44 protein-coding genes and 1 pseudogene (1 of these 45 running past the window's edge) are annotated in these 57,671 nt (G+C 71.5%); 18 read left to right on the forward strand and 27 right to left on the reverse strand.

Annotated elements, in window-relative coordinates:
* The coding region (gene sdhA, locus ACWD3E_RS25855) for a succinate dehydrogenase (quinone) flavoprotein subunit (RefSeq protein ID WP_451389944.1) at positions 1-1,196 on the reverse strand (1,196 nt) is incomplete at its 3' end.
* 2 nt (positions 1,197-1,198) lie between these two features.
* A complete protein-coding gene (locus tag ACWD3E_RS25860) occupies positions 1,199-1,870 on the reverse strand; it encodes a succinate dehydrogenase (protein ID WP_451390141.1) in 672 nt (223 codons plus the stop codon).
* Between the two features lie 119 nt (positions 1,871-1,989).
* Between ACWD3E_RS25860 and ACWD3E_RS25865 the strand changes: the two genes are divergently transcribed.
* Positions 1,990-2,874, forward strand: coding sequence for a LysR family transcriptional regulator (locus tag ACWD3E_RS25865; protein ID WP_451389945.1), 885 nt, complete (start codon positions 1,990-1,992; stop codon positions 2,872-2,874).
* 50 nt (positions 2,875-2,924) lie between these two features.
* Here the strand turns inward: ACWD3E_RS25865 and ACWD3E_RS25870 are convergent, their stop codons facing one another.
* From ACWD3E_RS25870 to ACWD3E_RS25880, 3 genes are all read right to left on the reverse strand, one after another.
* On the reverse strand, positions 2,925-5,069 hold the full coding sequence (locus tag ACWD3E_RS25870) for a putative bifunctional diguanylate cyclase/phosphodiesterase (protein ID WP_451389946.1): 2,145 nt from the start codon (positions 5,067-5,069) through the stop codon (positions 2,925-2,927).
* Positions 5,066-5,878 carry an SAM-dependent methyltransferase gene (locus ACWD3E_RS25875; protein WP_451389947.1) on the reverse strand — a complete coding sequence of 271 codons (813 nt, stop codon included), beginning with the start codon at positions 5,876-5,878 and terminating at the stop codon, positions 5,066-5,068. The genes ACWD3E_RS25870 and ACWD3E_RS25875 overlap by 4 nt, the downstream gene beginning before the upstream one ends.
* A 255-nt stretch (positions 5,879-6,133) precedes the next feature.
* Positions 6,134-7,093: an SCO0930 family lipoprotein gene (locus tag ACWD3E_RS25880; protein ID WP_451389948.1), complete on the reverse strand. Its 960-nt coding sequence runs from the start codon at positions 7,091-7,093 to the stop codon at positions 6,134-6,136.
* A 318-nt stretch (positions 7,094-7,411) separates the two neighbouring features.
* Between ACWD3E_RS25880 and ACWD3E_RS25885 the strand changes: the two genes are divergently transcribed.
* Both ACWD3E_RS25885 and ACWD3E_RS25890 read left to right on the forward strand, forming a co-directional pair.
* A complete protein-coding gene (locus ACWD3E_RS25885; protein ID WP_451389949.1) occupies positions 7,412-8,026 on the forward strand; it encodes a hypothetical protein in 615 nt (204 codons plus the stop codon).
* Positions 8,027-8,050: 24 nt separating this feature from the next.
* Positions 8,051-8,815, forward strand: coding sequence for a bestrophin-like domain (locus ACWD3E_RS25890; protein WP_451389950.1), 765 nt, complete (start codon positions 8,051-8,053; stop codon positions 8,813-8,815).
* A gap of 116 nt (positions 8,816-8,931) precedes the next feature.
* On the opposite strand, the gene ACWD3E_RS25895 is transcribed toward ACWD3E_RS25890, so the two are convergent.
* Positions 8,932-9,675: a hypothetical protein gene (locus tag ACWD3E_RS25895; RefSeq protein WP_451389951.1), complete on the reverse strand. Its 744-nt coding sequence runs from the start codon at positions 9,673-9,675 to the stop codon at positions 8,932-8,934.
* Between the two features lie 331 nt (positions 9,676-10,006).
* Here ACWD3E_RS25895 and ACWD3E_RS25900 point away from each other — a divergent pair, with 331 nt between their 5' ends.
* Positions 10,007-10,678: a class F sortase gene (locus ACWD3E_RS25900; RefSeq protein ID WP_451389952.1), complete on the forward strand. Its 672-nt coding sequence runs from the start codon at positions 10,007-10,009 to the stop codon at positions 10,676-10,678.
* A gap of 39 nt (positions 10,679-10,717) precedes the next feature.
* On the opposite strand, the gene ACWD3E_RS25905 is transcribed toward ACWD3E_RS25900, so the two are convergent.
* On the reverse strand, positions 10,718-11,554 hold the full coding sequence (locus tag ACWD3E_RS25905; RefSeq protein ID WP_451389953.1) for a polysaccharide deacetylase family protein: 837 nt from the start codon (positions 11,552-11,554) through the stop codon (positions 10,718-10,720).
* 102 nt (positions 11,555-11,656) lie between these two features.
* A complete protein-coding gene (lysX, locus tag ACWD3E_RS25910; RefSeq protein ID WP_451389954.1) occupies positions 11,657-14,935 on the reverse strand; it encodes a bifunctional lysylphosphatidylglycerol synthetase/lysine--tRNA ligase LysX in 3,279 nt (1,092 codons plus the stop codon).
* Between the two features lie 186 nt (positions 14,936-15,121).
* Here lysX and ACWD3E_RS25915 point away from each other — a divergent pair, with 186 nt between their 5' ends.
* The 3 genes and pseudogenes from ACWD3E_RS25915 (at position 15,122) to ACWD3E_RS25925 (ending at position 17,800) form a co-directional block, all read left to right on the forward strand.
* A complete protein-coding gene (locus ACWD3E_RS25915) occupies positions 15,122-15,598 on the forward strand; it encodes a universal stress protein (RefSeq protein WP_451389955.1) in 477 nt (158 codons plus the stop codon).
* Between the two features lie 447 nt (positions 15,599-16,045).
* Positions 16,046-16,324, forward strand: a pseudogene (locus ACWD3E_RS25920) (LysR family transcriptional regulator); the annotation flags it as partial.
* Between the two features lie 51 nt (positions 16,325-16,375).
* The gene (locus tag ACWD3E_RS25925; protein WP_451389956.1) at positions 16,376-17,800 is read left to right on the forward strand and encodes an amino acid permease; all 1,425 of its coding nucleotides are present in this window, start codon (positions 16,376-16,378) and stop codon (positions 17,798-17,800) included.
* Positions 17,801-17,812: 12 nt separating this feature from the next.
* On the opposite strand, the gene ACWD3E_RS25930 is transcribed toward ACWD3E_RS25925, so the two are convergent.
* Entirely contained in the window at positions 17,813-18,967 is a 1,155-nt protein-coding gene (locus tag ACWD3E_RS25930) for a CapA family protein (protein ID WP_451389957.1), read from the reverse strand.
* 216 nt (positions 18,968-19,183) lie between these two features.
* Here ACWD3E_RS25930 and ACWD3E_RS25935 point away from each other — a divergent pair, with 216 nt between their 5' ends.
* The 4 genes from ACWD3E_RS25935 (at position 19,184) to ACWD3E_RS25950 (ending at position 21,953) form a co-directional block, all read left to right on the forward strand.
* Positions 19,184-19,732: a sigma-70 family RNA polymerase sigma factor gene (locus tag ACWD3E_RS25935; protein ID WP_451389958.1), complete on the forward strand. Its 549-nt coding sequence runs from the start codon at positions 19,184-19,186 to the stop codon at positions 19,730-19,732.
* A 143-nt stretch (positions 19,733-19,875) separates the two neighbouring features.
* On the forward strand, positions 19,876-20,388 hold the full coding sequence (locus ACWD3E_RS25940) for a hypothetical protein (RefSeq protein WP_451389959.1): 513 nt from the start codon (positions 19,876-19,878) through the stop codon (positions 20,386-20,388).
* Positions 20,389-20,614: 226 nt separating this feature from the next.
* Complete coding sequence (locus ACWD3E_RS25945) at positions 20,615-21,280, forward strand: zf-HC2 domain-containing protein (protein WP_451389960.1); 666 nt, start codon at positions 20,615-20,617, stop codon at positions 21,278-21,280.
* Between the two features lie 94 nt (positions 21,281-21,374).
* Complete coding sequence (locus tag ACWD3E_RS25950; protein WP_451389961.1) at positions 21,375-21,953, forward strand: hypothetical protein; 579 nt, start codon at positions 21,375-21,377, stop codon at positions 21,951-21,953.
* 26 nt (positions 21,954-21,979) lie between these two features.
* Here the strand turns inward: ACWD3E_RS25950 and ACWD3E_RS25955 are convergent, their stop codons facing one another.
* The 3 genes from ACWD3E_RS25955 to ACWD3E_RS25965 form a co-directional block, all read right to left on the reverse strand.
* Complete coding sequence (locus tag ACWD3E_RS25955; protein ID WP_451389962.1) at positions 21,980-22,843, reverse strand: Fpg/Nei family DNA glycosylase; 864 nt, start codon at positions 22,841-22,843, stop codon at positions 21,980-21,982.
* A 70-nt stretch (positions 22,844-22,913) separates the two neighbouring features.
* Positions 22,914-25,010: a SpoIIE family protein phosphatase gene (locus ACWD3E_RS25960; RefSeq protein WP_451389963.1), complete on the reverse strand. Its 2,097-nt coding sequence runs from the start codon at positions 25,008-25,010 to the stop codon at positions 22,914-22,916.
* 59 nt (positions 25,011-25,069) lie between these two features.
* Positions 25,070-26,419 (reverse strand): DUF6777 domain-containing protein, encoded by a 1,350-nt coding sequence (locus tag ACWD3E_RS25965; RefSeq protein WP_451389964.1) that lies wholly within the window; start codon positions 26,417-26,419, stop codon positions 25,070-25,072.
* Between the two features lie 110 nt (positions 26,420-26,529).
* Between ACWD3E_RS25965 and ACWD3E_RS25970 the strand changes: the two genes are divergently transcribed.
* A complete protein-coding gene (locus tag ACWD3E_RS25970) occupies positions 26,530-27,954 on the forward strand; it encodes a lipase maturation factor family protein (RefSeq protein WP_451389965.1) in 1,425 nt (474 codons plus the stop codon).
* A 9-nt stretch (positions 27,955-27,963) separates the two neighbouring features.
* Here the strand turns inward: ACWD3E_RS25970 and ACWD3E_RS25975 are convergent, their stop codons facing one another.
* Genes ACWD3E_RS25975 through ACWD3E_RS26000 form a run of 6 tightly spaced genes read right to left on the reverse strand, consistent with a single transcriptional unit; the run spans position 27,964 to position 37,446 of the window.
* Complete coding sequence (locus ACWD3E_RS25975; RefSeq protein WP_451389966.1) at positions 27,964-30,996, reverse strand: alpha-mannosidase; 3,033 nt, start codon at positions 30,994-30,996, stop codon at positions 27,964-27,966.
* A 31-nt stretch (positions 30,997-31,027) separates the two neighbouring features.
* A complete protein-coding gene (locus tag ACWD3E_RS25980) occupies positions 31,028-33,049 on the reverse strand; it encodes an endo-beta-N-acetylglucosaminidase (RefSeq protein ID WP_451389967.1) in 2,022 nt (673 codons plus the stop codon).
* The gene (locus tag ACWD3E_RS25985; RefSeq protein ID WP_451389968.1) at positions 33,046-34,302 is read right to left on the reverse strand and encodes a glycoside hydrolase 5 family protein; all 1,257 of its coding nucleotides are present in this window, start codon (positions 34,300-34,302) and stop codon (positions 33,046-33,048) included. Before ACWD3E_RS25985 ends, ACWD3E_RS25980 begins: the two co-directional genes overlap by 4 nt.
* A 31-nt stretch (positions 34,303-34,333) precedes the next feature.
* Positions 34,334-35,239: a carbohydrate ABC transporter permease gene (locus ACWD3E_RS25990; RefSeq protein WP_451389969.1), complete on the reverse strand. Its 906-nt coding sequence runs from the start codon at positions 35,237-35,239 to the stop codon at positions 34,334-34,336.
* Complete coding sequence (locus tag ACWD3E_RS25995; RefSeq protein ID WP_451389970.1) at positions 35,236-36,150, reverse strand: carbohydrate ABC transporter permease; 915 nt, start codon at positions 36,148-36,150, stop codon at positions 35,236-35,238. The genes ACWD3E_RS25990 and ACWD3E_RS25995 overlap by 4 nt, the downstream gene beginning before the upstream one ends.
* 6 nt (positions 36,151-36,156) lie before the next feature.
* Positions 36,157-37,446 carry an ABC transporter substrate-binding protein gene (locus tag ACWD3E_RS26000; RefSeq protein ID WP_451389971.1) on the reverse strand — a complete coding sequence of 430 codons (1,290 nt, stop codon included), beginning with the start codon at positions 37,444-37,446 and terminating at the stop codon, positions 36,157-36,159.
* 236 nt (positions 37,447-37,682) lie between these two features.
* Between ACWD3E_RS26000 and ACWD3E_RS26005 the strand changes: the two genes are divergently transcribed.
* From ACWD3E_RS26005 to ACWD3E_RS26020, 4 genes are all read left to right on the forward strand, one after another.
* Positions 37,683-38,753, forward strand: coding sequence for a LacI family DNA-binding transcriptional regulator (locus tag ACWD3E_RS26005; protein WP_451389972.1), 1,071 nt, complete (start codon positions 37,683-37,685; stop codon positions 38,751-38,753).
* 73 nt (positions 38,754-38,826) lie between these two features.
* Positions 38,827-39,186: a CU044_2847 family protein gene (locus ACWD3E_RS26010; protein WP_451389973.1), complete on the forward strand. Its 360-nt coding sequence runs from the start codon at positions 38,827-38,829 to the stop codon at positions 39,184-39,186.
* A 2-nt stretch (positions 39,187-39,188) separates the two neighbouring features.
* Positions 39,189-43,919 (forward strand): trypsin-like peptidase domain-containing protein, encoded by a 4,731-nt coding sequence (locus ACWD3E_RS26015; protein WP_451389974.1) that lies wholly within the window; start codon positions 39,189-39,191, stop codon positions 43,917-43,919.
* Positions 43,916-45,253: an amidase gene (locus tag ACWD3E_RS26020; protein WP_451389975.1), complete on the forward strand. Its 1,338-nt coding sequence runs from the start codon at positions 43,916-43,918 to the stop codon at positions 45,251-45,253. Before ACWD3E_RS26015 ends, ACWD3E_RS26020 begins: the two co-directional genes overlap by 4 nt.
* Positions 45,254-45,283: 30 nt before the next feature.
* Here the strand turns inward: ACWD3E_RS26020 and ACWD3E_RS26025 are convergent, their stop codons facing one another.
* Positions 45,284-45,769, reverse strand: coding sequence for an N-acetyltransferase family protein (locus tag ACWD3E_RS26025; RefSeq protein WP_451389976.1), 486 nt, complete (start codon positions 45,767-45,769; stop codon positions 45,284-45,286).
* A gap of 54 nt (positions 45,770-45,823) precedes the next feature.
* On the reverse strand, positions 45,824-46,003 hold the full coding sequence (locus ACWD3E_RS26030; protein WP_451389977.1) for a hypothetical protein: 180 nt from the start codon (positions 46,001-46,003) through the stop codon (positions 45,824-45,826).
* A 494-nt stretch (positions 46,004-46,497) separates the two neighbouring features.
* Here ACWD3E_RS26030 and ACWD3E_RS26035 point away from each other — a divergent pair, with 494 nt between their 5' ends.
* On the forward strand, positions 46,498-46,899 hold the full coding sequence (locus ACWD3E_RS26035; RefSeq protein ID WP_451389978.1) for a hypothetical protein: 402 nt from the start codon (positions 46,498-46,500) through the stop codon (positions 46,897-46,899).
* A 31-nt stretch (positions 46,900-46,930) separates the two neighbouring features.
* Here ACWD3E_RS26035 and ACWD3E_RS26040 read toward each other — a convergent pair whose 3' ends face one another.
* The 7 genes from ACWD3E_RS26040 to ACWD3E_RS26070 form a co-directional block, all read right to left on the reverse strand.
* On the reverse strand, positions 46,931-48,424 hold the full coding sequence (locus ACWD3E_RS26040; protein ID WP_451389979.1) for an SDR family NAD(P)-dependent oxidoreductase: 1,494 nt from the start codon (positions 48,422-48,424) through the stop codon (positions 46,931-46,933).
* Between the two features lie 875 nt (positions 48,425-49,299).
* Positions 49,300-50,631, reverse strand: a complete 1,332-nt coding sequence (locus ACWD3E_RS26045; RefSeq protein WP_451389980.1) for a wax ester/triacylglycerol synthase family O-acyltransferase — start codon at positions 50,629-50,631, stop codon at positions 49,300-49,302.
* 148 nt (positions 50,632-50,779) lie between these two features.
* The gene (locus tag ACWD3E_RS26050) at positions 50,780-53,101 is read right to left on the reverse strand and encodes a GH92 family glycosyl hydrolase (RefSeq protein ID WP_451389981.1); all 2,322 of its coding nucleotides are present in this window, start codon (positions 53,099-53,101) and stop codon (positions 50,780-50,782) included.
* 150 nt (positions 53,102-53,251) lie between these two features.
* Positions 53,252-53,743 (reverse strand): N-acetyltransferase family protein, encoded by a 492-nt coding sequence (locus tag ACWD3E_RS26055; protein WP_451389982.1) that lies wholly within the window; start codon positions 53,741-53,743, stop codon positions 53,252-53,254.
* A 20-nt stretch (positions 53,744-53,763) separates the two neighbouring features.
* Positions 53,764-54,984, reverse strand: coding sequence for a glucose-1-phosphate adenylyltransferase (gene glgC, locus ACWD3E_RS26060; RefSeq protein ID WP_451389983.1), 1,221 nt, complete (start codon positions 54,982-54,984; stop codon positions 53,764-53,766).
* A gap of 50 nt (positions 54,985-55,034) precedes the next feature.
* Positions 55,035-56,186 carry a glycogen synthase gene (glgA, locus tag ACWD3E_RS26065; RefSeq protein ID WP_451389984.1) on the reverse strand — a complete coding sequence of 384 codons (1,152 nt, stop codon included), beginning with the start codon at positions 56,184-56,186 and terminating at the stop codon, positions 55,035-55,037.
* Between the two features lie 40 nt (positions 56,187-56,226).
* Positions 56,227-56,976, reverse strand: a complete 750-nt coding sequence (locus ACWD3E_RS26070; RefSeq protein ID WP_451389985.1) for a (2Fe-2S)-binding protein — start codon at positions 56,974-56,976, stop codon at positions 56,227-56,229.
* A 228-nt stretch (positions 56,977-57,204) separates the two neighbouring features.
* Here ACWD3E_RS26070 and ACWD3E_RS26075 point away from each other — a divergent pair, with 228 nt between their 5' ends.
* A protein-coding gene (locus ACWD3E_RS26075; RefSeq protein ID WP_451389986.1) for a DMT family transporter crosses the window boundary here: on the forward strand, positions 57,205-57,671 show its start. Its footprint extends 706 nt past the window's final position; only the first 467 of its 1,173 coding nucleotides appear in the window; its start codon is at positions 57,205-57,207; its stop codon lies beyond the right edge, outside the window.

The raw sequence follows: 57,671 nt of genomic DNA on the forward strand, positions 1-57,671 counted from the left end.
TCCTCGTCGGTGATCCGCTGGTACATGTCGAAGAGGTTGCCGTACTTGGCCTCGACGGCCCCCCGGCCCATCCGCTTGATGGCGTCCGCGAAGTCCAGGTAGACGCCCTGACCGCCGGGGCCCACTCCCCTGCCCTCGTCGCAGACGTTCTTCGCGGCGCGGGAGGCGATGTCGCGCGGGACCAGGTTGCCGAAGGAGGGGTAGATGCGCTCCAGGTAGTAGTCGCGCTCGTCCTCGGGGATCTCGTTCGCCGGACGCGTGTCACCCTTCGCCTTCGGCACCCAGATACGCCCGTCGTTGCGCAGCGACTCACTCATCAGCGTCAGCTTCGACTGGTGGTCGCCGGTACGCGGGATGCAGGTCGGATGGATCTGCGTGAAGCAGGGGTTGGCGAACCAGGCGCCCCGCCGGTGCGCCCGCCAGATCGCGGTCGCGTTGGAGTTCATCGCGTTCGTCGACAGATAGAAGACGTTGCCGTAGCCGCCGGAGGCCAGCACCACCGCGTCCGCGACATACGTGTCGACCCTGCCGGTGACCAGGTCGCGGGCGACGATGCCGCGGGCCCGGCCATCCACGACGACCAGGTCCAGCATCTCGGTGCGCGGGTGCAGTTCCACGTTTCCGGCCGCAATCTGCCGGGACAGCGCCTGGTAGGCACCGAGGAGGAGCTGCTGGCCCGTCTGACCGCGGGCATAGAAGGTGCGGGAGACCTGGACACCGCCGAAGGAGCGGGTGTCGAGCAGGCCGCCGTACTCACGGGCGAAGGGCACGCCCTGGGCCACGCACTGGTCGATGATCTCGACGGAGATCTGCGCCAGGCGGTGCACGTTGGACTCACGGGCACGGAAGTCGCCGCCCTTGACCGTGTCGTAGAAGAGCCGGTGGATGGAGTCGCCGTCGTTGCGGTAGTTCTTCGCCGCGTTGATACCGCCCTGCGCGGCGATCGAGTGGGCGCGGCGCGGGGAGTCCTGGAAGCAGAACTGGACGACGTGGTAGCCCTGTTCGGCGAGCGTCGCACCGGCCGAGCCGCCGGCCAGGCCGGTGCCGACGACGATCACCGTGTGCTTGCGCCGGTTGGCCGGGTTGACCAGCTTCGCCTCGAAACGGCGCTTGTCCCAGCGCTCGTTGACGGGCCCGGAGGGGGCTGTGCCGTCGGCCACCGGCGCACCGGTCGTGTAGTTGGTGTAGGAGGTCATCTTCAGCTCACCCCTCCGGTCATGACGCCCACGGGTACGGCGATGAAGCCGGCCGTGAGCAGCAGCGCGAGGACGTTGGCGGTGGCCTTCAGGCCACGGTCGAGGGTGCGGCTGCCGACGCCGAGGGTCTGGGCGGCACTCCAGAAGCCGTGCCGGATGTGCAGGCCGAGCGCGAGCATCGCGACGATGTAGATCACGTTGCCGTACCAGGTGGAGAAGGTGTCGACAACGTTCTGGTAGGGGTGGCCCTCCTGGAAGCCGCCGTGGTGCACGGTGCCGGTGGTCAGGTCCAGCAGGTGCCAGATCACGTACAGGCCGAGGATGATCCCGCCCCAGCGCATGGTCCGCGTCGCGTAGGTCGCCCGGCGCTTTGAGTGCACGTACTTGCTGGGCCGGGCCTTGATGTCGCGGCGGCTGAGCTGGTAAGCGGAGACGCCGTGCGCGATCACGGCGACGATCAGGACGATCCGGAGGAGCCAGAGCGTCCATCCGTAGTGCATGAAGGGGTCGCCGAGGGTGCGCAGCCAGTGGCTGTAGTGGTTGAACCGGCCTGCCCCGAAGTAGATCTTCAGGTTTCCGATCATGTGCAGGACCAGAAAGGCCAGCATGATCAGTCCGCTGACGGCCATCACCGTCTTCTTGCCGACGGTGCTGCCCCACATCGTGCGCGCCATGGACGGCCGTCGGTCCGTCAGCGTTGCAAGAGCCATGGCAGAGAAGCTAGAGCCCGGGAACCCGATCGGTCCAAGACATGGTTCAGCTTGTTTCCATAGGCTCAGGCTATTCTGGGTGGGTGCAGTTCCAGCAGCTTCAGTACTTCGTGGCCGTCGCCGAGACCCGGCACTTCACCCGGGCCGCCGAGCGGGTCCATGTCGCCCAGCCGTCGCTGTCCCAGCAGATCAAGGCGCTGGAGCGGGAGCTGGGCGCGGATCTGTTCCTGCGGGCGCGCGGGAACATCACGCTCACCGACGCGGGCGAGGCGCTGCTGCCGCTGGCCCGGCGGATCCTCGCGGACACGGACACGGCCCGGCACGAGGTGCAGGAGCTGGTGCAGCTGCGCAGCGGCCGGGTCCGCCTGGGGGCCACTCCGAGTCTGTGCACCGGTCTGCTGCCGGACGTCCTGCGCGCCTTCCACGACCGCTATCCGGGCATCCAGCTGCTGATCGAGGAGGGCGGCTCGCACGACCTCGTCCGGCATCTGGCCCGCGGCGCCCTGGACCTCGCCCTGATCGTGCTCCCGCTGCCTTCGCCCGCGCCCGCGCTGACCACCGTGGAGCTGCTGCGCGAGGACCTCGTGGTGGTGTCCTCACCGGAGGCGCCCGCGCCGGGCCGCAGCGGACGCGCGATCGGCATCGCCGAGCTGGAGGGTGCGCGGCTGGTGATGTTCCGGCACGGGTACGACCTGCGCGAGCTGACCGTCGCCGCGTGCCGCTCGGCCGGGTTCGAGCCGGAGTTCGCGGTGGAGGGCGGCGAGATGGACGCGGTGCTGGAGTTCGTACGGGCCGGGCTGGGGGTGGCCGTCGTGCCGCGGATGGTCGCCACCCGGTCCGGGCGCGGGCTCAGGGTGACACCGCTGGCCCGGCCGGGACTGCACCGGACCATCGCGCTGGCACACCGCAGCGACGTGGCTCCGCCGCGGGCGGCCCGTGAGTTGCAGCGGATGCTGCTGGAACGCTGAAGTCGCCCCTGGCCGCGGCCGGACCGCGGCGCTCCACGAGGGATCGGGGTTCAGCCCGTCGCGTCCACCAGCGCCAGCTCGTGCAGCCGCTCGGGCGGGCCCGGACGCGCGTAATACCAGCCCTGGGCCGTGTCGCAGCCCAGTATCCGCAACTGCTCGGCCTGGGCGCCGGTTTCCACGCCCTCCACGGTCACCGCGAGGTCCAGGCTGTGGGCCAGGGTGACGATCCCTTCGACGATCTTCAGGTCGACGGGGTTCGCCGGGAACTGCTGCATGCCCCGGGTGAAGGAGCGGTCCAGCTTGAGGATGCTCACCGGGAGTCGGCGCAGGTTGGCGAGGTTGGAGTAGCCCGTGCCGAAGTCGTCCAGGGCGATGTCGACGCCCATCTCGGCAAGCCGGCGCAGGGGTTTGAGGAGATCGTCGTCGGCACCGATCAGCGCGGACTCGGTGACCTCCAGGCACAGCGAGTCCGGGGTGACGCCGGTGCGTTCGAGGATGTCCACCGTGTCCTGGACCAGGCCGGGGTGGGAGAGCTGGCAGGGCGACAGGTTGACGTTGATGCGCAGCGGGCCCGCGTTCGCCGGGGCGCCGTGACGCTCGCGCCACTCGCGGGCCTGCCGGACGGACTCCTCCAGGACCCAGCGGCCCAGCGGAACGATCAGCCCCGTGTGCTCGGCGAGCGGGATGAAGCGGTCGGGGCCGAGGACGCCGTGCTGCGGGTGCAGCCAGCGCACCAGGGCCTCGGCGCCACGCACGCTGCCGTCGCCGAGGTGGACCAGGGGCTGGTACTCGATGAAGAACTCGCCGCGTTCCAGGGCCGTCGGCAGCGCCGTGGTCAGGCCGTGCCGGGTGATGGCGCGGGCGTCGGCCTCGGGGTCGGCGAGTTCCGAGCGGTTGCCGCCCGCCGACTTGGCCCGGTACATGGTGATGTCGGCGCTGCGCAGCACCTCGGCCGCGGTGCGCTCGCCGGCCGGGCCCTCGACGATGCCGAGGCTGCCCCGCACCAGGAGGTCACGGCCGTCGATGCTGATCGGCGTGACGAGCGCGTGCATGATGCGTTCGGCGAGCTCGTCGACCTCGCGCTCGGTGTCGGGGCCGACGGTCAGCGCCACGAACTCGTCGCCCCCGAGCCGGGCGACCATCTCGCCCGGGGCGGTGGCGCAGGACTGGAGCCGGTCAGCGACCTCCACCAGCAGCCGGTCGCCGGCCGCGTGGCCGAGGCTGTCGTTGACGGTCTTGAACCCGTCCAGGTCCAGGTAGCACAGGCCGAAGCGCTGGCCCTCGCCCGCGTTCAGGGCCTTCTCCAGCCGCTCGAAGAACAGGGTGCGGTTGGGCAGGCCGGTGAGCGCGTCGTGCGTGGCCTCGTAGCGCAGCCGGAGGTTGAGCAGCCGGCGCTCGGTGGTGTCCTCCATGAGGGCGAGCTGGTACTGCGGCTCGCCGTCGGCGTCACGCAGCAGGGAGACGGTCAGGTTGGTCCACAGGACCGTGCCGTCGGGCCGGTTGAAGGCCTTCTCCACGTGGTAGTGCTCGCGCTCGCCGCGGACCAGCTCGTCGTAGAGCCGCCAGGTCTGCGGCGCGTCCTCGGGGTGGGTCCAGTCCAGCACCCGGCGGAGCCGGATGGCCTGCTCGGAGAGCCCGAACATGCGCAGCAGGGCGTCGTTGACCTGGAGCACGTTGCCGTCGAGGTCGGCGATGCCGATCCCTATGGCGGCGCCCTCGAAGACCGCGCGGAAGCGGGCCTCGCTCGCGTGCAGCGCCTGCGCCACCACGCCCTGGGCCTGCAACGCGGCCTGGGCGATGGCCTCTTGCTCGGCCAGGGTGCGCTCACGCAGCGCCTGCGCGTAGCCGGCGGCCATCGCGTGCTGCAACCGCGAGGAACGCATGCGCAGTTCGTCCTGGGGGCCGTCCTCGCCGCAGTAGAGCACCAGGTAGGCGTCGATGCAGTCCAGGGTGCGGGCGAGGGCCTCGGGGTCGGTGCAGTGCGCGCCGACCAGGGCGGCGCCGACGGCCTTGGCGTCCTCGGCGGCGAAGCTGCGGGCCCGCAGGAGGTGGCTCAGGCGGCGGGCGAGCGGCAGGAGTTGCTCCTCGAACTCCGCCCGCGTGAGTGACGTCGAGGTGACCGGGAAGACCGCCCGGCTCCAGATCGTCGTCAGCCGCCGCAGTCTGTCCTCCGGCCCGTCCGGTTCCGCGTTCACGCCGGACGCCCCACACCGGCGAATCCGGAGTAGGCGTACGGATCCTCGTCCTCCGGCGCCGAGTCCGGGCGCCAGAGCGGCATCGGCACCAGTCCGGGTTCCACCATGTCGTACCCCTCGAAGAACCGCGCGATCTCGTCGCGCGAGCGCATGATCAGCGGGTTGCGAATGTCCCTGTATACGTCCACCGCGCCCTCGGCCCGCTCGGGAGGCAACGGGATTCCCTCGTACGAGGCATGGGTGAGGATCAGCAGGCTGCCGGGCGCGAGCGCCGCGCGCAGCTCCGCAACCGCACCATAAGGGTCGTCCGTGTCTTCCACGAAGTGCAGTATGGCAACGAGCAGGAGGGCCACTGGCCGATTCAGGTCGATGAGGCGCTCGAGCTGGGGGCTGGAGAGGATCTCCTGGGGCTTGCGCAGATCCGCCGCGATCACGTCCGCGTCCGTATTGCCCTCCAGCACCGACTGGCTGTGCGCGACGGCGACCGGGTCGTGGTCCACGTACACCACCCGGGCGCCGGGTGTGGCGCCCTGGGCGATCTCGTGGACGTTGCCGAAGGTCGGGATGCCGGAGCCGATGTCGAGGAACTGGGTGATGCCCTCGGCCGCCGCGAAGCGCACGGCCCGGCGCATGAACGCCCGGTTCGCCTGCATGACCTTCGGCAGGCCCGGCATGAACTCCATCGCCTTGCGGGCCGCCTCCCGGTCGACCTCGAAGTTGTGCGAACCGCCCAGGTAGTAGTCGTAGATGCGCGACACGCTCGGCACGGTGATGTCGATGCTGCGTGGGGCCCAGGCGGGACGTTCCATGTACTGCTCCAAGGCGTAGGCGACAGGGACAGGCGATCCGGTGTTCGAGCTGAGGCTACTGATCGCCCGCCAAAGGAGCGACCTGAACCGGAAATTGACCGTCCGTTCCCGGTCACCACCTGGGGCAAGTGTCCGTATGACCCCGCTGCGTAACGGCTGCCGGACATGCAACGGTCCGCCCCCTCCGGGCGGTGCGGAGGGGGCGGACCTTCGGTGGCGCGCAGGTCGGGCGGGTGATCGACCTGGGGAGGTGATCTATGCGGCCGGCGCGCCCACCGGCTTTCCGTCGGGCGAGACGGCGTACCAAGTGCCGCCCACGCCCTGACCGTTGGTGTCTCCCGGCGCCTTGTCACCGGAGAAGGTGTAGACGGGCCAGCAGTTGACGGTCATCTGCCGGACCCCGTCGGGCCGGGTGAAGCCCATCAGGCCCTTCTTCTTCACGCCTTCGGTGTCGCCCGCCTTGACCGGGGCGACGGCGGGCCACTTCTCCAGGCAGGCTCCAGTGCAGTTCGAGACGGGCTCGGGCCAGGCCTTGTCCTTCAGGAAGCGGTAGACCGTCATGCCGTGCCTGTCGACGATGATGTCGCCGAGCTTGGGGTCCTTGTGGACGGACAGGCCGGGCAGGGCGTTCACGGACGCCTTCTTGCCGTTGGGGGCGAGCGCGAACCATGTGCCGCCCACGCCCTGCCCGTTGACGTCGCCGGCGTTGACGTCCTTGGCGTACCGGTAGGCGGGCCAGCCGCCGATGGTGAGCTGCTTGGTGCCGTCGGCGCGGGTGACCTCGCCGAGCAGCGCCTTGTCGACGCCTGCGCCGGCGGTGGCGTCGCCGGCGGGCACCGGCGGCCAGGTGGTGGCACAGTCGCCGGAGCAGTTCGACTTGGGCGGGTTCGCGGTGTCCTTGTCGAAGCGGTACAGGGTGAGGCCGGAGCCGTCGGTCAGCACGCTGCCCAGATCGGGGTTGGCGGCCACGGTCAGCTTGCCCGCGGGCGCGGCCGGGGACGGTGAGGCGGAACTCTGGCTGCCGTCGGCGCCGTAGCCGTTGCCCGCGCCGGCTGCGGCGCCCGGGCTGCCGTAGTCGCCCGCCGCAGCCGTGGCCCCGACGTTCTGGGCCGCCGAGGCCGGGGTGGCGGTGTTGTCCTTGCCGCACGCCGTCGTCAATGCCATCAGCGCGGCGGCCGTGGCCACCAGTGAGGCGGTCCGCCAGGAGGTATTCATCGTCAACTCCCCATCATCGCCTGGATGTTGCAGCGTCTTCCGGTGCCGCCGCACGGCCATGGGTACGGGCCGCGGGGTCCCGGGCGTTCAACGGGGACGGGAATTTCTTTCCGGAATCCGAGCCGGAACCCGTAACAGCCGGACTCTTCACCCCTGATGGGGATCTTCCGTCCTTCAAACCTTTCATGGCGCTGTGTCCCTCGTTCGGATCAATACCTGGGTATGGGAGGAATGGGACCGCGCCCGGCGCCCCATGCTCTCGTCGTGCATGGACCCGAAGTGACCCGATGCGCGCCCGCCGCAAGGGTGTTGGCCCTGGTGACGCTGACCTGGACGCTGGTGGGCTGCCCGGTCGGCACCGCCTCGGCCGACGCCTGTGCGTACGCCTCGACGGGCCCGGACGGCACGGTGGCGGTGGCCGTCGCCGGCGACCACGACGACGGCCACGGCCACGGCCACGACGACGGCCACGGCCACGGCCACGGTCATCACCATGGCCACCACCACGGCCACGGCCACTGGCCCGATCCGCCGTGCCCGAAGCCGCCCCCGCCGCCGTGCCCGCCGACGCCCACACCTACGCCGACGCCCCCGCCCCCGCCCCCGCCACCTCCGCCTCCCCCGCCGAAGCCGACGCCGACGCCCGAACCCGCGCCGAAGCCGCGGCCGAAGCCGCCCGTCCGGCCCGTGCCGGCCCCGCCCGCGCCCCGGCCGACGCCCACGCCGCCTCCGGCTCCCGAGCCGAAGCCGCGGCCGAAGCCGAGGCCGACGCCCAGGCCCACCCCCCGGCCCTCGGTGACCCCGGTGAGCTACCCGGCGTACCACCCCCGGCCGACGAGCCACCCGGCGCCCGGGCACACCTCACCGGTCACCTACGTACTGCTCATCACCGTTCCCGCAATCGTCGCCGTCGCGGCGCTGCGCCCGCGCTGACGCGCTCACCCCTGGAGGCACCAGTTGTCGGATTGGCTTGTTCTCGTCCTCGCGATGCTGGGGGCGGGTGCCGTGGTGGCCGTCATCGTCCTCGTACGGAAGAAGACCGCGACCGAGGGCGAGGATCCCGACGAGACCCCGGACGTCATCGAGTACATGACGATGTGGATCGGGGTCGTGTACGCCATCGTCCTGGGGCTGGCCATCGCGGGCGTGTGGGAGGCCCGCAGCGCCGCCCAGGACCATGTGCAGGCCGAGGCCCAGGCGCTGCACGAGATCTCCGAGCGGGTCCGGGTCTATCCGCCGGACGTCCGCGACCTGATCCGGGCCGATGTCAACGCCTACGTCGGACACGTCGTGACCACCGAGTGGAAGTCGATGACCGACCACGAGCGGGTCACCCCGCGCGGCGGCGAACTGCTGGCGCAGCTGCGCCACGACGTCACGGACTACCAGCCGAAGAACGACTTCGAGGCGCAGGCCTACCAGCCGCTGCTGGACCAGCTGGCCTCCGCCGACCAGGCGCGCAACGCGCGCGCCGACGCGACGGGGCCGACCATGCCGCCGGTGGTGTGGTGGGGACTGGTCACCGGGGCCGTCATCACCATCGGCATGGTCTTCGCGCTCCAGATCCAGCGCACCCGGCGGGAGCTGATCCTGGCCGGGCTGTTCTCCACGACCATCGCCTTCATGCTGTTCCTCATCTGGGACTTCGACTCCCCCTACAGCCGCGGCATCGCGGCGACGGCGCAGCCGTTCCTGAACCTGTTCCCGAACATCAAGGGGTAGTCCCCCGGATCAGGGGCCGGTGGGCCTGAGCAGGTCTTCGCCCCGGCTCCCTGCGGGGGACCGGGGTGAAGGCCTGCTCAGGTGCGCGGCGCTCGCCGGCGGGCCCGTCCAGGGCGTCAGATCCGCTTCTCGTTCCGGCGGCCCAGCCAGTACACGCCGCCCGCGATCACGACCGAGCCCACGAGCCCGCCGCCGATCGCCGTGTCGGCCGGCGTGGCGCCACTGGTGACGCTGCCGCCGAAACCGCCGTTGACACCGCCGAGGACGGTGAAGGCACCCGGACGGGTCAGCCTCCTGCCGTTGCACTCGACCGTGATGTCGTACGGGCCGGGACGGGTGCCGGGGTCGATGGTGACGGCGCCCCGCGAGACGTCGTTGCGGAGCGGGGTCAGCGAGGTGGTGCGGAAGGCGCGGGAGGACATGACGCCGCCCCGGCAGCCGTCGACGGTGGCCAAGAGCCGGCCGCCGGCGGCGATCACGCGGGGCTCCGAGACGATGTTGCGCAGGCCGCCGTCGCCCCGGGCGCCGAAGTCGCCACCCCGCCCGAACTCATCGCCCCTGCCGAAGTCCTCGTCCTCGTCCTCGGGGTCCTCACCCCGGCCGAAGTCCTCCCCTCTGCCCAAGGTGTCCCGGCCGTTGCTGCTGAGACTGCCGTTGCCGTTGTTGTTGAAGTGGCCGTCGAAGTGGCCGGTGCCGTTGAGGCCGCCGAGGCCGTTGCCGGTGCCCGAGCCGACGTTGACCCCTGTGTCGTTGGACGAGCCGCCCCCGTTGCCCATGCCGTCCGCGACGGCCACAGGGGCGGCGAACCCGAGCACGGCGAGCGCTGCGCACGCTGCCGCCAGGGCACGTTGGTTTCGCATGTGATCCTCCGCGGGAGGCGCCCCGGGTCCCGTTCCCGGTCGATCGGCGAGAAAACGCCTCCCGGGAAGACCCTTAGACTCCCCGAACACGCCCGCATTTCGAGAATGGTCCGTTCTGGTGAGGCAACACGCCGAGCGAAAACCACACAATCAGATATTGTTGCAGGTCACGGACCGTCAGAAAATTCCTGGGAACGGCAACTCGGATGGCGCACCCGGAGGGCGACGGGCCACCCGTTCGCCCCCCGCCCCGTCGCCCGTCGCGCGCGCGGGACTTAGCGTTCTCCCATCGCGACGGACGTGGCGACGGCCGCGTCGAGAGGGGTGAAGAATGCTGGCGTCCGAGCTGTCCGAGTTTGCCGAAGAGGAGGAACGGCGGAGAAAGCGTGCCCCGTGGGGCGTCATAGCGCTTGTTCTGCTGACCGGCCTGGCGCTCATTCGGAATGGTTCGGGGGAGTTCGACGTCGGCCCGCCGCAGCCCGCGTCGGCGGCGGCCCCGGACACCCGCGTCGCCCCGGGCACCTTCTCCGCGGCCCCCGCCCCGCTGCCGTTCTCCGTGGCCGACCGGGTCCGGATCCCCGCGATCCAGGTCGACGCGCCGGTCGTGCCCGTCGGCCTGGCCTCGGACGGCTGGGTGGGCGCGCCGCCGCCGGAGTACCCGAATCTGGCGGGCTGGTTCACCGGCGCGGTCTCCCCCGGCGAAAAAGGCACCGCGGTCGTCGTCGGCCATGTCGACAACGAACAGGGCCCGGCCGTGTTCTACGGCCTCGGGTCCCTGAAGAAGGGAAACCGGATCGAGGTCGTGCGCAAGGACGCAAAGGCCGCGGTGTTCGAGGTCTACGGAGTCGAGGTCTTCTCGAAGAGCAATTTCCCCGGCGACCGCGTGTACGGCTCGAAGGGCACACCGGAACTGCGGGTCATCACCTGCGGCGGCGGTTTCTCGAAACAGAACGGCTACGACGGCAATGTCGTCGTCTTCGCCCGCCTGGTCGCAATCGGCTGAATTCCGCGGCCGGGCGGGCGGCGCACCCGTGCGGGCCGCTCAGGTCGGGCGTCTGCGCGGCACGGTGAGGTGATAGCCGGAGTCGATCAGGTACGGCAGGTACTCGCGGATCGCCTTGACGCTCTGCGAGCGGTCGCCCCCGGCATCGTGGGAGAGCACGACGACACCGGGGGCGGCGCCGCTCTCCACCCGGTGGACGATGGTGTTCGTGCCGGGCTCCATCCAGTCGGTGCTGTCGATGGTCCACGCCATCGGCTCCATGCCCATCTCGGCGCCCAGTTGGAAGGCGGCGCGGTTCCAGGCGCCGTAGGGGGCGCGGAACCACTGGGGCCGCTCCCCGTAGGCGTCCTCGATGGCATCGCTGGTCCGCGCCATCTCGGAGCGGATCTGCCGGCGGTTGAGGGTGGTCAGCAGCGGATGCGTCCAGGTGTGGTTGCCGACGACATGGCCCTCATCGGCCATCCGGGCCACCAGTTTCTTGTTGTCGACGACGCACTCGCCGCACACGAAGAACATCGCCCGTACGTCGTACTTGGCGAGGGTGTTCAGGATGTGCGGGGTGTAGTCCGGGTTGGGGCCGTCGTCGAAGGTCAGCATCATGTGCCGGCCGCGTCCGGAGATCTCCAGGATGGGTTCCTTGCGCACCTTGAGCCGGCGTGGTGCGGCGCTCGGCGGGCCGTATCCGGTCAGGGGCTGGAGCCGGAAGGCGGAGGACTTGAGCGCCTGGCGGGCCTGCGGTCCGGCGGCGGGCGGGACGCTGCGGGCGGTCTCCTCGCCGCCGCCCGCCATGAGGACTCCGGCGGTCCCGGTGCCCGCCAGCGCGGCGGCCCCGGCCAGCAGCATGCGGCGGCGCGTGAACAAGTGATCCTTCTGCATGACCCATCAGTCGCCCGGCGGGACCCCGACCCACCACAACAACACCGGTGCGGCGGCAGGAATGCACCCGATCGGGCGCGCACGCACCACTGCGCGAAGGCTTCAGCGGCGGCGGACCAGCGGGAAGGGCAGGGTCTCGCGGATCGTCAGGCCGGTGAGGAACATGACCGTGCGGTCGACGCCGATGCCGAGTCCGCCGGTCGGGGGCATCGCGTATTCGAGGGCGTCGAGGAAGTCCTCGTCCAGTTCCATGGCCTCGGGGTCGCCGCCCGCGGCCAGCAGCGACTGTCGGGTGAGGCGGCGGCGCTGTTCGACGGGGTCGGTCAGCTCGGAGTAGGCGGTGCCGAGTTCGGTGCCGAAGGCGACGAGGTCCCAGCGTTCGGCGAGCCGCGGGTCGGTGCGGTGCTGCCGGGTCAGCGGGGAGACCTCGGTCGGGAAGTCCTTGTAGAAGGTGGGCTGTTCGGTGCGCTCCTCGACCAGGCGCTCGTACATCTCCAGGACGACGTCGCCGGGCGTGTCGTCGGGGGTGTACGGCACGCCCGCCCGGTCGCACAGGCGGTGCAGCCGCAGGAGCTCGGTGCCGGGGCCGATCTCCTCCCCCAGGGCCTCGGAGATCGCGCCGTGGACCGTCCGCACCGGCCACTGGCCGGAGATGTCGTACTCCCTGCCGTCCTTGTGGGCGACCGGGTTGCCGAACGCGGCGGTCGCGGCGCCCTGGATCAGGTCACGGGTCAGGTCGAGCATCACGGTGTAGTCGGCGTGCGCCTCGTAGGCCTCCAGCATCGTGAACTCGGGGTTGTGCTTGTAGGAGACGCCCTCGTTGCGGAAGGTGCGGCCCATTTCGAAGACCTTCTCCAGGCCGCCGACGCACAGCCGCTTCAGGTACAGCTCGGGGGCGATGCGCAGGTACAGGTCGAGGTCGTAGGCGTTGATGTGGGTGGTGAAGGGCCGTGCGTTGGCGCCGCCGTGGATCTGCTGGAGCATCGGGGTCTCGACCTCCAGGTAGCCGCGGTCCAGCAGCCCCTGGCGCAGGGCCTGTACGGCGGTGGAGCGGATGCGGACGACGGCGCGGGCGTCGGGGCTGGTGACCAGGTCGAGGTAGCGGCGGCGGACCTTGACCTCGGGGTCGGTCAGGCCGCGGCGCTTGTCGGGCAGCGGGCGCAGGCACTTGCCGGTGAGCTGCCAGGAGGTGATGAAGACGGTGGGTTCGCCCTTGTCGCTCAGGCCCGCGCGGCCGGTGGCGGTGATGTGGTCGCCGATGTCGGTGTCGGCGGTGAACCGGTCGAGCGCGGGCCCCGATCCGTCGCGTGTGAGGGCGATCTGGTGGTCGCCGGACCAGTCGCGCAGCAGGGCGAAGACGATGCCGCCGAAGTCGCGGACCAGCATGATCCGGCCGGACACGGTGACGTCCTGGCCCTGCGGGACTGCGGCGAGGGCGTGGGTGGGGGCGGGCACGCCCACCGGGTACGGATCGGTGCCGGCGGCGCGCAGCCGGTCGAGTCTGCGGTGCCGGACGCGGAACTGGTCGGGCAGGTCCGCGCCCGGGACGGCGGGGCCGGCCTCCTCCCCTCCTTCGAGGCCGAGTGCCGCCAAGGACGGCAGGCCCTGCGTGGTGGCGGGCTGCTGTCCGGGCTTCGGGTGCCCCTTTCCCCAGAGTTTGCGCAGTGAGGGTACGGACACGAAGCCCTCGGCGATGCCGGAGGCGACGCCGATGCGGGCGAGGGAGGCGGGCTCGCCGTAGCAGATGAAGCGCGGGTACCACTCGGGCTGGTACTTGGCGTTCGAGCGGTACAGGGCCTCCAGTTGCCACCAGCGGGAGAAGAACAGCAGCAGGCGGCGCCAGAGCCTGAGGACCGGTCCGGCGCCGATGCGGGCGCCCTCCTCGAAGACGGACCGGAAGACGGCGAAGTTCAGCGAGATCCGGCGCACGCCCAGCTTGGGCGCGGCGGCGCACACTTCGCAGACCATGAACTCCATCACGCCGTTGGGGGCGGCGCGGTCACGGCGCATCAGGTCCAGGGAGACGCCGTCGGTGCCCCAGGGCACGAAGGAGAGCAGGGCGAGGAGCGTGCCGTCCTCGCTGAGGGCCTCCACGAGCAGGCAGTCGCCGTCGGCGGGGTCGCCGAGCCGGTCCAGGGCCATGGAGAAGCCGCGTTCGGTCTCGGTGTCGCGCCAGGCGTCGGCCTTGTCGACGATCTCTTCCATCTCGCGGTCGCTGAGCTGCGCGTGTCGGCGGATGCGGCAGGTGGCGCCGGTACGGGCGACCCGGTGCACGGCCTGCCGGGTGACGCGCATGTCCCGGCCGTTCAGGTCGAACCCGGGGACGTGCAGGATCGCCTCGTCACCGAGTTGCAGGGCGCCGAGTCCGGCGCGGGCGTAGGCGCGGGCGCCGTCCTCGGAGGCTCCCATCACCGCGGGCGCCCAGGCGTGGCGGCGTGCCAGGTCCAGCCAGACGGCGATGGCGTGCGGCCAGGCCTCCGGATCGCCGACGGGGTCGCCGCTGGCCAGGCACACGCCGGCCTCGACGCGGTAGGTGACGGCGGCCTTGCCGCTGGCCGAGAAGACGACGGCCTTGTCGCGCCGGGTGGCGAAGTAGCCGAGCGAGTCCCGCTCGCCGTACGCCCTGAGCAGGGCGCGGATGCGGGCCTCCTCGTCGCCGTGCAGGGCGGCTTCCAAGCGCTGGGAACGGAACAGCGCGGCGGCGGCGTTGAGCAGGGCGAGGGCGCCGAGCAGGCCGAGCACGAAGGTGACGCGGCGGGGCGGGCGCCCGTCGAAGGAGCTGTTGGAGACGAGTCCGCCGCAGACCCGGTCGGCGGCCCAGGCCAGGTGCTGGCTCTCGGTCAGGGTGCCCGGGAACAGCGTGACCAGGCCCCAGCCGAGCAGGATCGCGACGACGAGACCGCCGGCCAGGACGGCCAGGGCACGCCACAGGGCGCCGCGGCGGGAGGCGGCGTAGAACTCGCGGCGGGCCACCACCAGCAGGACCAGCAGCAGGGTGCACAGCACGAGCGAGGCCAGCGACTCGGCGTACAGGCCGACGGAGACGCCGAGGGCGTTGGTGAGAACGAGCAGGCCCAAGTACACGACGACCAGCCACCAGGCGACCTTCTTGCGGGCTGCGATGGCTCCGGCCAGCAGGAACAGGAAGACGGCGTACGCGAGGTTGGCGCTGATGGGGACGAGGAGCTCGTCGAGGGCGCGGACCACGGGGCGCAGTGCCCGGCGCAGCGGGGCGAAGAACGCGAGCAGGGCGCACAGCAGGCCGAGCGCGGCGAAGAAGGTCGCAAAGACCTCCGGCACCCAGCCGAGCCGCCCTCCGGCGGGCGGGCGTATCGGCCCGGCGGCATCCCGGGGTACGGCCGGCTCCGCGGTGGCAGTCATGGTTCTGACTCTAGGAAGCCCCCGCACGCCTCGCCCGTCGAACGGCGCCGCACCGCAGGGCACGGCATGGCACGGCACGCCACGGCTTCCGAATCCACCGGCTCCCCCGGATGCCGGGCCCCGGTCGGCGCCGGTTGGACGGGGCTGATCATGGGCCGGAGGCTGGGGTTCCGATAGCCTCAGGTCGTGACGGAACAGCACGAGCAGCACTCGCAGTCGCATCAGTTCGAGCGGGGTACGGACGGGCCGAAGGTCATCCTGGTCGGGGTGGACGGGTCCGATTCCTCGCTGCGTGCCGCCGCGTACGCGGGTGGGCTCGCCCGGCGGCAGCACGCGCTGCTGGCCGTGGTGTACGTGCAGCCGGTGATGGCGGCCGGGGCGGCGTTCGGGGCGCCCGTGGCGGAGACGACCGACGAGATCGCCGAGGACCTGATCACTCAGATCCGGGAGGCTGCCGAGCGGGTCAAGGGGATATTCGAGGTGCGCTGGGAGTTCCACACCTTCCGCGGCGACCCCTACAACGGCCTGGTGAAGGCGGCCGACGAACTCAAGGCGGACGCGGTGGTCGTGGGCGCCTCGGAGCAGGCGGGCCACCGGATCATCGGCTCGGTGGCGGTGCGGCTGGTGAAGGCGGGGCGCTGGCCGGTGACGGTCGTACCGTAGGGCGCCACAGCAGCGGCGCGGTGGCGAGGAGCAGGACTCCGGCCACGCGACCGCCGTACGCGCGCCCACGAGGGCGGCGAGCAGGCTCCACAGGGCGGTCACGGCGGCGGTCGGGACCTTGCTGGTGACCGACCTTGCGGCGAGGGTACGGGCCACCCGGTCGGCCGGGGTCGGTTCCAGGCGCTCGGCGGCGAGGACGGGGCTGAACGCGCCCGCGCAGGTGATCAGGCCCACCTCGACCGCCAGCACCAGAAGCAGGCCGGGCAGACCGGGGCCGACGAAGGCGAACCCGACCGGCCGGATCGCGCGCAGCACCCCGGTGATCAGCAGACGCGGCGGCGGCTGCAGCGGGCGGCGGGCGGGCCGGCTGGGAGCCGAGCAGTCCGCCGAGGCAGGGCACGGCGAAGGCGAGGCCGTACTGCCAGGGCTCGAAGCCGAGCGGGCCGGGGCCCGGACTTCGGCATCGAGCCGCTGCTCGACACGGTCGCGGACTCCGCCACGCTCGCCACCTTCGTCGGCGAGGACACCCGGCTCGTCCGGCCCGCCGGACACGAGCTGCGGCGCATCCCGCTCACCGACCCCACGCCGGTGTATCCGCACTGCCTGGTCCGGGCCGCGGCCAACACGCGCCCGGGCCTCGCCACCCGGCCGCCGGCCCGCCCCTCGTCCCGTACCTGGACCCCGGCCCGGGCCGTGCGTGGCGTCTTCCGTACGGGACACGCCTGAGCCATCATGATCCGCCGTCAGCCGTTTGCTTTCGGCGAAGAGGTGAGGCACATGGCCAGGCTCCGAATGGGTGAAGGAATTCTCCGCCGCAAACCCATCGAGCACATCGAGGAGACCGAGGTCGCCGAGGGCCCCCGGCTGGACCGGTCGCTCGGGCTGGCGCAGCTCACCGCGATCGGCGTGGGCGGCATCATCGGAGCGGGCATCTTCACGCTGGCCGGCACGGTCGCCAACGGCACGGCCGGGCCCGCGGTGCTGGTGTCGTTCCTCATCGCCGGTGTCGCGAGCGCGTGCGCGGCACTGTCGTACGCCGAGTTCGCCGGACTGATCCCGAAGGCCGGGTCGGCGTACACGTACGGCTACGCGGTGCTCGGCGAGTTCGCGGGCTGGTTCATCGGCTGGGACCTGCTGCTGGAGTACACGGCGATCGTGGCGGTGGTCGCGATCGGCATCTCGGGCTATTTCAACTTCCTCGTCGAGGAGATGGGCGCCAACCTGCCGCACTGGATGCTGGGCGCGCCCGGCACCGGGCACGGCCACCGGGTCGACCTGTTCGCGGCGGTGCTGTGCCTGCTGATCGCCTGGCTGCTGAACCTGGGCATCCGCAGCGCGGCCCGCTTCGAGACGTTCGTGGTCGCACTGAAGGTGCTGGTGGTGCTGCTGGTGATCGGCGTGGGCGTGTTCCACATCGACTCCGCGAACTACCACCCGTTCTTCCCGTTCGGCATCAGCGGCGCGTTCACGGGCGCGGCGACCGTGTTCTTCGCGGTGTTCGGCTACGACGCCATGTCCACGGCGGCCGAGGAGTCCAAGGACGCGCAGCGGCACATGCCGAAGGCGATCATCTACTCGCTGGCGATCTCGATGGTGCTGTACGTGGCGGCCTGTCTGGTGCTGACCGGCATGCAGAACTACAGGCACATCGACCCGAAGAGCGGCTTCTCGACCGCGTTCAAGTCGGTGGGCCTCACCCGCCTCGCGGACGTGATCGCGGTGGGCGCCATCATCGGCATCCTCACCGTGATGTTCACGTTCATGCTGGGCGTGACCCGGGTCTGGTTCTCCATGTCCCGTGACGGCCTGCTGCCCCGGTGGTTCGCGAAGACGCACCCGACCCGGCACGTGCCGACCCGGGTGACCTGGATCGTCGGCGTGGCGTCGGCCCTCATCGCCGGCTTCGTCCCGATCGGCTCGGCGGCCGAGCTGACCAACATCGGCATCCTGCTGGCGTTCGTGGTGGTGTGCGCGGCGGTGATCGTGCTGCGCTACCGGCAGCCGGACCTGCCGCGCACCTTCCGTACACCGTGGATGCCGGTCGTGCCCGCGCTGGGTGTCGTCTTCTCGATCTGGCTGATCACGTTCCTGCAGTGGCAGACCTGGGTGCGGTTCGCCGTGTGGTTCGTGATCGGGTGCGTGATCTACTTCGGCTACTCCTACAAGCGGTCGGCCCTGGCCGTACGGCAGCCTGCCGAGTGAGCGCCGGGCCCGTCACTGGCCCATGACCAGTCCGTCCTTGGCGGCCCCGCGGCTGAGCACCACGTCCCGGATCCGGTCGCGGACCGCGGTCAGATCGGCGCCGTGGCCGATCGCCTCGTTGACGTCGACGACCCGGCCCGCGTCGAGGTCGTACACCTGCGGGATGAACTCGGCGCTGGTGACCTGCCAGCGCTCTCGGGGCCGGGCGGGCGGGGCGAAGGTGAAACGGCCGATCGTGGACTCGTCGCCGCGCGGGTCCTCGACGCCCTGGTCGTTGATCATCTCGCCGGCGATCTGGTCACCCATGCCGTAGACCACCCAGGTGCCGTTGACCTTCTCGTACGCCTGCGGGACGTGGGCATGGGTGCCGAGGATCAGGTCGATGTCGGGGCGGCCGGCGGTCTTCGAGGCGGTGAGCCGCCGGGCCAGGGTGAGCTGCTGCTGGTCCGGGGCGTCCTGCCATGCGGTGCCCCAGTGCACGGAGACGACGACCACGTCGGCGCCGGCCCACCGGGCGGCGCGGGCGTCGGCGATCATGCGCTCCTCGTCGATCTGGTTCACGGCCCAGGGCCGGCCGGGCGGCAGCGGGTTGCCGTTGGTGCCGTAGGTGTACGACAGGTGCGCGACCTTCGCGGAACCCGCCCGGAGCAGCGTCAAGGAGCGGGCCTCGTCCTCGGTGCGGGCGGTTCCGGCGTGCCTGAGGCCCAGCTGGTCCATGGCATCCAGGGTGCGCTGGATGCCGCGGTCGCCGTCGTCCAGGGCACGGTCGGAGGCGGTGGAGCAGCTGTCGTAGCCGGTGGCGGTGAGGCCCTCGGCGATCTGCGGCGGGGACTTGAAGATCCGATGGCTCGAGTAGTCGCCGTCGGAGCCGTAGACGGTCTCCATGTGACACAGCGCCAGATCGGCGCCGGAGACGACGGGTTCGACGCCGGAGAGCATCGGACGGAAGTCGAAGCCGTGGCCGCCTGCGTCGAAGTTCGCCCGGTCGAGGACGGAGGTCTCCGGCAGCACGTCACCGGAGGCGACGAGGGTGAAGGCGCGGGCGGCGGGCGGCGCCGGGTGGCCGACCCGGGCGGCGGAATCCTGGCGCTCCTGGTTCGAGCAGGCCGCCGCGGCGGCCAGCACGGCGGTCAGGGCCAGCGCCACCTGGTGTCTGCGTCCGATCATCAGCTCACCCCGAGATTGTCCTATTTGCAGACCGTTTCATAACAGGCATATGGGTACGAATCTGACTCGCGATGCAAACGACCTGGGCGCCCTCATTAACCCGTCCGGGGCTGCGCCGCGCCGCTCGTCCGACCGTTCGCCGACGCGATCGACCGTCCGTCGCAGAGCCGTGCACGCCCCCTGTCCCCCGCCCTCGCGCCGCGCTGCCATACGGCCATGACGGCCGGAACCTCACTCACCCACGCGGCGACGACCGCCGAGCACGAACTGGCCGCGCTCCAGCGCGAGCACGGCGGCCCCCTCTTCGCGCTGCTGCTCAGGCTCAGCGACGGGGACCGGCAGCGCGCCGAGGACCTCGTGCAGGAGACCCTGGTGCGCGCCTGGCAGCATCCCGAGGCGCTGCACGCCGCCGACTTCGACTCCGTACGGCCCTGGCTGCTGACCGTCGGCCGGCGCCTCGCGATCGACGCCCGGCGGGCCCGGCGGGCGCGGCCCCACGAGATCGGCGACGAGGTCCCCGAGAACGCACGGGTGACCGCCGACCCCGCCGAGCGGGCCGCCACGGCGCTCGACGTGCGCGAGGCTGTGAAGACACTCACGCCGGAACACCGTGACGTATTGGTACTCGTGTATTTTCGCGGGGCCAGTGTGGCGGAAGCGGCGAAAACTCTCGGCATTCCACCCGGTACCGTGAAATCCCGCGCGTACTACGCGCTGCGCGCGCTGCGCCGGGTTCTTCCGGGTTATGCAACCGACCTGCGGTGAAACCGACGGCCGGGTCAAACCTCGGTAAACCGCCTTGCTGTGACCCCCGTTCGGGCAATGGGCTGTCCTCATTCGCGTTCCGGACGGGGGGCCGGGTCCAGAGGTTCGGGCGACGCGCACGCACCGGAGGAAGGCAGGAAGGGATGCTGCACAGAGGGTACGAGAGCACGGACGGCACCGGCGGCGGTGAACTGTCCGTCCCCATGGCCTGGTTGTACGCCGAGTACATCGCCGACGAGCTGCTGCGCACGGGCGACCTGATGCCGCCGACGTCCTTCGAGTTCCGGGCCGGCCGGGACGCGCTGGCGCTCACCGTCTTCCTGTCCGACACCGACGGCGAACTCTCCGGCATCCGGGTGGTCTCCCAGCTGGAGAACTGGGCGTCGCTGACGGCGTACGACCAGCCGTGGCAGGACTGGGTGCGCACCCGCATGGCCGAGCTGGCTGCCGAGGCGGCCGAGTCCGGTGATCCCTCCCCCGACCTCGCGCTGGCCTCCGACGCGTGGCGCTGGCTGGAGGAGACCGAGCTGCTCGCGCCGGACCTGGACGCGGTGCCGGGCGGCGGGGTGTTCGGCGAGGACGACGGGCCGAAGGTGTGGACACCGGCCTGGCGGCTCGGACTGCCGCTGGGGCATCTGGCGATCCACCTCTTCTGAGCCGTCCTGGCCGAGCCGACCTGGCCGAGCCGACTTTTCCGGGCCGTCCCTTCCGGACGCGGATCCGGTCGCGGATTCGGACCAATCCGCGGGCCGGGCCGCTCCGAATCCCTCGGCCGTCCTCTGGCCGCGATTCCGGGCGCGGCTTGAGTGATTCGGCTGTCGGCTGCGTACGGATGGGTGCACGGAGTAACCCCACCCGCACCCATCGGCACGAGGATTCGGCATGAGGTCCCTGGAAAGGCATCGCGACGTCGGCGCTTATGCGCTCGGCGTGCTGGACGAGGCGGAAGCCTTCCGCTTCGAGGACCACCTCATGGAGTGCCCGCAGTGCGCGGCGCACGTGACCGAATTCGGCCCCACCGCACGGCAGTTGCTGCTGTACCGCCGTGCCACGCCGCGCTTTGTGCACCCCATGGCGCAGCCCGGTCCGCGGCTGCTGGACCGGCTGCTCGGCGAGCTGGCTCACCGGCGCCGGGTACGGCGCCGCCGCGCCCTGTACGGGCTGGCCGCCTCGGTGGTACTGGCCGTGGCCGGACCGGGGCTCGTGGTGTTCGCCGGTCACGGCAGCGGCGGCGCGCAGGCCACCGCGCACGTCACCGCGGCCACCGACCCCAGCACGGGCGTGTGGGCGCAGGTCACGTCGGCGGACGAGGACTCGGGCAGCCTGCTGCGGCTGGAGATCAGGGACGGCTCCGGGGTTCACGCCTGCCGCCTCGTGGCCGTCGGCCGCGACGGCTCGGAACAGGTCGTCACCAGCTGGACCAACACCGGCGACGGCACCCACCCCCTCACGACGCTCGGCTCCGCCGCACTGCATCCGGACCAGATCGCCCGATACGAGGTGCGCACGGCAGAGGGGAAGCGGCTGGTGACATTGCGAGCACGATGACGCCGAGATCACGACCGGGACACGCGGACCTGACCAAAGATTCACGTTAGGTAAGCCTTACCTCAGCTTGATCTGTGAGTCCTAGGAGTCGTCCGTGTCCGTATCCCCCGAGCCAGCCGTGTCCCCGCAGGCCAGTCCATTGCCCCGGCTGGGCCTGTACGACACCTGGTGGACCGTCGGGGGCGCGGCCGTGGCCGCCTGCCTGAGCCTCACGGCCTGCGCCTGGATCTCGCTGCATGTGCAGGTGGACGCCTCCCTGCGCACTGCCGCGCTGTTCGTGCACCTCGCCTCGCTGATCCTCGGCTTCGGGGCCGTCCTGGCCGCCGACTACCACGCCCTGCTGTGGCTCACGGGCCGGTGCAGCCTGGCGGACGCGCTGAAGAGCACCAACCGGCTGCACGTCCCGATCTGGGCCGGGCTCGCCGGACTGGTGGCCAGCGGGGCGCTGCTCCACCCGGACCTGGGCTCCCCGCTCACCCGGACCAAGCTGGCCCTGGTGCTCGCCCTCACCCTCAACGGCCTGCAGGCCGGGCTCCTCACCCGGCGCATGGCGGCGCGGCGCGGTGCCCCGGTCGCCCCGAGGTTGCTCGTCTGGGGCGCCGCCACCGCTCTCGTGTCCCAGGCCTGCTGGTGGGGCGCGGTGGTCATCGGGTTCCACAACAGCAGGCGCTGACGCGCCCCCTCGCTTTAGCCGGCCCGCTACTTCAGCAGGCGGGACAGTCTGCGGTCCGCGAGGGGCTTGCCGCCGGTCTGGCAGGTGGGGCAGTACTGGAGCGAGGAGTCGCTGAAGGAGACCTCGCGGATGGTGTCGCCGCACACCGGGCAGGGTTCACCGGCGCGGCCGTGGACTCTCAGCCCGCTCTTCTTCTCCGCCTTCAGGCGTCCGGCGGCCAGCCCCCGGGAGCGCTCGACGGCCTCGGTGAGTGTGCCGCGCAGCGCCTCGTAGAGCCGGTGGGTCTCCTCGGGGGTCAGGGACGCGGCGAGTTTGAAGGGGGACATCTTCGCGGCGTGCAGGATCTCGTCGCTGTAGGCGTTGCCGACACCCGCGATCAGGCTCTGGTCGCGCAGGGCGCCCTTCAGCCGGCGCCGCTCGTCCCTGAGCAGGGCGGCGAAGCGGTCCTCGTCGAAGCCCGCGGCGAGCGGGTCGGGGCCGAGGCGGGCGACGCCCGGGACGTCCCCCGGGTCCCGGACCAGGTACACCGCGAGACGCTTCTGCGTGCCGGCCTCGGTGAGGTCGAAGCCCTCGCCGGTCTCCAGCGCCGCGCGCAGGGCCAGGGGCCCCTTGCCGGGCCGGGGCAGGCCGTCCGGCAGCCGGTCCTTCCACTGGAGCCAGCCCGCGCGGGCCAGGTGGATCACCAGGTGCAGCCCGCTGTCCGCCCCGATGTCCAGGAACTTGCCGTACCGCCGCACGGCGGTCACCTCGCCGCCCTCGAAGGCGGTGACCGGCGGGTCGTACGTCTTCAGCACACTCACGGCAACCGGCAGCACCCGCACCACCCGCCGCCCGACCAGGTGCTCGGCGAGAAAGTCCTTCAGCGCTTCCACCTCGGGCAGTTCCGGCATACGTCCAGCGTGCCATCCGACACCGGCAAGGCGCTGCGAGCGGTACGCCGGGCGCCGTACCCGAGTTCCGTCAGCCGCCGTCCGCGTGCCCCGCGTCGTCCGTCGGCATCAGGAACTCGCACCACACGGCTTTCCCGCCACCGCGTGCCTCGACGCCCCACACGTCGGTGAGTCGGTCGACTAGGAGCAGGCCCCGGCCGGAGACGCCGTTCTCGCCGGCCTCGCGGCGGCGGGGCAGGGCGCTGGAGGAGTCCTCGACCTCGATCCTGAGGCGGCGTTCGGTGCCGTCCAGGACCCGGAGGGTGACGATCGCCGCGCCCTCGGTGTGCAGGAGGGCGTTGGTCATCAGCTCGTCGGCGACCAGCTCGATCTCGTCGGACCGGTCCCGGGCGCCCCAGGTACGCACCGCCGTACGGACCATGTGCCGCGCGTGGACGAGGGCCTCGGGGTCGCCGGGTGCCACGTGCCGGCGGAGCCGGCCGCGGGCCCGCGGGGCCTCGGGGACGCTGCGGCGCAGCAGGAGCAGAGCCACGTCGTCCTCGCCGCCCCGCTCCTCGGCCAGCTCGATCAGCCGGTCGGCGAGAAGGCGCACCCCGTCCGGCGCGGCGGCGATGCGGGCGGCCAGGGCCCGCATGCCGTCGCCCAGGTCGACGCCGGGCTGCTCCACGAGTCCGTCGGTGCACAGCAGCAACGTCTGGCCGGGGTCGAGTTCGAGGGTGGTGACGGGATACTCCAGCAAGCCGAACTCGGCGGACAGCCCGAGCGGCAGACCGCCCTCCACCGGGACGCGATGGCAGGTGCCGTCGGTGTGCCGGAGCAGCGGGTCGATGTGCCCGGCGCGGACCAGTTGGACGACGCCGGTGGACAGGTCGGCCTGCGCGTACAGGCAGGTGGCGAAGCGGTCGGTGTCGAGTTCGCGCAGGAAGACGGAGGCCCTGGCCATGACGGTGGCCGGGGTGTGCCCCTCGGCGGCGTAGGCGCGCAGCACGATCCGCAGCTGACCCATCACGGCCGCCGCGTGCGTGTCGTGGCCCTGGACGTCTCCGACGACGGCGCCGATCCGGCCGGCGGGCAGCGGGACGAGGTCGTACCAGTCGCCGCCGATGTCCCGGCCGAGGGAGGCGGAACGGTAGCGGACGGCGACGTCGGCGCCGCGCACGCTGGGGATGGTGCGGGGCAGCATCGCCTGCTGGAGGCCCTGTGCGAGGTCTTTGTCCTGCTCGTAGAGCATGGCGCGCTGCAGGCTCTGCGCGATGCTGCTGCCGAGCGCGACCAGCACGGCCCGCTCCTCCGCGCAGAAGCCGCGCCGGTCGCTGTAGAGCAGGCCCATGGCACCGATCGGGCGGGCCTGGGCGATCAGCGGCAGGTAGGCCGCCGAGGTGATGTGCAGGTCGGTGAGGTGCGGCCAGAGGATCGGGTAGTTCTCGGCGAACTCCTCGGGCGACTCGATGAAGCGCGGGGTGAGCGTGCGGACGACCTCGCTCATCGGGTACGGCTCGTCCGTCCGGGTGATCCGGGTGCCGGGTACGAAGCTGTCGGCGGGACCCTCGGCGACGAGCCGGATGCGGCCGGCCTCCACCAGGCCCATGACCAGGCTGGCCGCGCCGAGATGGCGGATGCCTTGGGTGTCCTTGAGGACGTCGATGACGTCCTTGACGCTGCGGGCGTGCGCGAGGGCGGCCGAGACGGCCTGGACGATGTTGGTCTGCTGGCGGAACGCCTCGTCCTGCGCGGCCCGCAGGCTGCGCGACGCGCTGTCGGCGAGTTCCTGCGTGGCGTCCCGGACGATGCCGATCACCCGGCGCGGCCGGCCGGTCTCGTCGCGCCGGATGCAGCCCTGGGTGTGGGTCCAGCGGGAGCTGCCGTCACGGCAGCGGAGGCGGAAGTAGGCGCCGTAGTTCTCGCTGCCGTCCTTGATGGCCCGGGAGACGACCTCGTCGAGCCGGGCCCCCTCGTCCGGCGGCACCCGCACCGCCAGGGACTCGGGGCGCCCGTCGTACTCCTCGGGAAGCAGGTCGAACACCTCGAAGGCCTGGGCGTCCAGGTGGAACAGACCGGTGTCCAGGTCCCAGTCGAAGCTGCCCATGCGGTTGAGCGCCAGGATCGGCTCCGAGTGCGCGGGCCAGTCCTTCGGGAGGGACAGGGCGCTCGCTCCCCGATCAGCCATGGGGCCCACCTTGCCAGGCTTTGCCCGATTGTTCGACTTGTATGGCTACGCGGTCGCGCTCAGTTCTCGAGGACGTCGGTGGGGCTGTCGAAGATGCTCCCGGTGATGCTCCCGGTGCCGCTGCCGGTCGAGCCGGGCTCGCTGGACGTGCGGACGACGGGCGTGCGGACCGCGGACGTGCCGTCGGGGATCAGGCTGCCGACGTCCAGCAGGTCGGAGATGCCGGGGACGTCCGGCGGGCCGGTCCCCTGCGGGGTGTCCGGAGTGGAGGCGTCCGGCAAGGAGTCGAAGAACGGCGGGTCCTGCGAGGCGGTCGTGCCGGGGGCCGAGCTGCCCGGATCCGCCGGGCCGGTAGAGGCAGCGGCCGGGTCGGTACGGTTGCCGGCCGTGACCGCTGGGGGCGACGCTTCGACGCCGGGGAACCTGCCGGTCCCGCTCGGACTCGGGCTCGGGCTCGGCCGGCCGGGGCCTGGGGATTCGGTGCCCGCGGGCGCCGCCCAGGCCGGTGCGGGTACGACGTGGTCCTGGCTGACGTCGTGGCCGATCCGGCGCTCGAACCAGGTGTCCGTCTTGGTGTCGATGACCGTGATGGCGGTGATCGTCCGGGACGCCGGGGTCACCATGATCACCTCGTTGGGCCGGTAGCCGGACCAGGCGGTGCCCCGGGCGGACGGCATGCCGCGGATGGACTCGGGCGGCTTCAGCGGGTTGCCGCAGGCGCAGCGCACGCGCGGCACACCCCGGCTGTCGACGAGGACCGCGGTGCCGGCCTGCAGGACGGACTGGAACCCGGACGCCTGCCGGTCCCGGTAGTAGTGGTTGGTGACCCGGGTGTCGGCGCGCAGCACGACCGGCGCCAGGCCGCGCAGATAGCCGGGGATCGCCGCGCGGGAGATGCCCGCCGCACGGGCGAAGGCGTCACCCTTGGCCCGGTCGGCGGCCAGATAGCCGATCTGCCGCTCGACGTCGCAGCCGGAGGTGTGTGCGGTGCCGCTGTACAGCCCGGGGGTCGCGCCGGAGAGGGCGCGCACCCCGCGCGGCGGCTCGGCCCCGCCGGCGCGCTGCGGCACCTCCGACGGATCCGGCGACCTCGACGAACTCGGCGTCATCGGTGTCATCGGCCTCGTCGGCGTCATGGACGTCATCGGCGTCATCGGCGTCGCGGGCGGTGGGCTGACGGGGGTGTGGGCGCCCGCGGAGTCGATGAAGGGGGCGGGGCCCTGGTCCGCCGCGGGCTGGAGGAAGACCTCGCCGCCCGGCCCGGTCTCCCGCACGCTCTGTCCGACACAGCCGGAGACGAGGAGCGCGAACGAGAGCGCGCAGGCCGTGACGATGGATCCGGCGGGTATCCGCACCGTGTTCTCCCGCATCCGCTCGATGGCCAGTTCGTCCCCTATTGTCTGCTTCACCGACTCAGGTCACGCAAGCGGAGCGCCGTGGTACACAGGGTGACGAGACCCTGTACCACTTGGGGCGCGATCGTCACGATGGCCACAATGGAGGCAGGGAGCACACGGCCGTGAACTGGTTCACCGCACCCGACTACTGGCTGAGCCGGCTGGTCCTGCAGCGGGCTCTGGCCGCCCTGTACCTGGTCGCGTTCATGACGGCGGCCCTGCAGTTCCGGGCACTCCTGGGCGAGCGAGGCATGCTGCCGATCCCCCGCTACGTGGCGCGGGTGCCGTTCAAACGGGCACCGAGCCTGTTCCAGCTTCGCTACTCGGACCGCTTCTTCGCCGCCTGCGCCTGGACGGGCTGCGCGGTCTCCGCCGCCCTGCTGGCCGGGGCGGACTCCCAACTGCCGCTGTGGGCCGGGATGGTGCTGTGGCTGGTGCCGTGGGCGCTGTACCTGTCGATCGTCAACGTGGGCCAGACGTGGTACGCGTTCGGCTGGGAGTCGCTGCTCCTGGAGACCGGATTCCTGGCCGCGTTCCTCGGCAACGACGAGGTCGCGCCGCCGGTCGTCGTGCTGTTCCTGCTGCGCTGGATCCTGTTCCGCGTCGAGTTCGGCGCCGGGCTGATCAAGATCCGCGGTGACGCGTGCTGGCGGAAGCTGACCTGCCTGTACTACCACCACGAGACGCAGCCGATGCCGGGCCCGCTGAGCTGGTTCTTCCACCACCTGCCGAAGCCGCTGCACCGGGTGGAGGTGGCCGCGAACCACTTCACCCAACTGGGCGTGCCCATCCTGCTGTTCACCCCCCAGCCGATCGCCTCGGCCGCCGCCGCGCTGATGATCGTCACCCAGCTGTGGCTGGTGCTGTCGGGCAATTTCTCCTGGCTGAACTGGATCACCGTCGTGCTGGCGCTGTCCGCGCTCCGGTTTCCCACCACCGCCCCGTCCGTGCCCGCCGCACCCCTGTGGTACGAGATCGTGGTGCTCGCCGTCGCCGCGCTCCTGGTGTACCTGAGCCGCAACCCGGTGATGAACATGATCTCCCGCCGCCAGATCATGAACCGCTCCTTCGACCCGCTGCACCTGGTGAACACCTACGGCGCCTTCGGCAGCGTCAGCCGCGTCCGCTACGAGGTGGTGGTGGAGGGCACGCTGGACGAACTACCGCACGAGGACTCCGACTGGCGCGAGTACGAGTTCAAGGGCAAGCCCGGCGACCCACGCCACTGGCCGCGCCAGTTCGCGCCCTACCATCTGCGCCTGGACTGGCTGATGTGGTTCGCCGCGCTGTCGCCGGCCTATGCCGGGGAATGGTTCGGGGGCCTGGTGGAGCGCCTGCTGGACAACGACCGCGACACCCTCCGCCTCCTGCGCCGCTCCCCCTTCCCCCCTGACACCCCGCCCCGCTGCATCCGCGCCCGCCTCTTCCGCTACCGGTACACCACCTGGCGCGAGCTGCGCGAGACCGGTGCCTGCTGGGAGCGGACGTACGTCCGGGACTACATGCCGCCGGTACGGCTGGAGCAGGCACCGGCCCGGCGCTGGTGAGCCTCGGGGTCAGCTCGCGCGCCGCAGCCTCAGCGTCATCAGCTCGAACGGCCGCAGGCGTACGGTGATCCGGTCGCCGTCGCGGGCCGGTGGCTCGGTGTCGCCGAGCGGCCGTTCCAGCAGGTCGGTCACCGTCAGGTCCGCGAGGGCGAAGCCCGCCGCGAGGGTCGCGCGGGCCCGGCTTCCGTGCGCCTCGTGGAAGCGGACCACCACGTCACCGCTGCCGTCGTCGGCGAGCTTCACGGCCGTGACGACGACCGCCTCGTTGTCCACCGTGACCAGCGGCTCGACCTCACCGGCACCGGTCGTGCGCCGCTCCGGCAGGTTGATCCGCCAGCCCTCGCGGACCGCGTCGGCGATGGCCGCGCCGGGAATGAGAGCGTGCCGGAAGCGGTGGACGCCCTGGTCGGTCTCGGGGTCGGGGAAGCGCGGGGCGCGCAGGAGGGACACCCGAAGAGTGGTGACCGTGGTGGCCGTACCGCGGTCGCCTTCGGCGCGGACCGTGCGGGTCACGTCGTGGCCGTACGTCGAGTCGTTGACGACCGCGACGCCCCAGTCGGGCTCGGCCAGGTGCACGAAACGGTGGTTGCAGGCCTCGAACTTGGCAGCCTCCCAGGAGGTGTTGGTGTGCGTGGGCCGGTAGAAGTGCCCGAACTGGGTCTCCGACGCGTACCGTTCGGCGTGCAGGTCGAGCGGGAAGGCCAGCTTCAGGAACTTCTCCGTCTCGTGCCAGTCGACCTCGGTGTCGATGTCCAGCCGCCGCTCCCCCGGCGGCAGCGACAGCACCTGCGTGACGCGGGAGGCACCGAAGGACCGCACGATCCGCACCGACGCCCCGTCCTCCCCTGCGCTCACCTCGTCGGCGTCCGTCAGGTCCGTGACCGTGTTCCGGTAGAACTCGTCCACGTCCCAGGCATCCCACATGTTCGGGAAGTCGGGGTGGAGTTGGAGGAGGTTCGCGAAGGCGCCGGGGGCGATCGTCTCACGGTCGGCCTCGATGTCGTAGGCGGAGACGACCAGGCCCTGGGCGTCGATCCCGATCCGCAGCAGGCCGTTGTCCAGGACGTGTCCGCCGTCCGGGCGCGGCGCGAGGGTGGTCATGCCGTCCGTCCGAGGTGCTGCTGCCCCGCCGGCCGGGACGCCGGCACGCGGGTGCGGGGTGGCGTTGAAGGCGAGAGGGGTCTCCCCCTCACCGGCCAGGGCCCATTGGGCGGCTTCGGTGATCCCGTTGAGTTCGGCGGCGACACGCTCGTATGTCGCCCGTGCCTCCCGGTGCACCCAGGCGATGGACGAGCCGGGCAGGATGTCGTGGAACTGGTGCAGCAGGACGGTCTTCCAGATGCGGTCCAACTGCTCGTAGGGGTAGGGGAATCCGGTGCGTACGGCGGCGGTGGCCGCCCACAGTTCGGCCTCGCGCAGCAGGTGCTCGCTGCGGCGGTTGCCCTGCTTGGTCCTCGCCTGGCTGGTGAAGGTGGCGCGGTGCAGTTCGAGATACAACTCGCCTACCCAGACCGGGGGTTCGGGGTACTCGGCCTCGGCCTTGCGGAAGAACGCCCGGGGTGTCTCCCAGGCGACGGTGGCCGAGCCCTCGAGGTCGCGGAGCCGGGCCGCCTTGGCGACCATCTCCCGGGTCGTGCCGCCGCCTCCGTCGCCCCAGCCGGTGGGCGCAAGAGAGTGCCGGGCCTTGCCCTTTTCCTTGAAGTTCCGTGCCGCGTGGGCGATTTCGCTGCCCTTCATCGAGCAGTTGTAGGTGTCGACGGGCGGGAAGTGGGTGAAGATCCGGGTGCCGTCGATGCCCTCCCAGCGGAAGGTGTGGTGCGGGAACTTGTTCGTCCGCGACCAGGAGATCTTCTGCGTGAGCAGCCACTTGGAGCCGGCCGCCTTGATGATCTGCGGGAGTCCGGCGGCGAAGCCGAAGGTGTCGGGCAGCCAGGCCTCCTCGTTCTCGATGCCGAACTCGTCCAGGAAGAACCGTTTGCCGTGCACGAACTGGCGGGCCATCGCCTCCGAGCCCGGCATGTTGGTGTCCGACTCCACCCACATCCCGCCGGCCGGCACGAACCGCCCCTCCGCCACCGCCTTCTTCACCCGCGCCCACACCTCGGGCCGGTGCTCCTTCACCCAGGCCCACTGCTGCGCCTGGGACATGGCGAAGACGAACTCCGGCTCGTCCTCGATCAGCGCGGTCATGTTGGACGTCGTACGGGCCACCTTGCGGACGGTCTCGCGCAGCGGCCACAGCCACGCCGAGTCGATGTGCGCGTGCCCGACGGCGCTGATGCGGTGGGCGGACGGCACGGCCGGGGCGGCGAGCACCTCGGTGAGCTGCGCACGGGCCCTGGCCGCCGTACCGCCCACGTCCTGCAGGTCGACGGCGTCGAGGGCCCGGTCGACGGCGCGCAGGATGTCCCAGCGGCGCGCGGAGTCCACCGGCAGCTCGGCCATCAGCTCGCCGAGCACCTCCAGGTCCAGCACCAGGTCCCACACGGTCCGGTCGAACACGGCGAGGTCCATGCGGGTGAGCGTGTACTGCGGCTCGTGCCCGGCGGTGTCCTTGTCGCCGAGCAAGGTGGGCCGGAAGGGGTGGTAGTCGAGGATGACGGGGTTGGAAGCGGCCTCGATGTGCAGGCGCACCTCCTCGCCGCCCTCGACGGGCGCGCCGACGCGCACCCACTGGTTGCGCGGGTTGAGGCCCTTCACCGGGGTGCCGTCGGGCCGGTAGACCAGGCCCTCGCACTGGAAGCCGGGCATGTTCTCGTCGAAGCCCAGGTCGAGCAGGGCCTCGACGGTCTTGCCGGCCCACGCCTCGGGGACGGTCCCGGTCACCCGGAACCAGCTGGTGCCCCAGGGAGCACCCCACCTGGCGCCCACCTCGATCGGCTCGGGCTCGGCGGCGAGCCCCTCCTCGACCGGTACCGGCTCCCCGGGCGCGTGCCACACCGCGACCCGCAGCGGCATGGACTCGGGGTACACGGCGGGGCGGATGCGCTCGTCGAGGACGCGCCTGAGGCGGGCTTCCACCAGAGTGCGGTCGTCATGCATGCGGGATGCTCCCTGCTGGGTTCCGGGGTGATTACCAGGTGTGGATGACGGTCACCGGAGTCGACGTGTTGTACAGCTCCCCCACGCCACGCAGTTCGAACCGTGCGGCCGTCTCCCCCGGCGCGGGCTGCAGCCCGGGCACGTAGAAGGCACGCTGGCAGGTGCCGCCGAGGAAGCTGCGGGTGCCGTCGGGCAGGACGCGGTGAAGTTCGTAGTGGCGCACGGGGGCGGGAGCCGCGCTCCAGGCGAAGCGCAGGTCGCCCCCGGTAGCCGCGGTGATCCGCAGGTCGGAGGGGGCGGCGGGGGTCGGGGCGGTGTCCCGGACGGCGAGGCCGCCGAGCCGCCAGCGCACGGGACCGCCGCCCGCTGCGGTGAGGCGGACACCGAGGGCGTGCAGGGTGCCGGACAGCCCTGTGAGCCGTACAGCCGTCGTCTGCCAGGTGTTGACCGAGTTCACAGGCAGAAAGGTGTAGGGCGGTGTCGCACCCGGGCCACTCGGCTCGGCGGTGGCGACGGCCAGCTCGATGTTCACGGCCCCGGCGTCGGTCCGGTGCGTCAGCTCGACAACCGTGTCCACACCGATCGGCAGCCGGGTCGCGTAGAGATCGACCACTGCCGGTTGATCCAGTCCGCCCTCCACCAGCACGCTGCTGCCGCCCCGCCAGGCGTCCTCGAAGTCGAAGGAGACGGTCGGCCGCTGCCCCGCCGTCCGTACGGCCCACCGCCGCGAGGGCAGCCGGTCCTGGAGCCCGAGGTGGTTCCAGGGCGCCTCCGAGGTGACGGCCCCGTCCTCGTACCAGCGCAGCCCGTGTCCCGTGTTGAACACGCTCGCGAACGGCACCGAGGTCACCGTCGACCGGTCCGCCACCGACGCGGCCGGCGCCCGCCACGGATCGGTGCCGTCCGGCCGGGACGGGTCCAGCGAGCGCCCGGTCCAGAACCGGTCGTCGGCCGCGTGGAAGTCTCCAGGGCCGCGCTGCGTGTCGGGCAGGTGGTTGCGGGTCCACTCTGGCCGGTAGAGGCCGATCGAGGTGACGTGCGCCTTCCCTGTCGGCACGATCGCGTCCCAGTCCACGTACGTGTCGGACCCGTTCGACTCGACGTCGACGCCCGCCCACAACTCGTAGCGGCTGCGGCCCAGTTGCTGGGCCCTGGTGCCGGACGAGGCGAGCGTGGCCGCGCTCCAGCGAAAGTCCACGAACATGTCGTCGGCGGCCTGGAAGAACGCCTGGTTCTGGCTGTCCAGCGCGCCCTGCCAGCTGACGGTGCCGTTCACGGTCATCGCGTCGTACCAGGTCACCCGCTGCCCCTGCGCCGCCGCGAGCGCCTTCAGCTGCCTCACGAAACCGAGCATCGCGCTGCCGAGCGCGGTGTTGCCGCCGCCCGTCTCGGCGTTCACGAACCAGCCGTCGAAGCCGTACGCCCGCGCCACCGCGACGAGTTGCGCGGCGAGCGGACAGTGCCCGGAGGAGTCCTTCTGCACGAGGTCGCGGGTCCACTGGAGCTGACCGCCGTAGGCGGTGGGCGGCAGGAAGATGTTGCCGAGGACGGGCACGCCGTGCCGGTGGGCCGCGTCCACGATCGGCGCGTTCGGCGCCAGGATGAGCCCCTCGCCCGCCGATCCGCCCCAGAAGACCAGCTCGTCGAGGTACTCCCAGTGGGTGAGGGTGTAGTAGTCCGCGGTGGCCGAGCCCTGCGCGGGGTTGCTGGAGGTCGGCCCGAAGGAGACCAGGGCCTGGATGCGCGCCTGGCCCGAGCGGGCGGTGGTGTTGGCCGGGGTCGGCGTGAAGCGGGTGGCGAGCGGTACGGACGCGGCGTTGAAGGCCAGGTCGGGGTCGTCGGCCGCGCGCCAGGTCTTCAGGCTGCGCCAGGTGATGCCGGTGCCGGGGGTGCCGGAGGGGAGGGAGTCCGGATACCAGTAGGAGGCGTACGGCGGGGTGGCGGTGGCCTTCGGGCGGGCCTCGGCCGAGACGGGAGTGGCCGGCGCGGGAACGGCCGGGAGCAGGGCCGCGGCGGTGCCGGCGATCAGGACGGTGCGTCTGCTGGGGTTCACGAGCGGGTGCCTCCTTGTGGGGTGGGGAGTACCTGACCGGGAGTGACGACTTCGGTGATGCCGCGGGCGGCCAGGTGTTCCTTGTCGTCCGCGCGGATGTCCAGGACGGTGGCGGGCCGGGCGCCGTCGGCAACGAGCCGGAAGAAGGCGTCGAAGACGGGCCCGCCGGGAGCGCAGCGGGAGCGGTGGACCGGGTCGGAGGGCACGACGAGGGCCGTGGCGCGCACGGCCGGAGACTCATGGTGCGCGCGGGCCGCGTCGGCCAGCACGCGGGCGAGGTCCTTGGGGTGCCGTTCGCTCGTCAACAGGCCCAGTCCGTATTCGAGTTCGGGAAAGTCGGCCAGTTCGCGGGAGACGTCGTACGAGCACCACCAGGTGACGCCCCACAGGTCGGGGCAGTCCAGCACATGGCGGACGGTCGCCTCGGCGAAGGCCGCGGCATGCTCGGGCGGCACGAGGGGGGCGGGTGCGCCGACCTCCTGGAGCCACACGGGCCGGTGCGGCTCCTCGGCCCAGGCCTTGCTCAGCTCTACGAGGTAGGCGGCGTGGTGTTCGGCCGGTACGGAGGTGCGGCCGTGGCGCTGGACGGTGCCGTTGAACACCCAGGAGTGCACGGCGGTGACCTCGCCGAGGCGGGCCGAGTGGCCCGGGGTGAAGGGCTGGTCGTCCTGGTACCAGGCGGCGTCGTACGAGGCGTGCAGGTGGGTCCGGCCCGGGGCGCCCTCGGCGCACGCGGCGAGCAGCCGGGCGAGCCAGCGCTCGGCCTCCGCGGCGGTGATCCGGTCCGGGTCGGGATGGGGCCCGGCGGCGAACTGGTTGACCTCGTTCCCGACGGTCATGCCGATGAAGTTGGGCCGGTCGGCGAGCGCGGCGGCGAGGGTGCGCAGATAGCGGGCCTGGCCCTCGACCACGTCCGCGTCGGTGAAGAGGTTTCGGCGGTGCCAGGTGCGGGTCCAGGCGGGCAGGAAGTCGAAGCTGCTCAAGTGGCCTTGCAGCCCGTCCACGTTGACATCCAGGCCGCGTTCGCCGGCCGCGTCCGCGAGGGCCACGAGCTGGTCGACGGCGCGCGGGCGGATCAGCGCGCGGTTGGGCTGGAAGTACGGCCACAGCGGGAAGACCCGGATGTGGTCGAGGCCGAGTGCGGCGAGCGCGTCGAGGTCGGCACGTACGGAGTCGAGGTCGAAGTCGAGCCAGTGGTGGAACCACCCTTCACTCGGGGTGTAGTTGACGCCGAAGCGCACGGCAGGGGGCATACGGGATCCTTGCGGGATGGGGTGGGAGAGGTCAGCCCTTGACCGCGCCCTCGCCGACCCCGCGGAAGAAGTACCGCTGCAGGCAGGCGAACAGGGCGATGAGCGGCGCCACGGCGATGACGGTGCCGGCGGCGACGATCCGCTCGTCGTTGGCGAAGGTGCCGTGCAGATAGTTGAGGCCTATGGTCAGGGTGAACTTGGACGGATCGCTGAGCACGATGAGCGGCCACAGGAAGTCGTCCCAGGCGCCCATGAAGGCGAAGATCGCGACGACGGCGAGGGTGCCCCGAACCGACGGCAGCGCGATGCGCCAGAACCGCTGCCAGACATCGGCACCGTCGACGTAGGCGGCCTCCTCGATCTCGTACGGCAGGTTGCGGAAGGCGTTGCGCATCAGCAGGACGTTCATCGCGCCGACCGCACCGGGCAGGACGACGCCGATGAGCGTGTTGTTCAGGCCGAGTTCGCGCATGGTGGTGAACTGGGCGATGACGATGCCCTCCACCGGCACGAGCATCGCCAGCACGAAGACCAGCGTGGTCACGCGCCGGCCGCGGTAGCGCAGCCGAGCCAGGGCGTATCCGGCGAGCGCCGAACCGGCGCAGTTGGTCACGACGTTGGCGCTCGCGACCTTCAGGGAGTTCAGGACGTAGTCCCAGACAGGGATGGTGTCGGCGACCCGCTCGTAGTTGTGCAGGGTCGGGTGGCTGGGCAGGAACTTCGGGGGCGAGCTGAAGATGTCCTCGGTGGGGCCCTTCAGAGAGGTGGACAGCTGCCAGAGGAACGGGCCGACGGTGAGGGCGAGAACGGCGAGCAACAGCAGGTAGCGCCAGAGCAGTTCGCCCCACCGGATACGGCGGCCGTGCTCGTCGGTGACCCTGGGCCCCCGGGCCTCGGGGGCCGGACGCACGGGCCGTACCTTCTCCAGGACGCTCACGACTCCTCCCGGCGGTCGGCACGCAGCACGAGCAGCATCAGCACGACGGTGACGGCGAACACGACGACGGAGAGCGCGGAGGCGTAGCCGACCCGGCCGGTCAGCCCGGTGCCGGTGCGCTGGACGAGCATGACGAGGGTGGTGTCCTCGCCGGCCGGGCCGCCGCTCGGGCCCGCGATCAGGTACACCTCGGAGAACACCTTGAAGGCGGCTACCGAGGACAGCGCGGCGACCAGCAGCATGGTGGAGCGCACGGCGGGCACGGTGACGCTGAGGAAGCGGCGCACCGGTCCGGCGCCGTCCACCGCGGCGGCCTCGTGCAGCTCGCGGGGGACGTTCGCCAGCGCCGCCAGGTAAATGATCATGTAGTAGCCGAGGCCCTTCCACACCGTGACGGCCATGGCGCTCAACAAGAGCAGCCACTGGTCGCTGAGGAACCCGACCCGTCCGATCCCGACCGCCTCCAGGAGGGAGTTGACCAGCCCGCGTTCGTCCAGCAGCCACACCCAGATCAGTCCGACGACCACGATGGAGGCGACGACCGGGGTGTAGAAGGCGGAGCGGAAGAAGGTGATGCCGGGGACGCTCTTCTGCACCAGCAGCGCGAGCAGCAGCGGCAGGATCACCAGGGCCGGTACGACACCGAGGATGTACAGGGTGCTGTTGCGCAGGCCGATCCAGAACATGTCGTCGTGCCACAGCTCGCGGTAGTTCGCGAGGCCCACGAAGCGGCCCGGGATCAGGGTGCGACGGTCGGTGAAGGAGTTCACGACGGTCGACACGAACGGGTACAGCACGAAGGCGCTGACGACGAGCAGCCCCGGTGCGGCGAACAGCCAGGGGCTGGTGGGCAGTTGCCGCCGCACCCGGGATACCCGCGCGCCCCGGGAGGGAGCGGTGGAAGTGGCCACGACTGCTCAGCCCTGCTGCTTCAGCAGCTGGTCACAGGCATTGACAGCGTTGTCAAGAGCCGCCTTGGGGCTCTCCTTGCCCTGCAACGCCTTGGCGACCTCGTTGCGCAGGGCGGTCTTCATCTGGTCGCTGAACAGGACCGGTGTGTAGTTCACCGCGTTCTTCAGCGAGGTGGCGGCGGCGATGCGCACGCGCGTCTCGTCGGTGCCGTCCTGCTTGGTGAAGTAGGGGTCGTCGAGGGAGCCGGCAGTGCTCGGGAAGATGGCGACCTTCTTGGCGAAGGACATCTGGTTCTGCGCGTCGGTGACGAAGTGCGCGAAGGCGATGGCCGTCGGGGTCTGCTTCGTGCGGGAGTTGACCATCACGCCCATCACGTACATGTTGACGTGCCCGGTACTGGTGATCTGGTCGGTGATCCCGATGTTCTTGTAGAGGTCCGGCGCATTCTTCTTGAAGTTGCCGAGGTCCAGGGCGCTGCCGGGGTTCATCGCGACGGCCCCGGTGAGGAACTTCTTGCCGGAGGACTCCGGGGTGGCGGTCAGCGCCTGCGGATCGAGGGCCTTGGCGTCGTACAACTCCTTGTATTTAGCGAGGAGTTCCACGCCCTTGGCGTCGTTGAAGGCGAATCCGTCGCCTTCCTTGTTCATCAGCGGGACGCCGTACCGCCCGAAGTCCTCGATGGTGGGCACGTTGGCGAGCGTGGCGACCTTGCCGCCGCTCATCTTGGCCATCTGCAGCGCGTCGGCGAAGAGTTCGTCGTACGTCTTCGGGGGCGCCTCGGGGTCGAGTCCGGCCTTCTTGAACAGGGACTTGTTGTAGAAGAGCGGCCCGGTGTTCAGGTACCACGGGAAGGCGTACGTGCCGCTGAGCCCCGGTACCTGGTGGCTGGCCCAAGCCCCGTCCAGGTACTCGGACTTGTACTTGCCGGCCGCCTTGTCGAGGTCGAGGGCGAGTCCGGCCCTGGCGAGCGGGGCGACCAGGTCCGGGGAGACGTTGACGACGTCGGGCAGGGTGCCGCCCGCCGCGTCCGCGCTGATCTTGTCGGGGTAGCCCTCTGCGGGCTGGTCGATCCACTTCACATGGGTGCCGGGGTACTTCTTCTCGAAGTCCGCGATCACGCCGTCGAAGTAGGACTTGAAGTTGGCGCGCAGGTTCCAGGTCTGGAAGGTGATGTCGCCCTCGACCTTGCCGGAGGCGTCCTTCGCTCCCCCGTCGTCGCCCCCCGAACCACAGGCGCTCAGCGGCAGGACGAGGGCTACGGCAGCGGCGGCGAAAGTTCTGCGGGAGATGCGCACGGTGGCTGGGCTCCTTTGCAGCGAAGGTTGGCTTGAGGTGCCGGGCCAGACCTTGCACGCCGATTCCGGGCACCGTCAATGGAGGCGACTCAGCTAAAGTCATTAGTGGCTCAAATCCCGTGCTCACAGTGGCGAGTTGGAGGTATTGCCGCAGATCGCTAATGCGCTTTAGAGTGAAAGTGCTCAAGCGCATTAGCAGTTGGCGTGGACCGTACCGTCCGAGGGGGAGCGTGGCGTTGCCGGAGAGACGATCACCCGCGCGCCGGCCGACGATGAAGGACATCGCGCGCCGCGCCGGAGTCTCCGAGAGCGCCGTCTCCTTCGCGCTCAACGGCCGCCCCGGAGTCTCCGAGGCCACCCGCGCCCGGGTGCGCCGCGTCGCCGAACAGCTCGGCTGGCGGCCCAGCACGGCGGCCCGCGCCCTGTCCGGCGAAGGAGCGGCCACCGTCGGCTTCGTCCTGGCCCGCCCCGCGGACACCCTGGGCGTCGACTCCTTCTTCCTCCAACTCGTCTCCGGCATCCAGGAAGTGCTCGCCGAGCGCCACCTCGGGCTCCTCTTCCAGGTCGCCGAGGACGTGGCCGACGAGTGCGCGGTGTACCGGCGCTGGTGGGCGGAGCACCGGGTGGACGGCGTCCTGGTGGTCGACCCGCGCACCGAGGACCCGCGGCCCGACCTGCTGGACGAACTCGGCCTGCCCGCCGTGGTGATCGGCGGCGCGCCCGACGTACGCCACCCCGGCCTGTCCACGGTCTGGGCCGACGACGCCGGCGCGATGGCCTCCGTCGTGGACGAGCTGACGGTCCTCGGCCACCGCCGGATCGTCCACATCGCCGGGCTCCCCGGCCTCGCACACACCCAGCGCCGGATCGCCACCCTGCGCGCGGAGGCGGAGCGCCGCTCCCTGACCGAGGTCCGCTCGGTGACCACCGACTACTCCGACACCGAGGGCGCCGCCGTGACCCGCCGGATGCTCCGCGGCTCCCCGCCCCCGACCGCCCTCATCTACGACAACGACGTGATGGCCGTCGCCGGTGTCGCCGCCGCGTCGGACCTCGGCTTCCGGGTCCCGCAGGACGTGTCGGTGGTGTCCTGGGAGGACTCGGCGCTGTGCCGCATGGTCACCCCGCGGCTGTCCGCGCTCTCCCGCGACAGCACGGAGTTCGGCCGGACGGCGGCCCGGGAACTGCTCGCCCTGCTGGACGGACATGCGGCCCGCTCGGTGGGGGTGCCCGTGCCGCACCTCACGGGCCGGGGCAGTACGGCGATCGTCTCCGACCACAACTGGCCTGGCGAGCAGGGGTCTTGAGAGAGCGGCCACGGATACGATGGCCCTCCGGCCGACTTGGTGAGGGGCCGATGCAGGGAAGGGGAGAGCAGGCTTGGACAAGGAACTGGACGCGGGCGGCGAGACGGTCGTCCCGGTCGAGATCGACGGTCAGACGGTGCTGATGGCGATCGGGCCGGGCGGCCGGAAGGCGGCGCCTCCGGCCCTCGGCGAGGAACGGGAGATCGGCTGGCGCCGACCCCGCCTGGAGCCCGTACTGGACGGCCTGACAGCGGTCGCCCGCGCCATGGGAGCACGGTTGCAGCAGACCGGGGCGTCCAAGGCGACCGTCGAGTTCGGCTGTGACGTCTCCTTCGACACGGGTCAGTTCCTGGCCGTGGTGGGCAAGGCCACCTCCAAGTCCACGTGGAAGGTCACGCTGGAATGGACCGCTCCGGAGGCTCCAGGGGCCTAGGGGTGCACGGCTGGACAGAGCAACTGGAGGCGGCGACCGTCGCCCTGGACCTGCCGGACGGCAACGGATACGGGACCGGCTTCGTCATCGCCCCCGGGGTCGTGGCAACCTGCGCCCATGTCGTGGCCGGCGCACGGAGCGTGCGGGCGCGGATCGTCAAGACCGGACAGGAACTCGCGGTCACGCTGGCGGACGACGAACAGGTCAAGTCCGCCAGCGGACTTGACCTGGCGTTCCTGCGCTTCGACGCGGAGGCCACCCGCACCGGCGTGGTGCTCACGGCACCCGCGCTGTCGCACAGCGACCGCATGCGGGCCCACGGCCACCCCCATGGGGACTACCGGCGAGGCCAGTGGGCCGTCCTGGAGTATCTCGGCGACTCCCGGCTCACCTTCGAGGACCCGATGCCCATGCCCCGGGGCTACGGCACTCCGGTGGGCGAGGGCTACAGCGGCAGCCCGGTGGTCAACGAGCGCACCGGCGCGGTCTGCGGCATGCTGGCACGCTCCGACCTTGCCGGCAGCGCCCACCTCGTGCCCATCGCGGAGATCCTGGCACGGTGCACGGCACCGGAGCCGCCCGTCGCCTGGCTCAGTGCGCTGACGGACGAGCAGCTCCGTGCGGGCGGGTTCCGCTACCCGGGCCCGGACCTGCGGGACTACCTGGAGGCGGCGCGGGCCGAGGCGGACGAGCACCCCTACGCGATGCTGCTGGGCGGCACCCAAGGCATCCCGCTGTCGACGGTGTACGTCGAACAGGAGGCGGCCGACGTCAAGGACGTGCCCGATCGGCAGCCGAGCGAGCGGAAACGGCCCGCTGCCGAGAGCGTGCTCGACACCCAGCGCCATGTGCTGTTCACGGGCGGCGCGGGCGCGGGAAAGTCGAGCCTGCTGCGCCGCCTCACGCACACGGCGGCCCACGCCTGGCTCGAAGATCCGGCCGGCGCACCGTCGTACATCCCTGTCCGGGTGGCCGCCGACCAGCTCGGCGACCGTCCCCTCCCGGAAGCACTGGCCGAGGCCGTACGACGGGAACTCACGGGCCTGCACCGGTCACTGCCCCCGGAGTTCTTCGCCTCCGCGCCACTGCCGGGCGTGGACTGGCTCGTCTGCGTGGACAGCCTGGACGAAGTCCTGAACTCGAACACGCGGAACAAGGTCATCCAGATCATCCAGTCGTGGGCAGCGCGCGAGCCGCACATGCGGTTCGTGGTGGCCAGCCGTTCCCTGATCACCTCGGAGATGCACCAGCTGAAGGCCCTGGAGCGGTACTCCCTCCTGGAGTTCGGGGACGAGGAGATCGCGAAGGTCGCCGAGGCGTGGTTCGAGGCGCTGGAGGTGCCGGACGCGGCACGGCAGGCGAGCTGGCTGCTCGCCGATCTGCGCCACGGCCGGCTCGGTGAGGTCGCGAAGAACCCGCTGTACCTGACCATGATCTGCGTAGTTACGGCCTCGGGTGAACTGCCCCGCAATCCGGCCGACTTGTACGCCGGGTTCATCAAGCTGCTGCGACACAAGGGCGCCCAGCACCTCGAGCGCGGCGGGGTGGGCGGATACGGGATCACTCCGGACCTCCTCTCCCGGGTGCACGACGTGCTGAGCCCGGTGGCCGAACAGCGGCAGGCCGGTGACACGCGCCCCCTCCTGGACCAGGCGCTCGACCTGCTGGCCGACGACGGCAAGGGCGAGCCCGTGGAACGCGACGTCCTCCTGCGCGCCCTCACTTTCACGGGGCTGATCACCCAACGGGCCGGCCAGCTCCACTTCCTGCACCACACGATCCAGGAGTACCTGGCGGGGCGTGCCATCGCCGAGCGACTGGGCCCGGGCGATCCGGAGGCACTGCACACCCTGCGCGAGGCGATCGCCGCCGAACGGCCGAACGTGATCCTGTTCATGGCCGCCGCCTGGCGCGCCCAGATGCACTCGCTCGACGAGTTCCTGCGCACCGCCCTGAGCGCGGGCGGCTGGCGGGAGTTGCTGCTGTGCGCGACCATCCTGAGCGACGAGGCGAGCACCGACCGGGAGCTGGTGGCCTGGTTCGCCCGGGCTGTGATCAAGTTGTACGGGCGGGATATTTCGGCCGGCGGTGACATCGGGGAGGGCACTGTCCTCGCCCGGCTCTACGCGGTCCTGCACGAACAGGACCTGAGGGATGTCGTACGTGACCGGAGCATCCCGCACCTGCCACGCATGGCCGCCTTGGAGAGTTATGTACGGCGGTCGGGCCACCAGGCGTCCGCCCTCGCGGACGAACTGACCAGGGAGACGGATCTCCCTTTCCGCCAGCGCATCGCCGCGGCCAAGCTGACCGCCGAGGCGGGAGACCTGTCCACCGCCTCGGACCGGCTCGCCGCCCTGGCGCAGGATCCCCTCCATCCGCCCGGTGTCCGGCTCGAGGCCGCCACGACGGCGATGCGCCTCGACACCGCCGCCGGAACGGAGCTGCTCGCCCACCTGCTGGCGACGGCCACGGACCTCGAGGAAACCGACATCGTCACCGGAGTGTTGTCCATCGGGTACAGCGCGGACCGGGACACGGGGATCAGACTTAGCAAGGCGCTGACGACCAACCCAGTCCATGACCGGATGAGCCCGCACCACTCCCGGTACGTCCTCGGTTCCCTTCTCCAGAGCGCGGCACCTGAGGCGTTGGAAGGCCTGGCCAAGGACTCGTCCGCGCCCCTGTACCTTCGTGTCAGGGCACTCACGGTTCACGGACCGGTCGCGCACTCGGTGCTGTCCGACCTGCTCATTGATCCGACCGGGTCCGACGTACTCGTCCGGTCCGTCCTTCACCTGGCCGATGATCCGCACCTCGTGGCGGACGTCGCTCGCGACGGCAGGCTCGACCACGCCACCCGCAGCGCCGCCATCAGGCGGCTCGTCCAGCTCGACCAGTTCGACACCGCGGGCTCCTGCGTCGATTCCTTGCTGTCCGACTCGCCGGAGCACGACGACATCAAGGTCCTCTCCGCCACGCTGCTCGAACTGGGACAAGCGGCAAGGCACAGAGAGCTGCTGCTCTCGTTGTTGACCGACCCGGAGGTTCCTGTCGGCACCCGAATCGACTGCGCGACACGCCTGATCGAAACCGGGGAGACCACGGCAGTGCGGAACACGCTGACGGCGCTGACCAGCGACCCCGATGTGGGAGCCGCCGACCGACGGTCGGTCGTGAAACTCCTGCACACCATGGACCCCGCGGCATGGGAGAGCCCCTTCGCCGGGATGGCCTCGGACGGCGCTCTGCCGACTTCGGTACGCCTCGAGGCCGCACGAAACCTCCTGGCCGCAGGCCGACGGGACGCTGCCGCAGGTGTGTTGCGCGCCCTGGCCGCCGACGTCCTGTCCGGCATGGGAGAACGCATCGAAGCCCTCACCGACCTGGCCGAGATCGATCTCCGCGCGGCCTCGGAGACACTCCACCGTGTGCTCGACGAGCCCGGAACCTCGGACGAGCAGCTGTGGCAACTGCTGGAACTCGCCGACGCCTGCCTGCCGGACGCCCCACTGCGCGGACGCCTCGATGCGCTGCTCGACGACGAGGCCGTCCCTGCGGCTGCCCTTCTGCACATCGAAATGCACCACACCGCCCACCGAACTGCCATGGTCCCGCTGATGCACCGTGCGCTCGCCCGGATCGCCGACGACCCTGGCGCGGGCCCCGGCCCCCAGTCCCAGGCCGTCGCGCGCTCTGTCGGCAGGATCCCCTATCCCCGGTGGAGACAGCGCATGGCCGCGCAGGACGCCGATCCCCTGCGGCGCCTCAGTATGCACGTCGACGAGGCCGGGCTCAGTTCCTACGTTCCCTCGCCCGGATTCTGGGAGTTCCTGAGCTTCGGCGATGGAATTGACAGCCCTACGGGGTTCCTCGCGGGCGTGGATCCCGGAACGGCCCTGGCCCAGTGGCTCGAACTGCTGGAACAGCGTGAGGTGTCGGCCGTCACCACTCTCCGGCCCCTGTACCGGCTGCTCCGCACCGACGGCCCGCAGCTCAAGGCGGACGCCCTCCTGCTCGCCTGGGCCGAGGATGCGGGGGCTTCCCTGGCAGACCGGATCGCCGCGGTGGAGACCATGGACAGAGGGATGCCGCCGACGGACGCCTGGTACGACCTGGCTTCCGACCCCACCACCCCACCCGAACTACGTGTCCACATCTACGAGTTGCTCCCCACCAGCGGCGCCCACAACCGCATCCCCCTCACCCGCGCCCTGGCCGCCGACCCGGCCGTGCCCCTGCCCGTCCGAGCCCGGGCCGCGGCCTTCCTCGTCGAAGACCTCGGCGAGGAAGGCCGCCGTATCCTCCGCGCGCTCTCCAACCCGCACACCACCGACCCCGAGGCCCATCTGGCCGCAGCCGCCGCCTGGGACAAGCTGGACGTAGGGAACGAGGCGGTGGCCGCGTACCGTCGCGTTCTGGATGCGGAGGACAGCGCAGCCGGGCACCGGGTGCGGGCAGCGAGCGGGCTGGCGAAGTACCGCCCGGTACGGCACGTGGCCCGCCGTGCCCTGACGACCGCGCTGGCCGACCCGGCCGCTCCCGCCGCGGCCCGTGTCGAGGCGGCCGAGGCGCTGCTCACCCTGCGCGAGACCGCCGAGGCTCACCTCGGTCTCTTCCGTCTCGCCCGGGAGCCGGGCCTCACCGAAGCGGAGCGGCAGCGGATCCAGGATCTGCTGCCGCCCGACCTGCGCGATGAAACGTACCGACGAGCAGCCGAGGAGCAGTCGTGAGCAGCTGGGCCGGGCGGAGTGCCGCCGAGATCGCCGTCGCCGTACGCGAGAAGCGGGTCACGCCGCGCGAGGTGGTCGCGGAACATCTCGCGCGGATCGAGCGGACCGACGGCCGGACAGGGGCGTTCCGCAAGGTCCGGGCCGAGGCCGCGCTCGCCGAGGCGGACGCGGTGGGATCCCGTCCGGAGCTGGCGGACCTGCCGCTCGCCGGGGTGCCCGTGGCGGTGAAGGACAACGTGGCGGTGCGCGGCGAGTCCCACCGCGACGGATCCCGTGCGACCGCGGACGCTCCGGCCGTCGAGGACCATGTCACGGTGGCCCGGCTGCGGGCGGCCGGTGCCGTGGTCGTGGGCCTGACGAACGTGCCCGAGCTGTGCGTCTTCGGTACGACCGAGGGCGTGTACGGCACCTCGCGCAATCCGTGGGACACCTCCCGCACGGCGGGCGGCTCCTCCGGCGGCAGCGCGGCTGCGGTGGCCGCGGGGCTGGTGCCGATCGCCCTCGGCAACGACGGCATGGGCTCGCTGCGCATCCCGGCGGCCAACTGCGGGCTGGTCACGCTGAAGCCGGGGCTCGGGGTGGTACCGGCCGGGATCGGCAACGGCGACTGGTTCGGCATGGCGGAGAACGGCCCGCTGGCCACGACGGTCGAGGATCTGCGGCTGATGCTGTCCGTCCTCGCGGACTCGGAATTCACGGGGCAGGAGCAGCGGACGCCGCGCCGCATCGCCGTCGCCCTGCGCAGCCCGCTGGCCGGGGTGGGCGTGAGCAAGCCGTATACGACCGCGGTCCGGGAGGCGGCCGGGGTGCTGGCGCGGGCCGGGCACCGGGTGCGGCGGGCCGAGCCGCCGTACCCCCTCTCCCTGGGCGTGACGGCGCTCCAGCACTGGACGGCGGGTACGGCGATGGATGCGGAGGGGCTGGACCCGGCGCTGCTGGCCCGGCGCACCCGGGTGCACGCGGCGGTGGGCCGCAGCTTCGTCCGCTCCGTCCGCACGGGCGAAAGCCGCGAGCGGCTGCGCACCCGCCTTGCTCCGTTCTTCGCCGAGCACGACGTGCTGCTCACCCCGGCGCTGGCCCGCCGCTCCCCCAAGGCGGGCCCGTGGCACGAGCGCGGCTGGCTGCGCAACGTCCTGGCCAACACCGCCTGTTCGCCGTTCACCCCGCCCTGGAACCTGACCGGCTGGCCGGCCATGTCGGTCCCGTTCGGCACGCTCCCCTCGGGCGCGCCCTGTGCCGTACAACTGGTGAGCCGTCCCGGCGGGGAGCGGGAGCTGCTGGAGCTGGCGGAGGAGTTGGAGACGCTGCACCCGTGGCGGCGGACGGCGCCCTGAGGGGTACTCGGTCGAGTCGGTCAGGTCAGGTCAGTGGAGCGACCGGTACATGATGTGCAGGCCGACGCGGCCGTGCCGGGGGTGGTCGTAGGCCTCCGGGATCGTGGCCAGGATCGTGAAGCCGAGGGAGATCCAGAGCCCCACGGCGGGGTTGGTTTCGACGACCGCGTTGAAGACCATCGCGCGGTAGCCGTGGGCCTTGGCCTCGTCGAGGACGTGTTCGGCGAGGGCCCGGCCGATGCCCTCGCCGGTCCGGTCCGGGTCGACCATGAAGCCCGCGTTGGCCACGCCCGATGCGGGGCCCCCGTAGTTGGGGGTGAGGTAGGCAGAGCCGATGACGGCGCCGGTGGGGTCCTCGGCCACGTAGACGCGCTTGGCCGGGCCCATCCACAGGTCGCGGGCCGCCTGTTCCGAGGTGTCGGGGTCCCAGGCGTAGGTCTCGGCCGCGGCGACGATGCGGTGCCAGAAAGGCCAGATCCGTGGCCAGTCGTCGGCCACGGCTTCTCTGATCGGCATGGGCGTGAGTCTGTCACGCCCATGCGTGCGGCGATCGCGAAGTTCTGCCCGGGATCAGTCCACGCTGGGCAGGATGTGGGGTTCGGCGAGGTCCTCCTCGTAACCCGCGAGGCGGATCGGGGCCGACCGGGCCCATACGTCGAGGCTGCCCAGCTCCTCGGACCGGCGGCGGCGGCCGGTAGGCTCCGTGGGTTTCTTGGGGCGCTCTTCGCGATTCGTCTTCTCCGGTGTCACCGCGCACTCCTTATGTGTCGGGTCACCCTCGGGGCATACCGAACAGTCTGCGCTTCGGCGCTCGACGCCCGCTCGGGTCTGGATGGAAGCCAGTTCGGACGCGGTGGCGCCGGTTCCTCGTGTCAGAGCAGGCCGTTGTCCACCGGCGTACCCCGGGACGGACCGTGGGTGTGGGTGGGACCCCTTCGTGCTGTCCGTCCAAACCAGATTAACCAAATGAGCGGGCACCCGCTCGATAGGGAGTGCAAACAAGCTGTAACTATCGCGAGTCATTTGGCGTTCAATGCCCCCAATATGCAGCTATTTACGGCAAAATGCATCACTCGGGCGCCCGAGAGAATCACCCACTCGGCCTACTCGTGCGAACGCATCTTCGATGTCTGCCGCTGTCCACTCGAACGGACGCGGCTCAGTTCAAGTCCTGTTGGCCGGGTCGCAAGCTCGCCATGATCTGGTGGCGTGCGGCAACGGCTGACTCGCGGAAGGACTGACGCATGGAGCTGCGCAGCGTCGAGGAGCTGATGGATCTGCTGTACGCCGGCCGGCACCAGCACGCGCTGCGGACAGCAGCGCTGCTGCGCCGCAGCCGCCCCGCCGACAAGGAGCTCCAGGTGGCGGGGCTGGTGCACGGCATCGGGCCGGTGCTTCACCCGGGCCCGGGTGACGAGGCCGGGCGGGCCCGCAGTACGGCGGAGGCGGTGCGCTGGCTGCTCGGGGAGCGGGTGTTCCGGCTGGTGAGCGGGGACGCCGGGCCCGCCGACGACGACACGTCGCGGCTGCGTCAGGCGGACGAGGAGGGCCGGACCGCGGGCTTCGACGCGGGCGTGCTGGAGGACTGGCGCACCGTGCTGGAGCTGGTGGCGGCCCGCAACTCCCGCCTCGGCGCCGTCGATTGAGACCCGGGGCGGCGCGGAGCCGCCCCCCGACTCACCACTTGCCCGGCGCGTAGTCCTTCATGAAGACGCCGTACAGGTCCTCGCCGGCCTCGCCGCGCACGATGGGGTCGTAGACGCGGGCGGCGCCGTCGACCAGGTCGAGGGGCGCGTGGAAACCGGCCTCGGCGAGACGCAGCTTGTCGTAGTGCGGTCGCTCGTCGGTGATCCAGCCGGTGTCGACCGAGGTCATCAGGATGCCGTCGGTCTGGAACATCTCCTCGGCGCTGGTCCGCGTCACCATGTTCATGGCGGCCTTCGCGGCGTTCGTGTTCGGGTGGCCCGCGCCCTTGTAGCCGCGGCTGAACACGCCCTCCATCGCGGAGACGTTGACGACGTACGCGCGCTTGCTCTCTGCCTTGCGCGCGGCCTCGGCCATCGCCGGGCGCAGCTTGCTGATCAGGATGAACGGCGCCGTGTAGTTGCACAGCTGGGTCTCGAGCAGCTCCACCGGGGAGATCTGGTCGATGGACTGCACCCAGGTGTTGGTGTCGACGACGTCGGGGACCAGGCCGCCCGCGTCGATGGCGGTGCCGTCGCGGTGCCGGGCCACGCTGGCGTTGCCGGCGACCAGGGCGAGGTCGGCCACCTTCTGGGCGTCGAGCCCGCTGGTCCCGACGGGGAGCGCGGCCAGTCCGTCGACCGCGCCGGAGTTGAAGGCGCCGATGACGTGGTGGGCGGGGAGTTCACCGGCCGGCAGCGGGGCGCTCTCGCCCTCGACCAGCGCGGCGTACGCGGAGGGCAGGCGGCGCACGGTCTGCGTCGCGTTGTTGATCAGGATGTCGAGCGGTCCCTGCTCGGCGAGCTGGTCGGCCAGGGCCACGGCCTGGGCCGGGTCGCGCAGGTCGATGCCGACGACCTCCAGGCGGTGGATCCAGTCCGCCGAGTCCTCCATGGCCTTGAAACGGCGGATGGCGTCCTTCGGGAACCGCGTGGTGATCGTGGTGTGCGCGCCGTCGCGCAGCAGGCGCAGCGCGATGTACATGCCGATCTTGGCCCGGCCGCCGGTGAGCAGGGCGCGCTTGCCGGTGAGGTCGGCGCGGGCGTCGCGCTTGGCGCGGTTCTCGGCGGCGCAGTCCTGGCAGAGCTGGTGGTAGAAGTAGTCGACCTCGACGTACCGCTGCTTGCAGGTGTAGCAGGAGCGCGGGCGCTGGAGTATGCCTGCGATCCGGCCGGGCTCGACCTTGGAGGAGGGCAGGATGCCCTCGGTCTCGTCGTCGATGCGCTCGGCGGAGCCGGTGGCGGTGGCCTCCGTGACGGAGCGGTCGTGCGCGGTCTTGGCGGCCCGGCGCTCCTGGCGGCGGCGCTGCTTGACCGTGCGGTAGATGTGCGAGGTGGCCCGGCGCACCTTGATCGCGTCGGGGTGGTCGACATCGAGCTGGTCCAGCTCCTCCAGCACGCTCAGGCAGACAGCCAGGCGCTCCGGGTCGATACCGGGGCCGTACACGACCTCTTCCATGGCCGTGGAGCCGTCGTCTGTCACCGTCATCGCGCTGCCGCTTCCCTGGTCACCCGCGCAGCGCGCCGACTCGCGCCCGCTTTCGAACAGGGAATTTTACGGAGCACAGACCCCGTGAGCCAAACCGCACGGACCCGGGTATCCGTCACACCCAACGTCCACCCACCACAGACGCCCCACCCGCCCCACGCCTCCCATCGACGACCTCGGCAGACAACCGACACCGAGCCCGCGCCACCGCCTCCAGAAACCCGCAGACCAACGAAGACAAAATCCACCCATACCCCACCCCCGGCCCCCGCAGACCACCGAAGGCGACTCCGCCCCACTCCCCTCCAACGAACCCACACACCACCAACGGCGAGCCCGCCCCACTTCCCCTCCACGAACCCGCACACCACCGACGGCAAAGCCGCTCCATACCCCATCCACGGCCCCGGCAGACACCCGACGGCGAAGCCGCTCCACCCCCACCAGGGTCCGCACACCACCGACGGCGAGCCCGCCCCACTTCCCCTCCACGAACCCGCACACCACCCACGGCGAGCCCGCCCCGCCCCCCCTCCACGAACCCGCACACCGCCCACGGCAAATCCGCCCCGTACCCCATCCACGACCCCGGCAGACACCCGACGGCGAAGCCGCTCCACCCCCACCAGGGTCCGCACACCACCCACGGCGAGCCCGCGCCACTCCCCTTCCACGAACCCGCGGACCGCCCACGGCAGCCCGCGCCACTCACCCTCCACGAACCCACAGACCACCCCCGGCAGCCCGCCCCACCCCCTCCACGAACCCGCAAGCCGCCCACGGCGAATCCGCACCGCAGGGGCCACTCGCACCCGACGACGAAAGTTGCACGGGTGGTGCGGGTGGGAGACCGGACCCGGCCGGAGGCCGGGTGGTCAGTGGTCGCAGGCCGCCAGCAGCGTCTTCACCTCGGCCGACACCGACCGCGCGAAAACGTCCAGGTCCGGCACGGCCTGCGCGTCGGCGACAAGCCCGTAGTGCACGCGCCCGCGATACGTCGAGATCGCGACCGCGAGCGACTGCCCCGGGGCGAGCGGCGCCAGCGGGTAGACCTCGTTCAGCTGGTGGCCGCCGAGCCTGAGCCCCAGCCCCGGCAGCGGCACGCTCGTGACGAGGATGTCGAACCAGAGCCGCGCGGCCTGCCCGACCAGCGGTCCGCCGAGCCGGTGCCCGAGGGCCGGCACATGGTCGGCGAGCAGGGCGACGGCCCCGGCACCCCGGTTGGGACCGGCGTCCTTGTTGCGGACCATCGCCGTGCGCACGGTGGAGAGGCGGTGCAGCGGGTCGGGGTCGTCCACCGGAAGCCGTATGAGGTAGCCGGAGAGCCGGTTGCCCTGTGGCTGGACGGTGCGCGGGCGGCGCCGGGAGACGGGGATGAGCGCGCGGGGCGCGATGCCCTCGCTGCTGTCACCGCGCTCGTCCAGCCAGCGGCGCAGCGCACCGGCGACGACGGCGATCAGGACGTCGTTGACGGTGCCGCCGACGCTCTTGCGGACCCGGTGCACGTCGTCGATGTCCAGCACGACCCCGGCGGTGCGGCGGGTGCCGCTGGGCGCGCAGGTCAGCGCCGAGGAGGGGCGCATGCCGAGCGTGGACCGGGCGAGCGAGGCGCCGATGTCCAGCGCCCGCCCCACGTCCGACAGCGCACCCTTGACCAGCCCTGGTACCAGCCCGGGCAGCCTGCGCACGTCGGGCAGCAGGCCGCGTGGCGGCTCGACGGCGCGCGGACTGCGCGCGGGCAGGTCCACCGGGTCCAGCACGCCGGCGGCGAGCTTGAGCGCGCGCAGCCCGTCGGCGAGGGCGTGGTGGAACTTGAACAGCACCGCGAAGGACACCCCGTCCTCGCCGGGCAGGACATGCGCCTCCCACGGCGGTCGGCCGCGCTCCAGCGGGCGTTCCATCAGCCGTCCGGCGACCGCGTGGAAGTCGGCGGTGGGGGCGTGCAGCCGTACGTGGTTGAGCGGGTCGAAGTCCGGGTCGGCCTCCCGCGCGGCACCGCCGAAGGCGAGCGGCTGCCAGACGTCGCGGATCCGCATACGCAGTCCCGGTACGGCCGCGGCGCGGGCGGCGAGCAGATCGGCGGCATGGGCGCCCGCGGTCGGCGAGTGCGCACCGAAGACGCCGAGCGCGCCGAGGTGCATGGGGTACCGGTCGGACTCCATGTTCCAGAAGGCCAGGTCGAGGGGAGCGAGCAGGTCTGAAGTCAAGGGGTTGCCTCGCACGTCGTCGCCGGTTGGATATATGCAGTCAAACCCCGAGTGCTGATTACGGTCAAGTACGATCAGGCTACGCTCAGTTAACAGCAGATTAAGTCCCACCCCTCCGAAAGGGGCGGGACTCATGGGACTGCTGAGGTCACTTCAGGACGGGCGGCGCTGCCTCGGGTGACGTACCCCACTCTGACGGGCGCGGGCCGACCGTGAACGCGAGCGTGCGCAGGGAGCGCAGCGCGTCCGTCGTGACGTAGGTCCGCGGCTGAGCCGTGCCGTCGGCGCGGACGGCCTGGATGTAGCGGTCGGCGGCGGAGGTGCCGGGCGCGGTGACCGTCAGCCCGCCGGTCGGCCAGTAGCTCCGGTCGAGGGTGAGGTCGACGCGGTCGAAGACCGGGGTGGTCAGGCCCCAGGTGCCGTAGCCGGGCTGGATCGGGAAGAGGCCGATGGCCGACAGCACGTTCCAGGCGGACATCGTGCCGAGGTCGTCGTTGCCGGTGACCCCGGTCGGCCCGTCGGTGAACAGGGTGAGGGCCGCGTGCACCACGTCCGTGGTCTTCCACGGCTGGCCCGTGGACAGGTAGGTGTACGGCGCGGTCAGGTCGGGCTCGTTCTGCGGGTTGTAGAGGGCCGCGTTGTAGTAGGCGTACGGATCGCCGTGCACCCACACCTGACGGGCGGTCGTCTCGGGGTCGGCCAGCAGCTTGTCGTAGGCGAAGAAGGTGTCCAGGCGGTCGTTCGCCGCACGCTGACCGCCGATCAGGGCGACCACGCCGGGCAGGTCCTGCGGGACGAGCCACTGGTACTGCCAGGAGCTGCCCTCGTGGAAACCGGGGCCGCTGGCCGGGTCGGCCGGACCGGTGAACGCCCCGAAGCCGTCCCGGGCACGGAAGAAGCCGATGCCGGGGTCGAAGATGGCGCGGTAGTTCCGCGACCGTGCCGCGTAGCGGGCGGCGTCCCGCGGGTGGCCGAGGCCGCGGGCCATCTGGGCGAGCATGGCGTCGGCGAGGGCGTACTCCAGGGTGACGGAGGCTCCGTGGTGGTAGTCGGAGTCGCCCAGCTTGGCGAGCGGGCGCTCCTTGTCGTAGGGCGCGAAGCCGTGCGCGATGTACTCGGCGTTGGCCTCCCGGCCGATGCCCGGGTACGAGGCGGGCGGCACGCCGTCGGCGTTCTTCTTCAGGGCGCGGTAGGCCAGCTCCTCGAAGCCCTTGAGCAGGCCCGACTGGTAGGCGGTGGTCAGGAACGGGGTGACCGGGTCGCCGCTCATCACGTTCGTCTCGATCGGCCCGTACCCCCACTTGGGCAGCCAGCCGCCGTCCTCGTCGATCCGCACCACCGACCGGGCCATGTCGCGCGCCTCGCGCGGCGCGAGCAGGGCGAGCAGCTGGGCCTGGGTGCGGTAGGTGTCCCACAGGGACCAGTTCTGGTAGTAGGTGAAGCCGTCGGCGTGATGGATACGGCGGTCCCAGCCGAAGTACCGGCCGTCGGCGTCGCTGCCGATGTTGGGTGCGAGGAACGAGCGGTACAGCGACGAGTAGAAGGTGCGGCGCAGGGCCGTGGTGCCGCCCTGCACATGGACGGCGGCCAGCCGTTGCTCCCACGCGTCGCCGGCCTCCCGGCGCACGGCGTCGAAGGACCGGCCGCCCTCGCTGGCCAGATTGGTGGCGGCGCCGCGCGAGTCGACGTACGACAGGGCGGTGGTCGCCTCGACGGTACGGTCCTTGGTCGCGTCGAAGCGGACGTAGGCGCCGCCGTGTCCGCTCCGGGACCCGGGGGCGAGCGCGGCGCCGTCCCAGGTGCCGTACGCGGTGAAGGGCCGGTTGAAGCGGGTGATCGTGTACACGGTGTACGGGCCGGTGTCCCGGCAGAAGCCGTGGCCGGTGATCTCGGTGCGCACGGTGTGGTCGTCGAGGATCTCGACGGCGCTGGAGACCGCCTTGTGCAGCGCCTGGGCCGCGTTCAGCAGGACGTTGGCCTTGCCGGTGGCGGGGAAGGTGTAGCGCTGCACGCCGGTGCGCTCGGTCGCGGTCAGTTCGGCCCGGATGCCGGAGGTGAGGCCGACGCGGTAGTAGCCGGGGCTCGCCTCCTCGTCCTGGTGCGAATAGGCCGCCGCGTACTTCGAGTAGTCCGTCTGCGTCACGTCACCGGTGGTGGGCAGCACGGGCAGGTCGCCACCGATCCGGCAGCCCACGCCGGAGAGATGGACCAGCGAGAAGCCGCGGATACGGCTCTGCGTGTAGTCGTAGCCGGTGCGGTGCCCGGTGTCCGGGGAGAGCTGCACCATGCCGAACGGCACGGCCGCGCCGGGGAAGGTGTTGCCCTCGTTCTGGCTCCCGATGAAGGGGTTGACCAGGTCGGTGAGGCGGCCGTCGGTCCGCTCGGCGGCGCGTGCGCTGGGGGCGGCGATCAGCGTGGACGCTGCCATCACGCCGGCCAGGCACAGCCGCGTGCGCCGGGTCCCTCTCATGTCGGATGACCTCCGAAGGTTCGACATCGATGTCTGCATCGTGAGGGCCGACAGGGCCAAATCCGGGCAATGAGCGCGGATCGCGGGTACGCGTCGCGCGCGCGGAGGGAGCTTTTTGACGTTTCGCCAGGACACCGGCCGTGCCCCCTGTCAGAGCGTGAGCTTGAACCCCTCGTGGCTGCGGGCGAAGCCCAGCGCGGTGTAGAAGCGGTGTGCGTCCTCGCGGTTCTTGTTGCTGGTCAGCTGGACGAGGGCGCAGCCCCGCGCGCGGGCCCGGGCGACGGCGCGGTCCATCAGGGTGCGGCCGAGTCCGCCGCCGCGCCGGTCCGCGCGGATCCGCACCGCCTCGATCAGCACCCGCTCGGCGCCGCCCTTGCCGAGCCCGGGGATGTACGTCGCCTGCAGGCAGCCCACCACCGTGCCGCCGTCCTCGGCCAAGATCAGCATCTCGTTGCGCGCATCCTGTTCGATGGCGGCGAACGCGCTCTCGTACGCAGGCGTCACCTCGACCGCCGCCGGATCCACGACCCTGTCCTCGTCGGCGAGCAGGGCGAGCACCGCGGGCAGGTCGGCGCGGGTCGCGGGGCGGAGGACGAGGCAGGGAGCAGAGGCGGAGGCGGCAGAGGAGGTGTCGGTGATCATGCCGTAGACCCTATTGGCTGTCAGGAGACGCGCTGCCCCTTCCCCAGCGCGATCACCCCGCCCTTGGAGACCGTGTACAACTCGGCGTCCCGTTCCGGGTTGACGCCGATCGTCGCGCCGGGCGGGACCTCGACGTTCTTGTCCAGGACAGCGCCGCGCACGACCGCGCCACGGCCGATGCGGACGTTGTCGTGCAGCACCGAGCCCTGGACGACGGCGCCCGGGTCGACCCGTACGCCCGGGGAGAGCACGGACCGGGTGACCTGGCCGCGGATCAGGCAGCCCGCGCTGATGATGGACTCGCTCGCCATGCCGCCCGCGTTGAAGCGGGCCGGGGAGAGCTGGTTGGAGTGGGTGTAGACGGGCCACTGCCGGTTGTACAGGTTGAAGGCCGGGCGCTCGGCGATCAGGTCCATGTGGGCTTCGTAGTACGCGTCCAGGGTGCCCACGTCCCGCCAGTAGCCCTGGTCGCGGCTGGTCTCGCCGGGCACGTGGTTGGCGCTGAAGTCGTACAGCTGTGCCTCGCCGCTCGCGGTGAGCCGGGGCAGGATCGAGCCGCCCATGTCGTGGACGGACTGGCTGTCCTCGGCGTCGCGTTGCAGCGCCTCGATGAGCGCCTTGGTGGAGAAGATGTAGTTGCCCATCGAGGCGAACACGCGCTCGGGGTCGTCCGTCAGCCCGGGCGGATCGGCGGGCTTCTCCAGGAAGCGCTGGACACTGCGGCCGTCCGAGCCGGGCGTCATCACCCCGAAGGAGGAGGACTCCGAGCGCGGCACCCGGATGCCGGCCACCGTCACCCCTGCGCCGCCCTCGATGTGCTGCCGCAGCATCTGCCGCGGGTCCATGCGGTAGACGTGGTCGGCGCCGAACACGGCCACGTACTCGGGCTGTTCGTCGTACACGAGGTTCAGCGACTGCAGGATCGCGTCGGCGCTGCCCAGGTACCAGCGCGGGCCGAGGCGCTGCTGGGCCGGGACCGGGGTGACGTAGTTGCCGAGCAGGCTGGACATCCGCCAGGTGGTGGTGATGTGCCGGTCCAGGGAGTGGGACTTGTACTGGGTCAGCACGCAGATGCGCAGGACGTCGGCGTTGACGAGGTTGGACAGGACGAAGTCGACGAGCCGGTAGGTGCCGCCGAAGGTGACGGCCGGTTTGGCGCGGTCCGCGGTCAGGGGCATCAGGCGTTTGCCCTCACCGCCCGCCAGTACGATCCCCAGCACCGAAGGTCCACCACGACGCATGGCCGCTCCCCTCACCCTCGTTGAACCATGGCTGCCCCGAGCGGACCGGACTAAGCCTGCTCGAGGATCTGCTCGTACAGAGCGGCGGTGCGCCGGGCCACCGCGTCCCAGCCGAACTCCCCCACCGCGCGCTCCCGTCCGGCCTCGCCCATCCTCCGGGCCGTCTCGCGGTCGCCGAGGACGGCGTCCAGTGCCCGCCCGAGGCCCTCCTCGAAGTCGCCGTCCACGTCGACGAGAAGGCCCGTCTTCCCGTCCTCGACGACCTCGGGGATGCCGCCGACCCGGGAGGCCACGACCGGCGTACCGCACGCCATCGCCTCCAGGTTGACGATGCCGAGGGGTTCGTAGACCGACGGGCAGACGAACACGGCGGCGTGCGTGAGGAGTTGGATTACATCGGTGCGCGGCAGCATCTGCGGGATCCAGTACACGCCGTCGCGCACTCGGCTCAACTCCTGGAACAGCTCCCGGAACTCCCGGTCCAGCTCCGGGGTGTCGGGCGCTCCGGCGCACAGCACCACCTGGACGCCCGGATCGATGTCCCTTACCGCGCCCAGCAGTTGGGGCACGCCCTTCTGCCGGGTGACGCGGCCGACGAAGAGGACGTACGGGCGGGCCGGGTCGATGCCGTGCCGGGCGAGGGCCTCGGTGCCGCGGTCGGGCCGGTACAGACGGGTGTCGATGCCGTTGTGCACGACGTGCACGCGGGCCGGGTCCAGGGCCGGGTAGCAGGCGAGGACGTCCTCGCGCATGGCGCCGGAGACGGCGATGACCGCGTCGGCGGCCTCGACCGCGGTGCGCTCGGCCCAGCTCGACAGGGCGTATCCGCCGCCGAGTTGCTCGGCTTTCCAGGGGCGCAGCGGCTCCAGCGAGTGGGCGGTGAGCACGTGCGGGATGCCGTACAGGAGCTTGGCCAGGTGGCCGGCGAGGTTCGCGTACCAGGTGTGGGAGTGGACGAGTTCGCGGCCTTCAAGGGCGGCGGCGACGGCGAGGTCCACGGAGAAGGTGCGCAGCGCGTCGTTGGATCCGTCGAGCGCGGACCAGGGGCGGTGTCGTACGACACCGACGCCGCGGCCCTCGCCCCAGCAGTGCACCTCCAGGTCCACCAGGGAGGTCAACTCCCGGGCGAGGAACTCCACATGGACGCCCGCACCGCCGTACACGTCCGGCGGGTACTCCCGGGTCAGCAGTCCCACTCGCACCGTCAACCCCCTGGCTCCGGCGGGCAGTTCCCCCTCATGGTCACCCGGACGGGGCGCGCGGGGAAGAGCGCGGGGGCCGGGTGAAGCAGCAGTCGCCGCACAGCCCGCCGCCCGGCACCCGGTAGTACAGGCAACAGCTGCGGCGGCGGAACGCGGTGCCGGAGCGGGTTCCCGTGGCGCGCAGCAGGGGGTGGGCGAAGAGGCCGTCGGTGAGGGCGCGGGAGCGTTCCGCCACGTCGGTACGGCCGGCCGCGCGCGCCCACCGGTCCAGTTCCCGTGCGGCACCGGCGAGCGCGGAGCCCGCGTTGCCCCACAGCAGCCCCGCCGCGATGCCGTAGCGGGCCCGCAACACCGCTGTCAGGGGCGCCAGATGGCCCTCCAGTACGGTGGCGGCCAGGGTGGCCGCGTCGCCGGGCAGGGGGTGGACCTCGGTCAGCCACAGGTCGTCGGGGGCGGAGGCGGCGGCGTCCCAGCGCAGCAGCCGCGGATCGAGGTCGGGCAGGTGCCCGTACAGCGCGGCACAGCCGAGGGCCACCGACCAGAGCCGGGCGGCGAGCGCCTGGTGCGCGATGGAGGCGGAAACCCGCAACTCGGAGGTGCGGAGGCGGTCCGCGACCGTGGTGACACGAAAAGTCAGAGCATTTCGGTGAACATCTGTTTTTGCCGTTTCGTAGGTCTCCGCGAGGCTCGGCAGCGGGCCCGGATCCGCCCCGCGCGCGGCTCCGGTCGTGTGCAGGACGAAGAAGCCGCCGAGCGGGCGGAGCGCGACGAGATCAGGGTCGAGTTCCACGAAAAGCACTAGTACCAGGCTCGATCGTCGCTGGAGTCTCCGGGTCTCCCTCTCCGGTCGCCCACCTGGGGGATGATCGCCCGGCGTGTGTACTCCGTCGGTAGTAGGAGGCATTGCGTGCTCAGGGACGACGACGGAACAGGCCCGGCCGGGCAGAGTGTTCGTCATGATTGCCGACCGTACGCCGCGCCGGGCCCAGGGCCCCCGCCTGACGCAGAGGAGACGCCGATGAGCGCCCTCGCGTTGTCCGTGGTGCTGTCGATCGTCTCCGCTCTCGCCTACGCGGGCGGAGCGATCGTGCAGGAGCAGGTCGCGGTGTCCGCCCCCGACGGCCCGTCCATGCCGCTGCGCAGGCCGAGCTGGTGGGCGGCACTGGCGCTGAACGGTCTCGGCGGTCTGCTGCACGTCGTGGCGCTGGCCTACGGCCCGCTCAGCCTCGTCCAGCCGCTGGGCGCGCTCACCATCGTCTTCGCGCTGCCCATGGCGGCGCTGTTCGTCGGCCGCCGGGCCGGGGCGACCGCCTGGCGCGGCGCCGTCATGGCCACGGTCGGTCTCGCCGGTCTGCTGTCCCTGGTCGGCTCGTCCGACTCGCACTCCCTGGACGGGGCCCAGCGGGTGGCCGTCGCGCTGGTCACCGGCGCGGCGGTCGTCGCGCTGATGGGCGCGGGCCGGGCCGCGCAGCGGCGCCCGGCGAT

This window comes from Streptomyces sp. NPDC002676 (assembly GCF_053592455.1).

What these genes read in the sequence shown, in the direction of transcription:
- ACWD3E_RS25860 (WP_451390141.1), bottom strand. Translation starts at nt 1,870, where the DNA reads ATGGCGCGCACGATGTGGGGCAGCACCGTCGGCAAGAAGACGGTGATG.
- ACWD3E_RS25875 (WP_451389947.1), bottom strand. Translation starts at nt 5,878, where the DNA reads ATGGAACGTCCCGCCTGGGCCCCACGCAGCATCGACATCACCGTGCCG.
- ACWD3E_RS25880 (WP_451389948.1), bottom strand. Translation starts at nt 7,093, where the DNA reads ATGAATACCTCCTGGCGGACCGCCTCACTGGTGGCCACGGCCGCCGCG.
- ACWD3E_RS25895 (WP_451389951.1), bottom strand. Translation starts at nt 9,675, where the DNA reads ATGCGAAACCAACGTGCCCTGGCGGCAGCGTGCGCAGCGCTCGCCGTG.
- ACWD3E_RS25900 (WP_451389952.1), top strand. Translation starts at nt 10,007, where the DNA reads ATGCTGGCGTCCGAGCTGTCCGAGTTTGCCGAAGAGGAGGAACGGCGG.
- ACWD3E_RS25905 (WP_451389953.1), bottom strand. Translation starts at nt 11,554, where the DNA reads ATGCAGAAGGATCACTTGTTCACGCGCCGCCGCATGCTGCTGGCCGGG.
- lysX (WP_451389954.1), bottom strand. Translation starts at nt 14,935, where the DNA reads ATGACTGCCACCGCGGAGCCGGCCGTACCCCGGGATGCCGCCGGGCCG.
- ACWD3E_RS25925 (WP_451389956.1), top strand. Translation starts at nt 16,376, where the DNA reads ATGGCCAGGCTCCGAATGGGTGAAGGAATTCTCCGCCGCAAACCCATC.
- ACWD3E_RS25930 (WP_451389957.1), bottom strand. Translation starts at nt 18,967, where the DNA reads ATGATCGGACGCAGACACCAGGTGGCGCTGGCCCTGACCGCCGTGCTG.
- ACWD3E_RS25935 (WP_451389958.1), top strand. Translation starts at nt 19,184, where the DNA reads ATGACGGCCGGAACCTCACTCACCCACGCGGCGACGACCGCCGAGCAC.
- ACWD3E_RS25940 (WP_451389959.1), top strand. Translation starts at nt 19,876, where the DNA reads ATGCTGCACAGAGGGTACGAGAGCACGGACGGCACCGGCGGCGGTGAA.
- ACWD3E_RS25945 (WP_451389960.1), top strand. Translation starts at nt 20,615, where the DNA reads ATGAGGTCCCTGGAAAGGCATCGCGACGTCGGCGCTTATGCGCTCGGC.
- ACWD3E_RS25955 (WP_451389962.1), bottom strand. Translation starts at nt 22,843, where the DNA reads ATGCCGGAACTGCCCGAGGTGGAAGCGCTGAAGGACTTTCTCGCCGAG.
- ACWD3E_RS25960 (WP_451389963.1), bottom strand. Translation starts at nt 25,010, where the DNA reads ATGGCTGATCGGGGAGCGAGCGCCCTGTCCCTCCCGAAGGACTGGCCC.
- ACWD3E_RS25975 (WP_451389966.1), bottom strand. Translation starts at nt 30,996, where the DNA reads ATGCATGACGACCGCACTCTGGTGGAAGCCCGCCTCAGGCGCGTCCTC.
- ACWD3E_RS25985 (WP_451389968.1), bottom strand. Translation starts at nt 34,302, where the DNA reads ATGCCCCCTGCCGTGCGCTTCGGCGTCAACTACACCCCGAGTGAAGGG.
- ACWD3E_RS26025 (WP_451389976.1), bottom strand. Translation starts at nt 45,769, where the DNA reads ATGCCGATCAGAGAAGCCGTGGCCGACGACTGGCCACGGATCTGGCCT.
- ACWD3E_RS26035 (WP_451389978.1), top strand. Translation starts at nt 46,498, where the DNA reads ATGGAGCTGCGCAGCGTCGAGGAGCTGATGGATCTGCTGTACGCCGGC.
- ACWD3E_RS26040 (WP_451389979.1), bottom strand. Translation starts at nt 48,424, where the DNA reads ATGACGGTGACAGACGACGGCTCCACGGCCATGGAAGAGGTCGTGTAC.
- ACWD3E_RS26050 (WP_451389981.1), bottom strand. Translation starts at nt 53,101, where the DNA reads ATGAGAGGGACCCGGCGCACGCGGCTGTGCCTGGCCGGCGTGATGGCA.
- ACWD3E_RS26055 (WP_451389982.1), bottom strand. Translation starts at nt 53,743, where the DNA reads ATGATCACCGACACCTCCTCTGCCGCCTCCGCCTCTGCTCCCTGCCTC.
- glgC (WP_451389983.1), bottom strand. Translation starts at nt 54,984, where the DNA reads ATGCGTCGTGGTGGACCTTCGGTGCTGGGGATCGTACTGGCGGGCGGT.